Origin of the sequence: Tractidigestivibacter scatoligenes, assembly GCF_001494635.1 — a bacterium.
GTDB classification, from domain to species: Bacteria; Actinomycetota; Coriobacteriia; order Coriobacteriales; family Atopobiaceae; genus Tractidigestivibacter; species Tractidigestivibacter scatoligenes.
This window is the reverse complement of sequence record NZ_LOJF01000001.1, coordinates 633,213-690,883: the sequence shown is the minus strand read 5'-3', so window position 1 is coordinate 690,883 and position 57,671 is coordinate 633,213. Positions and strand designations below refer to the sequence as shown.

General features: G+C 63.5%; 49 protein-coding genes and 1 tRNA gene (2 of these 50 cut by a window edge). 14 read left to right on the top strand and 36 right to left on the bottom strand.

Annotated elements, in window-relative coordinates; translation table 11 throughout:
- A protein-coding gene (locus tag AUL39_RS03065; protein WP_059053479.1) for a phosphoenolpyruvate carboxylase crosses the window boundary here: on the bottom strand, positions 1-2,436 show its 5' portion. The gene continues 327 nt to the left of window position 1, outside the view; 2,436 of the gene's 2,763 nt are visible here — the first part of the coding sequence; the start codon lies at positions 2,434-2,436; the stop codon falls past the left edge of the window.
- A 255-nt stretch (positions 2,437-2,691) separates the two neighbouring features.
- Between AUL39_RS03065 and AUL39_RS03060 the strand changes: the two genes are divergently transcribed.
- On the top strand, positions 2,692-4,131 hold the full coding sequence (locus tag AUL39_RS03060; RefSeq protein ID WP_235810737.1) for a lipopolysaccharide biosynthesis protein: 1,440 nt from the start codon (positions 2,692-2,694) through the stop codon (positions 4,129-4,131).
- Between the two features lie 409 nt (positions 4,132-4,540).
- On the opposite strand, the gene nhaA is transcribed toward AUL39_RS03060, so the two are convergent.
- Together nhaA and AUL39_RS03050 are read right to left on the bottom strand one after the other, a co-directional pair.
- On the bottom strand, positions 4,541-5,923 hold the full coding sequence (nhaA, locus tag AUL39_RS03055; RefSeq protein WP_059053477.1) for a Na+/H+ antiporter NhaA: 1,383 nt from the start codon (positions 5,921-5,923) through the stop codon (positions 4,541-4,543).
- Between the two features lie 82 nt (positions 5,924-6,005).
- A complete protein-coding gene (locus AUL39_RS03050; RefSeq protein ID WP_059053475.1) occupies positions 6,006-6,686 on the bottom strand; it encodes a DUF1836 domain-containing protein in 681 nt (226 codons plus the stop codon).
- Positions 6,687-6,823: 137 nt separating this feature from the next.
- Here AUL39_RS03050 and AUL39_RS03045 point away from each other — a divergent pair, with 137 nt between their 5' ends.
- Entirely contained in the window at positions 6,824-7,684 is an 861-nt protein-coding gene (locus tag AUL39_RS03045) for a DegV family protein (RefSeq protein ID WP_059053473.1), read from the top strand.
- Between the two features lie 138 nt (positions 7,685-7,822).
- Here the strand turns inward: AUL39_RS03045 and AUL39_RS03040 are convergent, their stop codons facing one another.
- The 10 genes from AUL39_RS03040 to AUL39_RS03000 form a co-directional block, all read right to left on the bottom strand.
- Complete coding sequence (locus tag AUL39_RS03040) at positions 7,823-8,536, bottom strand: 5'-methylthioadenosine/adenosylhomocysteine nucleosidase (protein ID WP_235810736.1); 714 nt, start codon at positions 8,534-8,536, stop codon at positions 7,823-7,825.
- Entirely contained in the window at positions 8,529-9,053 is a 525-nt protein-coding gene (locus tag AUL39_RS03035; RefSeq protein WP_059053471.1) for an S-ribosylhomocysteine lyase, read from the bottom strand. The genes AUL39_RS03040 and AUL39_RS03035 overlap by 8 nt, the downstream gene beginning before the upstream one ends.
- Before the next feature lie 12 nt (positions 9,054-9,065).
- Complete coding sequence (locus tag AUL39_RS03030; RefSeq protein WP_059053469.1) at positions 9,066-9,920, bottom strand: mechanosensitive ion channel family protein; 855 nt, start codon at positions 9,918-9,920, stop codon at positions 9,066-9,068.
- 59 nt (positions 9,921-9,979) lie between these two features.
- Positions 9,980-12,541, bottom strand: coding sequence for an ATP-dependent helicase (locus tag AUL39_RS03025; RefSeq protein WP_082667196.1), 2,562 nt, complete (start codon positions 12,539-12,541; stop codon positions 9,980-9,982).
- A 254-nt stretch (positions 12,542-12,795) separates the two neighbouring features.
- Positions 12,796-14,148 carry a H2O-forming NADH oxidase gene (gene nox / locus AUL39_RS03020; protein ID WP_059053467.1) on the bottom strand — a complete coding sequence of 451 codons (1,353 nt, stop codon included), beginning with the start codon at positions 14,146-14,148 and terminating at the stop codon, positions 12,796-12,798.
- A gap of 204 nt (positions 14,149-14,352) precedes the next feature.
- On the bottom strand, positions 14,353-14,640 hold the full coding sequence (locus tag AUL39_RS03015; protein WP_235810735.1) for a HigA family addiction module antitoxin: 288 nt from the start codon (positions 14,638-14,640) through the stop codon (positions 14,353-14,355).
- Entirely contained in the window at positions 14,624-14,911 is a 288-nt protein-coding gene (locus AUL39_RS10865) for a type II toxin-antitoxin system RelE/ParE family toxin (protein WP_082667195.1), read from the bottom strand. Before AUL39_RS10865 ends, AUL39_RS03015 begins: the two co-directional genes overlap by 17 nt.
- Before the next feature lie 78 nt (positions 14,912-14,989).
- Positions 14,990-16,195 carry a U32 family peptidase gene (locus AUL39_RS03010; RefSeq protein WP_201783901.1) on the bottom strand — a complete coding sequence of 402 codons (1,206 nt, stop codon included), beginning with the start codon at positions 16,193-16,195 and terminating at the stop codon, positions 14,990-14,992.
- A gap of 2 nt (positions 16,196-16,197) precedes the next feature.
- Positions 16,198-16,740, bottom strand: a complete 543-nt coding sequence (locus AUL39_RS03005; RefSeq protein ID WP_268873215.1) for a low molecular weight protein-tyrosine-phosphatase — start codon at positions 16,738-16,740, stop codon at positions 16,198-16,200.
- Between the two features lie 108 nt (positions 16,741-16,848).
- Positions 16,849-18,264 (bottom strand): zinc-ribbon domain-containing protein, encoded by a 1,416-nt coding sequence (locus AUL39_RS03000; protein WP_082667194.1) that lies wholly within the window; start codon positions 18,262-18,264, stop codon positions 16,849-16,851.
- Positions 18,265-18,496: 232 nt separating this feature from the next.
- On the opposite strand from AUL39_RS03000, the gene AUL39_RS02995 reads away from it, so the two are divergent.
- From AUL39_RS02995 to AUL39_RS02980, 4 genes are all read left to right on the top strand, one after another.
- Positions 18,497-19,444 (top strand): zinc ribbon domain-containing protein, encoded by a 948-nt coding sequence (locus AUL39_RS02995; RefSeq protein WP_059053463.1) that lies wholly within the window; start codon positions 18,497-18,499, stop codon positions 19,442-19,444.
- Positions 19,445-19,478: 34 nt separating this feature from the next.
- Positions 19,479-22,256, top strand: a complete 2,778-nt coding sequence (locus tag AUL39_RS02990; RefSeq protein ID WP_059053461.1) for an ABC transporter ATP-binding protein/permease — start codon at positions 19,479-19,481, stop codon at positions 22,254-22,256.
- A gap of 130 nt (positions 22,257-22,386) precedes the next feature.
- Positions 22,387-22,677, top strand: coding sequence for a hypothetical protein (locus AUL39_RS02985; RefSeq protein ID WP_070807536.1), 291 nt, complete (start codon positions 22,387-22,389; stop codon positions 22,675-22,677).
- Between the two features lie 13 nt (positions 22,678-22,690).
- Positions 22,691-23,479, top strand: coding sequence for a tyrosine-protein phosphatase (locus tag AUL39_RS02980; protein ID WP_059053459.1), 789 nt, complete (start codon positions 22,691-22,693; stop codon positions 23,477-23,479).
- 85 nt (positions 23,480-23,564) lie between these two features.
- On the opposite strand, the gene AUL39_RS02975 is transcribed toward AUL39_RS02980, so the two are convergent.
- Positions 23,565-25,289, bottom strand: coding sequence for a phospho-sugar mutase (locus tag AUL39_RS02975; protein ID WP_059053457.1), 1,725 nt, complete (start codon positions 25,287-25,289; stop codon positions 23,565-23,567).
- 271 nt (positions 25,290-25,560) lie between these two features.
- Between AUL39_RS02975 and rlmKL the strand changes: the two genes are divergently transcribed.
- On the top strand, positions 25,561-27,861 hold the full coding sequence (rlmKL, locus tag AUL39_RS02970; protein WP_059053455.1) for a bifunctional 23S rRNA (guanine(2069)-N(7))-methyltransferase RlmK/23S rRNA (guanine(2445)-N(2))-methyltransferase RlmL: 2,301 nt from the start codon (positions 25,561-25,563) through the stop codon (positions 27,859-27,861).
- A gap of 80 nt (positions 27,862-27,941) precedes the next feature.
- Here rlmKL and AUL39_RS02965 read toward each other — a convergent pair whose 3' ends face one another.
- Positions 27,942-29,459, bottom strand: a complete 1,518-nt coding sequence (locus AUL39_RS02965) for a S10 family peptidase (RefSeq protein WP_059053453.1) — start codon at positions 29,457-29,459, stop codon at positions 27,942-27,944.
- 478 nt (positions 29,460-29,937) lie between these two features.
- Here AUL39_RS02965 and AUL39_RS02960 point away from each other — a divergent pair, with 478 nt between their 5' ends.
- Positions 29,938-32,268, top strand: coding sequence for a KUP/HAK/KT family potassium transporter (locus AUL39_RS02960; protein WP_059053450.1), 2,331 nt, complete (start codon positions 29,938-29,940; stop codon positions 32,266-32,268).
- A gap of 155 nt (positions 32,269-32,423) precedes the next feature.
- On the opposite strand, the gene AUL39_RS02955 is transcribed toward AUL39_RS02960, so the two are convergent.
- Entirely contained in the window at positions 32,424-33,542 is a 1,119-nt protein-coding gene (locus AUL39_RS02955; RefSeq protein WP_082667193.1) for a BMP family lipoprotein, read from the bottom strand.
- Between the two features lie 259 nt (positions 33,543-33,801).
- Here AUL39_RS02955 and AUL39_RS02950 point away from each other — a divergent pair, with 259 nt between their 5' ends.
- Positions 33,802-34,545, top strand: a complete 744-nt coding sequence (locus tag AUL39_RS02950; RefSeq protein WP_059053446.1) for a GntR family transcriptional regulator — start codon at positions 33,802-33,804, stop codon at positions 34,543-34,545.
- Positions 34,546-34,727: 182 nt separating this feature from the next.
- A complete protein-coding gene (gene ade, locus AUL39_RS02945; protein ID WP_059053444.1) occupies positions 34,728-36,521 on the top strand; it encodes an adenine deaminase in 1,794 nt (597 codons plus the stop codon).
- A 277-nt stretch (positions 36,522-36,798) separates the two neighbouring features.
- On the opposite strand, the gene AUL39_RS02940 is transcribed toward ade, so the two are convergent.
- The 7 genes from AUL39_RS02940 to AUL39_RS02910 all read right to left on the bottom strand — a co-directional run bounded on the left by AUL39_RS02940 (position 36,799) and on the right by AUL39_RS02910 (position 44,163).
- Positions 36,799-37,677, bottom strand: coding sequence for an HAD family hydrolase (locus AUL39_RS02940; RefSeq protein ID WP_059053442.1), 879 nt, complete (start codon positions 37,675-37,677; stop codon positions 36,799-36,801).
- Positions 37,667-39,193: a citrate synthase gene (locus AUL39_RS02935; RefSeq protein WP_082667192.1), complete on the bottom strand. Its 1,527-nt coding sequence runs from the start codon at positions 39,191-39,193 to the stop codon at positions 37,667-37,669. Before AUL39_RS02935 ends, AUL39_RS02940 begins: the two co-directional genes overlap by 11 nt.
- Positions 39,194-39,267: 74 nt before the next feature.
- Entirely contained in the window at positions 39,268-39,564 is a 297-nt protein-coding gene (locus AUL39_RS02930; protein ID WP_059053440.1) for an ACT domain-containing protein, read from the bottom strand.
- A gap of 201 nt (positions 39,565-39,765) precedes the next feature.
- Positions 39,766-40,266 (bottom strand): CarD family transcriptional regulator, encoded by a 501-nt coding sequence (locus AUL39_RS02925; protein ID WP_059053438.1) that lies wholly within the window; start codon positions 40,264-40,266, stop codon positions 39,766-39,768.
- A gap of 148 nt (positions 40,267-40,414) precedes the next feature.
- On the bottom strand, positions 40,415-41,146 hold the full coding sequence (locus tag AUL39_RS02920) for a peptidylprolyl isomerase (RefSeq protein ID WP_235810734.1): 732 nt from the start codon (positions 41,144-41,146) through the stop codon (positions 40,415-40,417).
- Positions 41,147-41,183: 37 nt separating this feature from the next.
- Positions 41,184-43,148: a subtype A tannase gene (locus tag AUL39_RS02915; RefSeq protein WP_059053436.1), complete on the bottom strand. Its 1,965-nt coding sequence runs from the start codon at positions 43,146-43,148 to the stop codon at positions 41,184-41,186.
- A 67-nt stretch (positions 43,149-43,215) separates the two neighbouring features.
- The gene (locus AUL39_RS02910) at positions 43,216-44,163 is read right to left on the bottom strand and encodes a DegV family protein (protein ID WP_059053433.1); all 948 of its coding nucleotides are present in this window, start codon (positions 44,161-44,163) and stop codon (positions 43,216-43,218) included.
- 146 nt (positions 44,164-44,309) lie between these two features.
- Between AUL39_RS02910 and AUL39_RS02905 the strand changes: the two genes are divergently transcribed.
- From AUL39_RS02905 to AUL39_RS02890, 4 genes are all read left to right on the top strand, one after another.
- Positions 44,310-44,675: an acylphosphatase gene (locus AUL39_RS02905; RefSeq protein WP_082667191.1), complete on the top strand. Its 366-nt coding sequence runs from the start codon at positions 44,310-44,312 to the stop codon at positions 44,673-44,675.
- Positions 44,676-44,683: 8 nt separating this feature from the next.
- Positions 44,684-45,472 carry a DNA glycosylase gene (locus AUL39_RS02900; protein WP_059053431.1) on the top strand — a complete coding sequence of 263 codons (789 nt, stop codon included), beginning with the start codon at positions 44,684-44,686 and terminating at the stop codon, positions 45,470-45,472.
- Entirely contained in the window at positions 45,469-45,723 is a 255-nt protein-coding gene (locus AUL39_RS02895) for an RDAC family protein (RefSeq protein ID WP_059053429.1), read from the top strand. The genes AUL39_RS02900 and AUL39_RS02895 overlap by 4 nt, the downstream gene beginning before the upstream one ends.
- 593 nt (positions 45,724-46,316) lie before the next feature.
- A tRNA-Phe gene (locus tag AUL39_RS02890) sits at positions 46,317-46,392 on the top strand.
- A gap of 367 nt (positions 46,393-46,759) precedes the next feature.
- On the opposite strand, the gene AUL39_RS02885 is transcribed toward AUL39_RS02890, so the two are convergent.
- The 13 genes from AUL39_RS02885 to AUL39_RS02825 all read right to left on the bottom strand — a co-directional run.
- A complete protein-coding gene (locus tag AUL39_RS02885; protein ID WP_059053427.1) occupies positions 46,760-47,650 on the bottom strand; it encodes an AAA family ATPase in 891 nt (296 codons plus the stop codon).
- A gap of 497 nt (positions 47,651-48,147) precedes the next feature.
- Positions 48,148-49,353, bottom strand: coding sequence for an FprA family A-type flavoprotein (locus tag AUL39_RS02880; RefSeq protein WP_059053424.1), 1,206 nt, complete (start codon positions 49,351-49,353; stop codon positions 48,148-48,150).
- A 269-nt stretch (positions 49,354-49,622) separates the two neighbouring features.
- On the bottom strand, positions 49,623-51,632 hold the full coding sequence (locus AUL39_RS11185; RefSeq protein WP_059053422.1) for a DUF2207 domain-containing protein: 2,010 nt from the start codon (positions 51,630-51,632) through the stop codon (positions 49,623-49,625).
- Positions 51,633-51,705: 73 nt separating this feature from the next.
- Positions 51,706-52,332 (bottom strand): FHA domain-containing protein, encoded by a 627-nt coding sequence (locus AUL39_RS02870; protein WP_059053420.1) that lies wholly within the window; start codon positions 52,330-52,332, stop codon positions 51,706-51,708.
- Complete coding sequence (locus AUL39_RS02865) at positions 52,329-52,697, bottom strand: DUF192 domain-containing protein (protein WP_235810733.1); 369 nt, start codon at positions 52,695-52,697, stop codon at positions 52,329-52,331. The genes AUL39_RS02870 and AUL39_RS02865 overlap by 4 nt, the downstream gene beginning before the upstream one ends.
- Before the next feature lie 53 nt (positions 52,698-52,750).
- Positions 52,751-53,257, bottom strand: coding sequence for a hypothetical protein (locus AUL39_RS02860; RefSeq protein WP_235810732.1), 507 nt, complete (start codon positions 53,255-53,257; stop codon positions 52,751-52,753).
- Positions 53,254-55,347, bottom strand: a complete 2,094-nt coding sequence (locus tag AUL39_RS02855; protein WP_235810731.1) for a hypothetical protein — start codon at positions 55,345-55,347, stop codon at positions 53,254-53,256. Before AUL39_RS02855 ends, AUL39_RS02860 begins: the two co-directional genes overlap by 4 nt.
- On the bottom strand, positions 55,322-55,813 hold the full coding sequence (locus AUL39_RS02850; protein WP_059053412.1) for a TadE family protein: 492 nt from the start codon (positions 55,811-55,813) through the stop codon (positions 55,322-55,324). The genes AUL39_RS02855 and AUL39_RS02850 overlap by 26 nt, the downstream gene beginning before the upstream one ends.
- Before the next feature lies 1 nt (position 55,814).
- On the bottom strand, positions 55,815-55,961 hold the full coding sequence (locus AUL39_RS11415) for a hypothetical protein (RefSeq protein ID WP_235810730.1): 147 nt from the start codon (positions 55,959-55,961) through the stop codon (positions 55,815-55,817).
- A 44-nt stretch (positions 55,962-56,005) separates the two neighbouring features.
- Positions 56,006-56,488, bottom strand: a complete 483-nt coding sequence (locus AUL39_RS02840; RefSeq protein ID WP_153001540.1) for a hypothetical protein — start codon at positions 56,486-56,488, stop codon at positions 56,006-56,008.
- The gene (locus AUL39_RS02835) at positions 56,485-56,667 is read right to left on the bottom strand and encodes a Flp family type IVb pilin (RefSeq protein WP_032111403.1); all 183 of its coding nucleotides are present in this window, start codon (positions 56,665-56,667) and stop codon (positions 56,485-56,487) included. The genes AUL39_RS02840 and AUL39_RS02835 overlap by 4 nt, the downstream gene beginning before the upstream one ends.
- A 43-nt stretch (positions 56,668-56,710) precedes the next feature.
- The gene (locus AUL39_RS02830) at positions 56,711-57,364 is read right to left on the bottom strand and encodes a type II secretion system F family protein (protein WP_059053406.1); all 654 of its coding nucleotides are present in this window, start codon (positions 57,362-57,364) and stop codon (positions 56,711-56,713) included.
- Positions 57,364-57,671, bottom strand: partial view of a type II secretion system F family protein gene (locus AUL39_RS02825; protein WP_059053404.1) — the final stretch only. Its footprint extends 634 nt past the window's final position; 308 of the gene's 942 nt are visible here — the last part of the coding sequence; its start codon lies beyond the right edge, outside the window — the gene reads right to left on this strand; it ends in the stop codon at positions 57,364-57,366. The genes AUL39_RS02830 and AUL39_RS02825 overlap by 1 nt, the downstream gene beginning before the upstream one ends.

Sequence of the window (57,671 nt, the reverse complement as noted above, 5' to 3'; positions counted from 1 at the left end):
CTTGGAGAGCGACATCTCAATATTGTCGACGAACGTCGTGAACAGCGGCCACTCCGCGTAGGCCTGGCGGAGAAGGTCGAGGTCACCCAGCTCCTCGCACGCCGTGCCCAGCCCGTACCACGCGGCCAGGTTGATGCGCGCCTGCGACCACGAGAAGATCCACGGAATGGTGCGCAGGTCGTCCAGGGACTTGGCACCCAGGCCGCGCTTTGCGGGACGCGAGCCAATGGGCATGAGGCCAATCTCGGTAAGCGGCGTGACCGTGGAGAACCACTCCGCAAAGCCCTCGGTCTCCAAGAGCTCGCGGTAGCGACGGCGAGAGGCGCTGTCCAGCTTGGCGGCCAGGTCGGCGTACTTGGCCGTGGTCTCGGTGTTCACGTACTCGATGGACGGCGAGGACTGCAGCAGCGTGGCGCCGGCAACGGACTCCACGTGGCGCCTGGCCAGCGTGGGATCGCCGTAGCGAGCAAAGATGACCTCGCCCTGCTCGGTGAGCTTGAAGCGGCAGTTGACCGAGCCCTTGGGCTGCGAGAGAACCGCGCGGTTTGCCGGGCCGCCGCCGCGTCCCACCGCGCCGCCGCGGCCGTGCATGAGCACCAGGTCGATGTCGTTCCTCTCGGCCCACTGAGCGATAGCCGCCTGCGCCGCGTGCAGCACCAGCGTGGCCGAGGTAGGGCCGGCGTCCTTGGAGGAGTCGGAGTAGCCGAGCATGACCTCCATGCGCCTGCCGGTCTGGGCAAGGCGCCTCTGCACGGGCTCAAGCTTGATGATCTGGTCCAGCGTGTCGACGGCGTTCTCCAGGTCCTCCACCTGCTCGAAGAGCGGAATCACGTCGAGCACGGGGACGTCCGCCTCGTGCGCAAAGGCAAGGCGGGCCAGCTCGTAGACGTCGGCCACGTTCTGCGCCGACTGCGTGAAGGAGATGATGTAGCGCCGCGCGGCCTTCACGCCGTTGATGCGCTGGATGCTGCCGATGGCGCGGAAGGTGTCGAGAACCTCGCGCGTCATGGGCTGCAGCTCGCCCCTCTCACCCCAGCGCCCGTGCTCGCGGATGTCCTCGAGCGCGCGGGCGTGCACGAGCGAGTGCTGGCGGAACTCCATCTCGACCAGGTGGAACCCAAAGGTCTCCGCCTGCCAGATGAGCTTCTGCAGCGGGCCGTACGCCGTGCGCACGGCACCGGCCGCCGCCAGCGAGCGCTGAACAATGCGCAGGTCGGCAATGTAGTCGTCGGCCGAGGCGTACATGATGTCAGCCGTACGCTGGATGGTGGCGCGCAGGCGGTCAGAGATCACGATCATGACGGCGCGGTGCAGCTCGGAGGTGGAGACCTCAAGCGCGCGCTGCGAGAGGACCTCGCTCATCTCGACCTGGTGGTTCCACAGGTTCACGAGGGCGTCGGAGGGCTTGGTGAAGCGCGCGTCCAGCGTGAGGTTGCGGCCCACGTAGTAGGTCCTGTCGGCCAGGGCCTCAAGCACGTGCACGCGGAACTTCTCGGCCACCTTGCGGCTCACCTTTGCGGTGACGTTGGGGTTGCCGTCGCGGTCGGAGCCAATCCAGCTGCCGGGGTGGAAGAACGCCGGGCACACGGGCGGCACGGTGCCGGCGCGCTCGCCCAGCTCCCAGTCATCAAAGCGACGATAGACCTCGGGCACCATGTCGAAGAGCGTGGCGTCGAAGATGTCGATGACGGTGTCGGCCTCCTCGACGGGCGTGGGCTTCTTGTACGCGATGGGCGAGGTGCGCACCAGCGCGTCAATCTCCTGCAGCATGAGGCGTTCGTTCTCCACCAGCTCGACGCCGGCGAGCGTGGAGCGCTTGGCGAGAAGCTCGGAGATGCGGCGGATCTTGCCCTCGACGGCCTTGCGGCGCGCCTCGGTGGGGTGCGCGGTGAAGACGGGATGGAACTCAAGGCGGTTGAGAAGCGCCGTCGCCTTTGCGCGACCGCACTCGTCTACCAGCTGGCCATAGGCCACCGTGAGGTCGTTGATGGGATCGGCTGTCTCGGTGGTGGGCACCTCGCTCTCGCGGCGGCGCAGCGAGGACACGCGGTAGTTCTCCTCGCAGATGTTCGCCAGATGGAAGTAGGTGACAAAGGCGCGCATGAGCAGCGTCGCCCTGTCCATGGAAAGCCCGTCGATGGTGGAGACAAACTCCTGGAACGCCTGCTCGGCCAGGGCGGCCTTCTGGTCCGTGTGCGCCACGCCGTCGGCGTACGTCACGCGGATGGCGTCACCCAGCAGCAGGTCGAAGGTGGCGAGAAGGTCCGGGTCGTTCTCCTTGAGCACCTTGCGAACAAGGCGCAGGAAGAGCGCCAGGTTGTCACGGAGCTCCTCGGGCACGTCGACCAGCGCAAGGGCAGACTTTGCCTGCTCCGCCTCGCTTGCCCTCACGAGCGCGCGTCCCTCCCCTTGGCTCGAAGCCTCGGTTGTTGTCATGTGTCCTCCCTCAGCTCCCGCCGGTCCCGCCGACGGGCTTGCACGTGTGCCGCATGTCGCTGCATGCAGAACAACCTTAGCAAGCCAACCCACGTTAGGTGCCAATCCCACCGAGCGTCCGCAAAGGCGAAACGCAACGTACACGATGGGGCCAGGTGCAAGACCGCTTTCACGCGGCGCGATACAATGGCCCCTATAGTTGACCGGCGGACGAGAGATGCTTGGCCCCAGTGGCTGTGAGAGGATGGTCGGCGCATGGCACGAACGAGCAGGCGGCGCGGGAGAGCCCAAGAGACGGGTCTGAGCTCACTCGTTGGATCGCGCGCCGGCAGGCACGAGAGCCGCTCCAGCCGCGCGGCCAAGCCCAAGAAAGAGGGCTTCCTCCGCCGCGTCACCAACCACTGGTGGGACCGCCTGATCTCCTCGGTTTTCTCGGGCAGCATCTCTCAGCAGTCCGAGCAGTACCTCTCGCACCAGACCACGCGAGACTACGTGTGCAACTCCATTGGCCAGGCGTGCTGGGGAGGGTTCTTCCCGCTACTCACCATTGTGGCCACGCAGTTTGTGGGCGCCGAGAACGCCGGCCTCTTCTCTATGGCCATGGTCGTGGGTACGCTCCTGTTCTTTGTGGGCAACTATGGCGTGCGCACGTACCAGGTCTCGGACATCGACGAGATGGACTCGTTCTACGACTACCAGGTCAACCGCATTGCGACCTGCGTTGCCATGGTGCTTATCGGCCTTCTGTACTGCCGTATCCGTGGCTACAACGGCGACATGACGGCCATCGTGTGCGGCGTGATGGGATTCCGCTTCTTCGACGCGCTGGGCGACGTCTACGAGGGCAGGCTGCAGCAGAAGGACAAGCTGTACCTGGCCGGCATCTCTCAGGCGGTCCGCTGCGCGCTCTCGTTTGTGGTCTTCACGGTGCTGCTCTTTATCACGCGCAACATGGTGGCCGCGAGCATTGGCATGGCGGTGGGCGCCGCGGCGTCGTTTGTGCTGCTCACGCTGCCGCTGGCGCTCATGGAGACCGAGCGCTCGCTGCCGCTCACGTGGCGCGGCGTGAAGGAGATCTTTGTCAACTGCTTCCCGCTGTTCCTGGCGGCGTTTCTCTACAACCTCATCGACTCGATGCCCAAGTTTGCCATCGAGGGGGTGCTCTCGTACGACAACCAGCTCTACTACAACGCCATGTACTTCCCCGCGCACGCCATTCTCATGGCTGCGGCCATGATCTACAAGCCGCAGCTGCTGCGCCTTGCGAGCATCTGGGACGACCCCGAGCAGCACAAGCGCTTTGACCTCATCATCCTTGCGATGATAGGCGTGATTGCGGGCATCACCGTGATTGTGGGGCTCTTCATGGGGTGGCTGGGCATCCCCATCATGAGCTTCCTGTACGGGCTGGACTTCGAGCAGTTTAGACCGCTGGTCTACGTGATGGTGGTAAACGGCGGCATCTGCGCGGCAATCGACTTTCTGTACCAGATCATCACCGTGCTGCGCGAGCAGCAGGCCGTGAGCAGGCTGTACCTCATTGCGTTTGCCTTCTCGGTGCCAGTGCTGTGGCTGCTCGTGGGCTTCTCGGGGCTCTCCGGCGCCGTGGTGGGCGCCGTAGTGGTGATGAGCATCCTTCTGGTGCTGCTGCTCTCCGAGTACTTCGCCATCCGCAAGCGCCTCGAGCGGTACTAGGCGGGGCCTCTCATCTCCTCCCCCATCTCCTCCCCCGCATTCTTTAGCGGTATTTGAGAATCGTGCCGCTCGCCAACTGGGCAAATACGAACTCCGTTTCACAGAAACCGCTAAAGAAGGAGATGGGGGGTGTCGGCATACATGTCAGAGAGAAGTTTAATCGGCGAGTCGAGGTGCAAAGAAAGCCGCACGCCCGCCCAAAAATTGCGGTTGCCGGTAATAATTCGGGGTTCCGCTTTGTATCACCCCAGAGGTGCCATTTCCCTATCTGCGGCTCCGTAAAAAGTTAGAGGCTTCGTACTCGGCGATTCGCCCAAAAAGGGCCGGCAACCGCAAATTCTGTGCACGGGAACTAGGCAAGAAGGAGTGAGCGGAGACGGAGCCGAAGACCGCCGCCGACCCCCAGCAGCTACGACGCGTCGTCCATCTCGAGGGCGTTCTCGCGGGATTCTCGCCGTTCCTTCACGGCGCTCGCCACGTGCACAAAGAGCAGTCCCAGGATGGCCGAGGTAACGGACCCGGCGAGAATGGCGCACTTGGCGGCCATGACCTCGTTAGGGTCGGTGAAGGCCAGGCCAGAGATGAGGATCGACATCGTGAAGCCCAGGCCGCCCATGATGCCTACCGCAATGATCTGCAGCCAGTCCACGTGCTTGGGCAGCTTGGCAAAGCCAATGTGCACGAGAAGCCACGTCACCAGGATGATGCCAATGGGCTTGCCAAGCACGGCGCCAAAGTAGACGCCCTTGGTAACCGGGTCCGCGATGATCGTAGCAAGGTCCATGTCCACGATCCTCACCTGCGCATTCACAAACGCAAAGATGGGCAGAATCACAAAGTTCACCGGCACCGAGATGTAGCGCTCCATGCGCTCCAACGGCGGCGTGACGTGGTGCATCACGCGCTCCACGCGCACGGCGGCGGTGGTGAAGTCGTGCTGGCCAAGGACGTGGCTCTCGTCGTCATACGTGTCGTCCAGCTCGCGGGCGCGGGCGTCAAGCCAGTTGCCCAGCTTGGAGAGACGCACGTCGGAGCGCGCAGGGAGGAAGAACGCCAGGATCACGCCGGCCAGCGTTGCGTGGATGCCGGAGTTGTACATGCACACCCACAGCGCCAGCCCCACCAGCATGTAGGGCTTGGCCGAGTAGACCTTCATGCGCGCAATGATCCACAGCACGATGACCACGCCGAGAGACGCCGCCACCCAGGCCACGTTGGGCGTCTGGCCGTAGAAGAGTGCGATCACCACGATGGCCAGAATGTCGTCGGCGATGGCCAGGGTCTGGAAGAAGACCTTGGTCGCGGGGGCAATGCGGTCGCCGAGAAGCGACATCACGCCCAGAGCAAAGGCAATGTCGGTGGCGATGGGCGTGGCCCAGCCGTGCACGGCGCCGCCGGCGTTGATGATGAGGTAGATCACCGCGGGCGCAGCCACGCCGCCAACAGCGGCAAGCATGGGAAGTGCGGCCTGCCTGGGCTTTCTCAGCTGCCCCACGGTCATCTCGTACTTGAGCTCTATGCCCACCAGCAAGAAGAAGATGGCCATGAGGAAGTCGTTCACAAAGGCCTCGATGGTTATCGAGAAGGTCGCGGGGCCAATGCCCAGCGAGAGGGGCGCGTGGAGCACCTCCTCAATCACCTCGTAGGCGGGCGAGTTAGCCGTGATGACCGCCGCGATGGCAGCGAACACCATGACCGCAGCAGCAATGGTGCCGTTGGAGGTCACCTTGTGGACAGCGCTGCGCTGTTCGATGCGCCTGATGACTGCGGGCTCACCGTAGATGCTTGCCATTGGTTGTGTTGTCCGTTTCCTTGAGGAGAGGCCGCTCGGGCCCTTCGTTACCCTCTTATCCTACCCAACCAATGATGCAAAATTATTTTACCGTTGTTACGGCAGGTGGCGTGGTTGCTGCTGCGTGGCTGTCGCTGTCCACGTGCGCGCCGGGCTGCCCGGCGGCGGCCACCTCCCCCAGCGCCAGGACCTGCTCCACGTAGATCTTCGCCGCAAGGCTCACCACCGCGGCCTCGATGGTCCGGTCAAGCGGAGAGTCGACCTTCTCGCCGTTGGCGTCACGCAGGTCGATCACCGGCTCCACCGCCGGGGCAACAAAGTCCGGCCCCACCGCGAACTGCTCGGCAAGCGCGCACTCCAGCGCCGCGCAGAGCTCGTCGTAGGTGTGGCGAAGGTCGAGGTTCTCCTCCTCCACGTGGCGAATGAGGCGCGTGACCTGCTCGATCGAGAGCACGCGCTTGAAGAGGCACACGCAGACCACGTAGCAGACGTGGCGCCTGGTGTAGCGGTGCTTGACGGGCGCCGGCACCACGTGGCGCTTCACGTAGTTGTTCACCATGGAGCCCGTAACCAGCGGTCCTTCATCCGGCAGACGCATGAACGAGAGCTCGTCGTCAACCAGGGAGAGAAGCTGGTCCAGGTAAAGCTCGATTCGCGGGAGCTCCGAGAAGCGCGAGATGTGGATGCTCGTCATGCGCTCGGCAAGCGTGCGGTAGGCGTCACGCGTGCGCCGGTCACGCCCCTGGTTCTGCTCGTCCGCCATGGCCGCTCCCCTCTCGCAAACACTTGAATTCTGTGTGATTAGATTATCTAGTATTAAAAACTAGATGCAATGGCTATAGTTGTGACAACGAAAAAATCGGACGCGCTTTCCTTCTCCGATGTCCATTGGGGGAAACGTTGAACAGCCAGAGAATCGCAGTCATCACCGACACGGGCACGGACACGCCCGCCGCCTTCGCGTACGAGCATGACGTGCGCATTGTCCCGCTGCGCATCAACTTCTCGGACGGCTCGACGTACGAGAGCGGCGTCACCATCACACCCGAGCAGCTTGTCGAGCGCATGGCAACCGAGGTGCCCTCGACCTCGCTGCCCTCGCCCGCGACCATTCGCCGCGAGTTCGACCGCGCGCATGACGACGGCTACGTGGCGGCTATCTTCGTGAGCATCTCCTCGGGCCTCTCGGCCACCTGCGACACCGTGCGCATGGTTGCCGATCAGCTGGACGACTTCCCCGTTGAGGTCGTCGACACCAAGACCATTGGCGTTGCCGCCGGGCTTGTGGTGATGGAGGCCGTGCGCATGGTCGAGGAGGGCATCACGCTGCAGCACATTGGCGCGATGCTCGAGCTGGTGGCACATAAGAACTCTGTGTTCTTCTCGGTAAAGAGCCTGGACTACCTGCGCAAGGGTGGACGCATCAGCGCTGCCGTGTATCGCCTGGGCACCGCGCTAAACATCAAGCCTGTAATCACCTGCAACGAGGAGGGCGCCTACGTGGTGGCGCGCAAGGCGCGCGGCTGGGAGCGCTCCATCGACACCGAGATTGCCCTTGTCGAGGAGCAGGCGAGAAAGTATGACAAGGTGCGCGTGGCCATCTGCTGCTCGAGCGCGTGCGTCGACATGTTCGACGAACTTGAGGAGCGCGTGCTGGCGCAGGTGGACAACGCGGTGGAGGTCATTCGCTCGGGAATCTCGGCGGACCTTCTCGTGCACACCGGCCCGGAGATCGTGGGGATCGCGATCCAGGGGGTGTAGCGCCGCGGGGGCCGACGCGGCGGGGCGTAGCGGCAGCAACAGACAGGACATTGTCGCCGGAGAGCCGCTTTTGGAGAGATTTGCAACATTTAGGCGCCTCCGGCGACAGCCGCCAGCGGCGGCCCCGGTGCCCTCGCCCTACTCGCCCAGGCGCGACACCATTCGCGCGACGATGGCGGCGCAGTGCTCGGCCGCAGCCGTCTCGAACGCGGCGTACTCCACGGGCGTCGTCGACCCCGGCTTGTCCGAGATCGCCCGCACCACCACGAACGGAACGCGGTTGAGCCATGCCGTCTGGGCAACAGCAGTGCCTTCCATCTCGCAGCACATGCCGCCAAAGTCGTGGGCCAGACGCTCCTTGTCGTGCGCGTCGGTCACAAAGACGTCGCCCGAGACCACGCGCCCCTCGAAGGCCCGCACGTCACCCGCCACGTCGTGCACAGCTGCCACGGCCTGCGCACGAAGCCCCTCATCTGCCGAGAAGCTCACGCATCCCAGCTGCGGAATCTCTCCCGGCTCGTAGCCAAAGACCGTCGCGTCCACGTCGTGGTAGCGGCAGTCGGTCGAGACCACGATGTCGCCCACGTCGATGCGCGCATCGAGGGACCCGGCGACGCCGGTGTTCACCACGTGTGTCACGCAATAGCGGTCTACCAGCACCTGCACGCACACGCCGGCGTTGACCTTGCCAACGCCGGAGCGCACCACGACCACCGGCACGCCGCCCAGGGTGCCCGCGTGGAACTCCATGCCGGCCACGGTCGAGACGGACTCGCCCTCAAGGCTTGCCACGAGGTGCGCCACCTCGACCTCCATAGCGCCGATGATGCCAACCTTGATATCGCTACGCATTGTGGGACTCCTCGTTGTTCTCGCCGTCGAGCAGGGCAGGGTACGTGAGATGCGCGTCATCGATGACCTCGAGCGTGTTGGCGAGGTAGCGGCGCGCCCACCAGTGCGCCAGGTTGAGGTCAGCGTCATGCCAGTTGCCGCAGGCCTCGGGGCGGGCGCCCGGGATCTCGCCCTCGAAGTCGCGCACGAACTCAAAGCAGCGACGCACGAGCGGCAGCACTTCGCGCGAGGTGCGCTGGCCAAACACCACCAGGTAGAAGCCCGTGCGGCAGCCCATGGGGCCAAAGTAGACTACGCGGCTTGACCACTCGGGGTCGTTTCTCAGGAAGGTCGCACCCAGATGCTCGATGGCGTGGACCGCCGCCGTGTCCATGACGGGCTCGCGGTTAGGCGCCGTGAGGCGCAGGTCAAACGTGGTGACCACAGCGCCGGTGGCGGGGTCCTCGTCCACGCGGCTCACGTAGACGCCGGGCTCGAGCACGAGGTGGTTCACGGTGAAGCTTGCGATGGTCTTCATAGTCGTTGCCTTTCAGTTGGTTGTGTTGGATGTTGCGTCTGCCGCGGCGGCAGCCGCGGCAGACGCCGGCCGCGCGACCCACGGCGCGCGAGAGATGGCACGCACAAGGGCGTCGGCCTGCGCGGAGTAGTTGGAACCGGCAACAAGATGCAGGTGGGCGGTACCGTGCATTCCCAGGGGGCCCAGGGCGTCGAAGAGGACCTCAGTCGTGTAGTCGGGGGCAAGCGCGGCGCCGCAAGCCTTGCTCGCAAGGTCCTGCACCTCGCGGGTCACAGCGTCCAGGTCGCTTCCCGGCTCGGCGTAGAACTCGACCGGGCAGTCCGTGACCGACCAGTCCGTCTCGCGCGTAAGGGCAGTCTTGTTGAGGACGGAGTTGGGGATGACCTCGACCTTGCCGCCCTTGTCGCGCACCATAGTCGAGCGCCACGTGACGTCCACCACCTCGCCGGTAAAGCCGCCAATGGTGACCTGGTCGCCGGGGCGCACCACGCGCCCCATCATGAGCCCCAGGCCAGCGACGATGTTTGAGACCGTGTCCTGCAGGCCAAAGGAGATTACCACGGAAGTCACGCCCAGGGCGGCCACAAAGGCGGTGGGCTGGACGCCAAAGACGGGCTCGAGCACGGCGAGCAGAGCAAACACCCAGATGACGGCGCGCACGATGTTCACGAAGATCGACGCCTTGGGCACGCCCGCCGCGTCGAGCGCGCGTTTGAGGCCGTGTACCACGACACGCTGCACGAGCAGCGCGACGCCAATGACAACGGCGAGAAAGACAATCTTCCCTATGAGCGCCGACGTATCAATGTCCGCGAGAATGTCCCCCATCACGCCCTCCAGGTGGCCAAACGGTTCGTGGGAAGCCATGATACTCTCCCGAATGAGACAAAGGGAGTTTCCCTTTGTCTCATCGGGGAGCAGCGGAGTTACCCCTCAATCTTCACGATGGGCGCAAAGCCCTTCATGAGCTTCTTGGTCTTGCCCGTGCGAGAGAAGCGCACCTCAATGGTGTCGCCCTTGGCGGCGATGACCACGCCGGGACCAAAGGTCTTGTGCGAGACGTGATCTCCTGCCGAGAAGGACTCCGCCGCCTTCGCCGCATCGCGGCGCGGGGCCTGCGGGCGCGGCAGGGGCGCGGAGGCCACGGCGCTTGGGGCGACAGAGCCGCCCGTCGAGCGCGTGCGCGAGCCAAAGACGTGGCCACCATAGACCTCGGAACCGCGCCCGCTGCCAAAGGTGCCGTGCCTGTCTCCGCGCTTCTCCCAGCCCACACCCGAGAAGCCCGACGAACCCACGCCCACGGCCTCAACGTCTGCCGCGGGAATCTCGTTCACAAAGCGGCTGCGCGGGTTTGCCTGCACCGAGCCAAAGGTGCGGCGCGTGAGGGCGTAGGTGAGGTAGAGCCGCTTGCGGGCGCGCGTGATGGCCACGTACGCCAGGCGGCGCTCCTCCTCGATCGACGCCGGGTCGCCCTCGTGCGCCGAGTGCGGAAAGATTCCCTCCTCCATGCCGGCAACGAAGACCACCGGGAACTCCAGGCCCTTCGCCGAGTGCACGGTCATCATGGTGACGGCGCTCGCCGAGCCCGCAAGCGAGTCCAGGTCCGAGCGCAGCGCGAGCCACTCCATGAGCGCCGGAAGCTTCTCCGCCGCAACGGCGGGCAGCCCGGCATCCCCCTGCGGCTCAGCGCTCGCGTCTGACGACGCTCGCTCGCTCGCTTCGCTCACGAAATCGCCGCTGGGGGAAGCCGAGCTGTCCGCCAGTCCCGCCGCCCGGAGCTGCTCCAGGCTCTCGAGCGTCTCGGCTGCGTCATCGTGGGTCTCGTCGAACTCGGCCGCGACGCCGTAGAACTCCTTGATGTTCTCGATGCGGCTGTCTGCCTCGACGGAGTGCTCGGCTTCCAGGGCGCGGATGAGGCCGGAGCGATCGATGATGGCCTCCACTACGTCCGAGAGCTCGCCCGTCATGTGGCGGCCGGCCTCGATGGTACCCGTGAACTCGGAGAGGGCGTTGCGCACCTTGGGCGAGAGCAGGCCCTGCTCGGCAATGCACGCCTCGCACGCGGCAAAGAACGAGATGCGGTTCTCGGCGGCGTACGTGCGAATCTTGTTGATGGACGTGGAGCCAATGCCGCGGCGCGGCGTGTTGACCACACGCAGCGCGGCCACGTCGTCATCCGGGTTCACGACGACCTTGAGGTAGGCCATTACGTCGCGGACCTCCTGGCGGTCGAAGAAGCGTGTGCCACCCACGATCTTGTAGGGCACACCGGCGCGCAGGAACATGTCTTCGAGGATGCGCGACTGCGCGTTGGTGCGGTAGAAGACGGCAACGTCGTCGTAACTGGTGCCCTTGTCGTGCAGCTTCTCGATCTCCGAGCCAATCCAGCGGCCCTCGTCGCGCTCGTCCGCGGCCTGGTACACGCGGATCTTCTCGCCATCGCCCGCGTCGGTGAAGAGGCGCTTGGCCTTGCGGTGCGAGTTGTGGGCCACCACGGCGTTGGCCGCGTTGAGGATGTGGCCGGTGGAGCGGTAGTTCTGCTCGAGCTTGACCACGTGGGCGTCGGGATAGTCCTTCTCGAAGGAGAGAATGTTCTTGATGTCCGCGCCGCGCCAGGAGTAGATGGACTGGTCGTCGTCGCCCACGACCATGAGGTTTCTGTACTTGCGAGCCAAAAGGTTGGTGATGGCGTACTGGACGCCGTTGGTGTCCTGGTACTCGTCCACGCTGATCTGGCGGAAGCGCTCCTGGTAAGCGTCGAGTACCTGCGGGTTCTTGGCGAGAAGCTCGAAGGCCTTTACCAGGAGGTCGTCGAAGTCCATGGCGTTGGCGCGCTCCAGGCGGCCCTGCAGCACGCGGTAGACCTGCGCCGCCTTGCGCTCCAGCGGCGTCTGGGCCTGGCCTTGCATCTCATCGGGCGAGACGAGCGCGTTCTTGGCGCCCGAGATCTGCGAGCGGATAGCCTGGATGGGGAACTGCTTGGGGTCCACGTCGAGCTCGGACATGATGGTCTTGACCAGGCGCTTCGAGTCATCATCGTCGTAGATGGTGAAGTTTGGCTGGTAGCCCACCAGCTCAGGGTCGTCTCGCAGCATGCGAACGCACATGGCGTGGAAGGTGCACACCCACATGCCGCGGGTGCCACCGGGGAGAAGCGCGTTGAGACGCTCGCGCATCTCGGCCGCCGCCTTGTTGGTGAACGTAATGGCGAGCACCTGCCACGGGCGCACGCCCTCGTCGGCGACCATGTGCGCGATGCGGTACGTGAGCACGCGCGTCTTGCCCGAGCCCGCGCCGGCAAGCACCAAGAGCGGGCCGTGCGTGCAGAGCACGGCGTCGCGCTGCGCGCGGTTGAGGCCGTCGATGTCAACGGCGGAGGGGCGATTGGCGGCAGGCGGCTGGACGGCACCGGACGCGGCGGGCTGGACGGCGGGCGCCTGCTGGTCGCTAGCTGCGGAGAAGAACGAGAACTGCTGGTCAGAGGGCATGCATGTCTCCTGTGGTATCGAGTTGACTCACAAGAGTCTAACGCCCGGAGACGACACTAATTGGAACCTCCAATGGAATCCCATTGCCCGGCAATGGGATCCCACTACCGGGCAACAAAATCCCGCGGTTCTTCTCGCCCCGCCACACATTCGCACTCGAAGCTGTATCCCGCCCAGGTCGATACACGTTCGGATGCCGAAGCTGTATCGCCCCGCCACACATTCGCACCCGAATCTGTATCCCGCCGCGAGCCCTACGCGCCCAGGACCGCGGAGTACGCCGCCATGGTGTAGTAGTTGTACGGCTGGTTGAAGTGCGGAAGGAAGAAGACGTCGAGCAGCGCCAGGCGGTCGATGGTCAGCCCCTCCTGAATCGCCAGCGAGAACATGTGGATGCCCGCGCTCATGTCGTAGGTCGAGGCCATCTGCGCGCCAAGGACCCTGCGCGTGGTGCCGTCGAAGACCACGCGAATCTTGACCTCGGGGTTCTCGGTCTCAACGAAAGTCGCCTTCTGCACCTGCGAGAAGTCACTCACGCAGGCATCGTAGCCCGCCCTGCGCGCGGCCGCCTCGGTGAGGCCCGTGGCCACCATCTTGAGGTCGTAGATGCAGATGCCCGAGGAGCCCTGCACGCCCACGCCCTCGATTGCCATGCCGCAGGCGTTGTGACCCGCCACGATGCCCGAGCGCACGGCGTTTGTCGCCAGCGCAATGTAAGCCGGCTCGCCATCCTTGGCGTTGCTATAGCAGCTGGAGCAATCCCCCACCGCATACACGCCTCGACGGCTGGTCTCCTGGTGGTGGTCGACGAGAAGCGCGCCGTTCCGCAGCGTGTCAAAGCCTGCGCCCTCGAAAAGCGCGGCATTTGGCTTGAAGCCAATACACAGGCACACGAGGTCCGCCTGGTGGGTGCCCTTGTCGGTTACCACGCGGGCCACCTTGCCGTTCTCGCCCTCAAGGCGCAGGACCTTCTCGCCAAAGGCGAGCTCGATGCCGTGACTGCGGAGGTTCTCGGCCATGAGGTCGCAAAACTCCTCGTCAAAGTTGCCGGAGACGCAGGCAGGCGCCATGTCGACGAGCGTTACCTCGCGGCCGTTTCGCTGGAAGGCCTCCGCCAGCTCGACGCCAATGTAGCCCGCGCCAACCACGGTCACGCGGCGGATGGCGGGGTCCTTGAGCTTCTCGACCACTGCCTGCGCGTCCTGGAAGAGCTTCACGCGCTGGACGTTCTGGAGGTCTACGCCCTCGATGGGCGGGATGATGGGCAGCGAACCCGTGGCCAGGATGAGCTTGTCGTAGGGCTGGTCAACGCGCGTGCCGTCCGCCGCAACGGCGTGGACCACCTGCGCGTCGTAGTCGATGGACTCGACGCGCGTCTCCATGAAGACCGTTGCGCCCTTGGCCTCGAAGCCCTCCTTGGTCTGGTAGAAGAGGCCGTCCGGACCAGAGATCTGCCGACCAATCCACAGCGCCATGCCGCACCCCAAAAAGCTGATGTTGCTGTTCTGGTCGATGATCACGACCTCGTTGCCGGGGTGGTTGTCGAGAATGGCGTTGGCCGCCGCGGTCCCCGCGTGGTTGGCGCCGACGATCACGATCCTGCTCATGTGCTCCCCTTCCCTTCCCTCCCGCGGGCATGCCGCGCGGACGGACGTGAGGGACGCAGCGGACAGACGAAGGGCAGCTGCCGGCAGTCCCTTGGGCTAATGTTATCTTCTGTATAACATATTGCCCGAGCAGTACAGCCGGCTTCTAATTGCTATTCGGCGAGTGACACATATACGCGGCGGGATGCCCCTCCGGGAGCGGCCCTAACCGACAAGAGCTTCTACATGCGGAAGCTTGGTAGTATCAATTGTCTTTAGGTCATAGGTCGACTGCAGGTTGAGCCAGAATTGAGCGGTGGTCCCCAGCGCCTCCCCCAGAAGCCATGCCATCTCAGCTGTAATGCCTCGCCGACCATTCACGATGTCGGATATCGCAGACTGCGGCTTGCCAATGGCTTTGGCAAGCCGGTACTGGCTAATGCCCATCGGCTCGAGAAACTCCTCGAGAAGAATCTCGCCTGGGGTGGAAATATAGCTATGAATGGTAGTCACAGAGCTCAACTCCCTTCGCTTCCCCATCTCGCCAGGTAAAGCAGATTCGCCATTGGTCATTGACGCGAATGCTATAGAGCCCCTTCGTGTTTCCACGCAATTGCTCAAGTCTGTTTCCAGGAGGCACACGAAGGTCATTGATATCAGCCGCCGCATCGATCATCTGCAGCTTCCGAAAAAGCGCTTTCCTAACTTCGGGAGGAACCCGTCGCGGCGGATGAGCTACGGGGTCTTCCCAGAAGAGCTTGATGTCCTGCTGGGCAAATTGCATGTCCCCTCATTACTTCCGAAATTCAGTAGTAATCATACCCCAAAGCAACTGCTTGAGTTTGCGAATTGAGAGAAGGATTTACCTTTTCACCCGCACGCAGAGCAGGTCGAGCGGCTCCACAGCAAAAGGAAGCCTCAGCTGGTAGAGCTCGCCATTGGTGACGAGAGGCGCGTCCAGCTCAAAGCTTCGCACCGGCTGGCCGGGCGAGAGCACCTCAAGCTCGCCGCCGACGTCAGCACGGTTGCGGCAACGGACGCAAGCGACGCACGCACCGTCCGCGCCAGCCGAGGCCTGCTCCACCACGCCCACGAGGCGCCTCTCGCGCTGGTAGTCCACCCTGCCCGGGTTTTGCTGGGGTTCTCCCAGGTAGAAGCCCGTTGAGTACGGGCGATGGCTCACGAGGTCCAGCTCCTGACGCCACGGTCGCGCGTCCTCGCCATCCAGCACGTGGCGGTAGGCGTTGGTCACCGCCGCCGCGTAATAGGCGCCCTTCGAGCGACCCTCCAGCTTGATGGCGTCAACGCCCGCCGCGCGCAGGTCACCAAGGTGCTCGATCATGCAGAGGTCATTCGACGAGAGCAGGTAGCTCGCACGGCCATCCTGCTCAACCGGCAGCACCGCCCCAGACCTCTCCTCCGTGAGCGACCACGCCCAGCGACAGGGCTGCGCGCAGGCCCCGTGGCCGGCGGAGCGCCCTGGCCCCATGAGCCCTGCCGAGAGCAGGCACCGCCCGGAGTACGCCATGCACATCGAGCCGTGCGCGAATGCCTCAAGCTCGAGCTCCCCCGTCACGCGGCGCCGCAGCTCGGCGATCTGCCCAAGCGTCATCTCGCGGGCGAGAACCACGCGCCTGGCCCCAAGCCGCGCGTACTCCTCGGCCGCGGCGGCGCTCATAACCGATGCCTGCGTTGAGACGTGCACCGCCACCTGCGGCGCGTACCTGCGCGCAAGCGCAATGGCGCCGAGGTCGGCCACGATCACCGCGTCTGCGCCGGCCTCTGTCAGAAGCGAGAAGAACACCGGTAGCGCGTCTGCGTCCCTATCGGTCATGACCGTGTTCACGGTCACGTGGACCGCAACGCCCCGCGCGTGCGCGTAGGCCACCGCCCTTATCAGCTCCTCGTCCGAGAAGTTACGGCTACCGGCGCGCATGCCCCAGCGCTGGCCAGCCAGATAGACCGCGTCTGCGCCAAAGTGGATGACCTCGCGCAGCTGCTCCGGGCCACCCGCAGGCGCCAGAAGCTCCATGGGGATCTGCTCACCCATCTCGCCCATTTCGCCCATCGCTAGCGACCCTCGCCCCTGGCAAGCAGCTTGTCGAGCATCGCTGTGCAGCCGGCCATCACATCGTCAAAGGTGGCATCGAAGTTGCCCGTGTACCAGGGGTCCGCCACGTCGCGCGGGTGGCCGGTCCAGTCCATGAGCAGCGAGACCTTGTGCAGCGGATCCGCCTCGCGCACAAGCTGCGCCGAGACGGGCGGCCACGAGAAACCCATGCCCCTCTCGCCCAGAAGCAGCCGGTACATGCCGTCATAGTTGTCTCGGTCCATGCCAACGATGTAGTCGAAGCGGTCGTAGTCCCTTGGCCCCATCTGGCGAGCGGCGTGGTGGCCACAGGGGATGCCCGCTCGACGCAGGCGCTCGCGCGTGCCGGGGTGAACGTCGTTGCCAAGCTCCTCGCGGCTGGTCGCGGCAGAGTCGATCTGGAAGCCTCCTTCGCGGCCGGCGCGACGTACCAGCTCCTCCATCACGAACTGGGCCATGGTCGAGCGGCAGATGTTGCCGTGGCAGACGAACAGGATACTCGGCACGATCACGATTCCTTTCACAACAAAAGTGCTGGCAGACAACGGCAATTGCCTGTCAGCACTTTACACCCAAGCAGGGATGGCCCCCAGGGGCGCGATGATGAGCATCACGCCACAACTGAACAGCCTCTAGCCGACTACCTCGCGGAACACCGTGCCGTCAAAGCCGATGCGCGATACCTCTGCGCCACTGGACCAGGTCCCCATGCCATAACCATACAGAAGCAGGCAGTCGCAAGAGTTAGAAAGTACGGGATCCATGCCCGCAAAGCTCGTATCGAGTGTAGCTGAGTCACCACCCGAGAGGGGTACGCTGATAAGACTCGCCAGCCTTCCGTCATTGGTTTCCGCCAAATACACGCTGTTGCCAGCAATGGCGCTCAACTTATAGTAAGAGTTGCGACCCGTCTTCCCACTCCAAATTACACTTGGAGCGTTTCCTGACGTATCCATACGTGTCAATTGGAAGCTCCAATCGCCCACGGCATAGTTGGTTAAGTTGCTTTCCGTTACGTAGACAAAACCGTCCTGAACGATGGGGCCATCCGCAATCCAATCCAGGTTGCTCACATAAATCTCCTGCTGGTCAGACCCATCCAAGTTCTGGGAGAACACGCTGCTGCGCGAATAATCTCCAGGATTTTCAGTGTCTGGACAGTTATAGGAGTAGTAAACCTTCTCCTTCGTCACAAACAGCGTAGAAGCACCTACATGCTGTATGCTGCAGCGCTTTTGCTGGTTTGATCCATCCTCATCCATCGTATACACATCGTACGTGTAATCTGAATACATTGACCCACCGGACATGCTCTCCACGACAAAGTACAGCGTGTGATCGTACAAGTAGAGTCCGCTGATGTAGGAGTATGACCCCGTGCTTTTATCCGTCGATGGGATTTCTAGGAGCGTGGTGAAGCCCGAGCCATCGGCACCAACCGAGCAAATGGCAAACGAACTATCCGAGGATTCATTATAGCGCGAGTATATCTCCATGAAGTAGAGAGTGTCACCGTCTTTGTTGAGGTAGAAAGTTGTGTGTGAGTTCGCGCTCTCGAGCTTGCTGGTAGGAAGGATGACATCCACCTGCGAGCTGCCCTTCTTTGCCCGGCAAAGGCCGCCCTCGCTATCGGAGTAGAAGTAGTCGTAGTCAGAATCGCTTACGGTTTCAGCTCGCTGCCCATAATTCGAAGGGGTGTTCCCGCACTCCGTCCCATCTTGGTCTACGTAAGGCGAGGTGTCATTCCCAGACCAGAGAGCGGAGCTCACCACGGTAGTGTCAGGCGAAGTCTTGCCGCCAGAAGCCTGCGACCCCGCGCTTGAAGAAGCCCCAATGTGCACAAGCCCCAGCAGGTTTGCAGCCAGAACCGCCACCAGCACAACGGCCACAACGGCTATCACCGCCACCAGAGCTTTCTTTGAACTCTTATTGGAATACGTGGGTACAGCTGTGTCTACAGTTGATGTGGCATCTGCCAAGGGCGCTCCGCATGTCTTGCAGAACCGGGATCCGTCGGCGTTTTCGGCCCCGCACTTGGGACAAATCATGCCAGCCTCGCTCTCAAATAATTAGTTCGGGATTCTCCAACCGTCTACTGAATGGTATCAGCACAAAACCACGCGTCTGTTGCGCAACAAAAGCTTACGTGTGGCAAGCGAGGCAAAGTCTGAAAAAGTGCCACCGGGGCATTTGCCTCTCCCAAAGGTTGCGCAACGAACGCCAAAGCATTGGGCGATAATCTTGCCATGGCATTTGAAGTTGACCTAAGGAGGACTTGCCATGTTCTGTCCAAAATGCGGAACGAAGAACGTCGACGGAGCGAAGTTCTGCCAGAAGTGCGGCCAGCCATTAACGCAGAGTAGCGCTACCGGCACGCAGCCAATTCCGAGCACCAACCCCGCACCGCAGGTCAACGGCCAGATGCCTAACGCCGGGTCCTTTGGCACAAGCCCTGCCGTGCCTCCCTATACTCCAGCCACCGGAGCAAGCACCATGGGCACCGCCGCTAAGCCAAAGAGCAAGGTCCCCATGTTCGCAATCATTGGCGCCATTGCGGTGGCAGCAGTCCTCCTTGTCGTGTTCTTGGTTCTCCCCGCGATTGGCTCTTCCAACGGAATGCTTGGGAAAGTGATGAGCGGAGATTCCACCGCGCTCTCGTCTGCGACCAAGGCAAACGTAGCCGACGAGCCGGTCTACTTCTCAAACCAGGATGCTGCCAAGCTTGTCCAAGAGAAGGTGAACTCCGGGTCGGGCAGCTACGGCAGCGGCCTCTCCCTAACCGATGACGACGTAAAGACGCTGGACGGCCAGTGGGCGCTCGTAAACATCAGTTCCTCTGACAACATCACCGAGCAGAGCACGGGCTGCGTTGCATACGTAACGGTCATCAAGAAGACCGACTTCAAGGCCAAGGATCTTGCTGACTGCATGAGCAAGGCCGGGCTTTCAAGCGACCACGTGGTTTCCGCAAGCGCGAATTCAGAACTCGCCTCCAACGTTCTCTCGAGCTACAATCTGAGACCGATGGCTTCCCAGGCACAAGGCATGTGCCTGGCTGCGGGAGAAAACAAGAACTACTTTGCGGTTGCCGCATCCTTCACGTTCTCCAACTACACCGAGGTAGTCATCTTCTCTGCCACCCCGGACTTTGTCTCGGGCACCGGCAGCAACATGTCAAACTTCAAGAGCGCATATCAGCAGCTCGTCTCCGATATCTACGTGAAGTAGGAGCAACGCGCGCTCAACGGCTTAGGAAACCCCAATGATTCAAGCTGAGTCGATCACAAAGCGCTACGGGAGCCAGCTCGTTCTGAGCCGGCTCTCGCTTTCTTTTGGCAGTCGTGGGCTCGTGGCGATTCTCGGCCGCTCGGGATGCGGAAAGACAACGCTGCTCAATATCCTTGGGGGACTCGAGCATGACTACGAAGGCTCGCTTCAGATAGACGGCATGGCATCATCCTCGTTTGACGAGAAAGACTGGGATTCCTATCGAAGCGATCTTGTGGGCTTCGTATTCCAGGACGCTCACCTGGTGGATTATCTCAACGTGGCCGACAACGTGCGGTTGGCGCTTGACATGGCTCAAGATCACGAATCGCTTGCGTACGATAATGCTGACGAGCTTGTGCAGCGCGCGCTCGACGAGGTGGGGCTTTCGGGGCTTGAATCGCACATGCCCTCCGAGCTCTCTGGCGGACAGGCACAGCGCGTAGCCGTTGCGCGAGCACTCGTGAAAAATCCCCGAGTGATACTCGCCGACGAACCCACCGGGGCGCTTGACATTCAAAGCAGCCGGCAGGTCATGGACCTTCTCGCTCAAGCGTCAAAATCACGCCTGGTCATCGTGGTAACCCACAACCGCGAGCTTGCCCATGAGTATGCGGGTCGCGTCATCGAGCTTGGCGAGCGCTGCGTGGTTAGCGACACCAAGCCTGGAGAAGAGCCACCTGCCGAGAAGCCCGAGCCGCAGGAGACCCCAGAGCCAGAGTCGACAGGCGCGGAAGCCGGGCTCGCATTCCACAAGCCGCAGCAGCGCAGCAGACTCATTCGCAGGACAGCCCTCAGCCACATGCGCAACAAGCGGCAGCGGGCAATCATCACAACCGTGGTGGCCGCGTTGGGCATCATGGGCATGTGCCTCGCGCTTTCGGTGCAGGACGGCGCACGCGCCTACACGCGTCAGGTAGCGGCAACCACTCTGGCTACAAATCCCATCGTGATACAGCAGAACGGCACAGCTGCTGCAATATCCCAAGTCGCGATCAACGATGTTGACAGCACTTCCGGGACAGACGAAACCCCAACTGAGGTGACAACCTCCCCCATCGCCGAAGACGTGACCTTTGCCGCACTCCAGGGAAGCCGCGCGAGCGACCTGCAAGAGTTTCTGTGGTACGTAAACTCAGCCCAGTCAAGCATCTGGGACAATGCATATGACGTGCAGGTGGGCTATGACGAACCGCTGGACCTCTATGACTCTGCAGGAACCTGCATTGTGGACGATGGCTCCGCGACGCTGCTGAAGAACCTCTCGCTGAGTCACGTGTTTGGGAGCGACGGGGAAGATGCGCTCTCGAACGTGCTTCCAGACCCAACGTCCCTCGTGCGCGAGCTTCCGTACAACGAGCATACCGGCAAGAGCCCGTATGAACTTCTCGCCGGAAAGATGCCAACGGAGTATGACGAGGCGGTCATCATTACCGACCGGCAAGGTCGCGTTTCCGACTACTTCCTCTATGCGACCGGCATCGCGGACCTTCAGGCATTAAAGGACGTGTCAGCCGACCTCCTCCTGAACAAGCAGGACACGCAAATTCCAGGAATCAGCGATTCATATTCGTTCGATGACCTGCTCGGGCGCGAGTTCACCATCATGCCTGCTTGCGACTATTACGTACAAAGCGGCAGCGGCTGGATGAAGGTCACACAAGGCAGCAGTCAAATGGACCAGGCGCTAGCGAACGCCCCCAAACTCAAGATTGTGGGGATCGTGCGCGAGTCCGCCGAGATTAAAGACGTTGCAGAAACCGGAGCAATCGGATACAGCTCGACGCTCATTCCCTGGCTTGTCGAGCACTGTAATCAGAGCGAGGTCGCAGTTGCCCAGAAGGCATCGCCAGATGTGGACGTCTTTACCGGGCGGAAGTTCTCGGAGGAATCGCGGGGTTCCAAGCAGGCTGCCGAGGCCGCTCGGGCGCGCGGGGCATTTCGTGCGGTAGTGGACGAGATGGAGCTTTCCCCCGCCAAGCGAGCCTACATCGATAGTCTAAGCGACGAGCAGGTCGTTGCTCTGCGAGAGCACTTCAAGGACTACTTTGATGAAAACGGCAACCTCACCATTAGCGCAGAGGACGTGGCAACGGTTTCTGCCCTCTCTGACGAAGACTTCGTGCATGACATCGAGTCTATCGCACCACCCACGCTGAACAGCGCATATGCTCAGAACATGGAAGAGTTGGGTGCAGCCGATATAGACAAGCCAACCTCCATACGCATCTATCCCGCTGGGGTCGACGAGCGAACGCAGATTGTGAACGAGATCGACAGCTTCAATTCGAACGTCGTGGGCGATGACTCGGCACCGCTGAGCTACGAGGACATGAGCCAGCGCGGGGTCGAGCAGGTGACCAAAGTAGTGGGCGTCGTGAACAACGCTCTTGTCGCGCTCATGGTGCTAGCGTTGGCACTGAGCGTGTTCATGCTGTTCTCGGTGACCTCGGTCGCGGCCATCGAGCGTCGTGCTGAAATAGGAACATTACGGGCGCTCGGAGCCGCCAGGCGTGACATTGTCAAGCTGTTTAGCTGGGAGAACGCCCTGATTGGCCTCATTGCAGGCTGTGTAGGTTCGTTTGCCGCACTCATTGCCAGCTTCCCGCTGTCCTACACAATTGCAAACCTCACCGGGGAGACACGCCTGGTATCTCCCACCCCATGGACCGTCATTCCCGCCTTGGCGGTGGGCATTATCCTTGCTGTGCTCTCAGGTCTCGTACCCGCAATCCGCGCCGCGCGCAAGGACCCCGTGCAAGCGCTTCGATAGCGCAGAAACGCCCCTGGACCTGCTCGCGAGTTACGAAATCAGCACCCTCAAGCAGAGCTGCCACCTTGCGACTCGGCCGACCGCCGCGCACTGCTAGGATTGCAGAAGCAAACTGCGAAGGGAGGCCGAAGTGGACGAGGCGGAGGACAAGGACCAGGCACGCCAGGCGCTCGCTCGGGCGGCGCAGCGCTGCGGCTGGCCAGCGGAGTTTGGCGAGGCGCTCGCCCTCTACCTGGGCTCCGTTGGCGCCATGGAGCGCATGGCCGCCTACCTCGCACAGGCGCGGCCCCAGTCGATGGAGGAAGCCGCCGACGAGGCCGTCGCCATCGTCGAGCAGCGCGACGCCTGGATAGAGCGAAAGAAGGGCGAATACTACAACGCCAAAATCACGGAGTTCTACAACCGCGAGCGCGACGAGTAGAGAAGGCACAGACATGCTGGGCTGGTTCCGCAAGCAAGGCAACGGGAGCGCTGCTGGGCAGAAACCCACCAACGGCGGGCAGCTCCTTCCCGTGGGCGACAACTGCCGCGACCTAGGCGGCTATCCCCTGCCCACGGGCCCCGGCCGCGCTGCCGGCGCAACCACGCTCACCCATCGCTTCCTGCGCTCTGGCTCCACCTCGACGCTCTCGCGCAAGGAGGCCCACTACCTGCGCGAATACGGCGTCACGCGGGTGGTTGACCTGAGAAGCACGCAGGAGTGCGCAAGCTCGCCGGACGTCTTTGCCTCCTACCCCGGTGTCACCTACACAAACGTGCCGCTCTTTGGCGTCAACCTGCACGACCCCAGGCTGCACCTTCCCGGAGACGCGCGCGACTACCTCGCCTCCGGCTATCTCAGGATGCTCGACAACCACGAGGCCATGCGCCAGATCTTCTCAGCCTTTGCCGATGCGGCACCCGAGGAGTGCGTGCTCTACCACTGCGCAGCCGGGATGGATCGCACCGGCATCACGTCGATGCTGCTTCTAGGCCTGTGCGGAGTGGACCGCACGAGCATCGTGGCGGACTACACCTACTCGTTTGCCTCGCGCGAGGAGGTCGACGCCTACATCTACCGGGGCGTATCTCCCAGCTTCACCACCGTGGACGTGCTGGCCAAGCTCATGGGCCGCGTGTACGACGGCCTGCTTGAGAGCTACGGCTCGATTGGGGCGTACCTTCTTTCCTGCGGCGTCACCAAGTTGCAGCTCGCACGCGTGCGCGAGCACCTCGCGGGCTAGCCGACAAACACAACGAAAAGCCCCGACGCACAAGCGCCGGGGCTTCATCAAACTTCTAATGAGACAAGGGGAAACTCCCTTTGTCTCACGAGAGGGCCTTCTCGGCGGCAGCCTGCAGCTTGGCGCGCACGGCCTCAGCCTCGGCGCGCGTGGCGCCCTTGGCGAACAGGTATGCCTTGACCTTGGGCTCGGTGCCAGACGGACGGAAGATCACCTTGTTGTCGTCCTCCAGGCGATACTCGATCACGTTAGCAGCCGGCAGCTCCTGCGCGGGCTCCTTCTGCAGGCCGGAGACGCGCGGCATCTCGGCGCCTTTGCCAAAGTCGGTCATGCCCACGACCTTGTAGCCAGCGATCTCGGTGAGGGGCTTCTCGCGCAGGTCGGTCATGATCTGCGCCATGCGCTTGGCACCGGCCTCGCCCGGGAACTGCGCGTTCACGGTGCCGTTGAGGTAATAGCCATACTGCTTGTAGAGCTCCTCCATGGCTTCGTAGAGGTCCATGCCACGCTCGGCGTAGTACGCCGCCATCTCGACGCACATCTCCACGGCCACAATGGCGTCCTTGTCGCGCGCGTGCGTGCCCACGAGGTAGCCGTAGGACTCCTCGAAGCCCATGAGGAAGCGGTCCTCCTCGCCCTCGTCCTTGAGCTGGTCGATCTGGTCGCCAATGTACTTGAAGCCGGTGAGCACGCGGCGCATCTCAAAGCCGTAGTGCTTGGCCAGGGCGTCAGGCATCACGGACGAGACGATCGTGGACACGGCGACCTTGCGCTTGGGGTCCTCGCCGCGGTCGATTGCCATCTTGATGAGCCAGTCCATCATGAGGACGCCCATCTCGTTGCCGGTGAGCAGCTTGTACTCGCCGTTGTGCGGAATGGCGGTGCCCATGCGGTCAGCGTCAGGATCAGTAGCCACGACCAGGTTGGGCTTGACCTTCTCGGCAAGGTCGAGCGCCAGCTGCAGCGCCTCGCGGAACTCGGGGTTGGGGTACTTGCACGTGGGGAAGTTGCCGTCGGGGTTGGCCTGCTCGGGCACAACGGTGACGTCGTTCACGCCAATCTCCTTGAGGATGCGCGTGACGCACTCCATGCCGGTGCCGTTGAGCGGAGTGTAGACAACCTTGTAGCCCTCGGGCGCCTTGAAGCCGGGGACCGAGACCTTCTTGACGGCGTCGATGAAGGCGTCGAGAACCTCCTCGGGCGTCCACTCGATGAGGCCCTGCTTGAGGCCCTCGTCGAAGTCCATCATCTTAACGCCGCCAAAGACGGGCGTCTGGGCAATGGAGGCGCTGATCTCATCCGCGGCCTCGTTGGCGATCTGGCCGCCGTTGTCGTTGTAGACCTTGTAGCCGTTGTACTGTGCCGGGTTGTGCGACGCCGTAAGCACGATGCCCGCGGAGGTGTGCAGGTAACGCACCGCAAAGGAGAGCGTGGGGACGGGCTCGATGCGCGGGTAGACGTAGACGTGCACGCCGTTGGCAGCAAGGACGCCGGCCGCCACGCGCTGGAAGTCCTCGCCCTTGAGGCGAGAATCGCGCGCGATGGCAATGGTGGGGTGGTCATAGTGGGCGTTCAAGTAGTTGGCCACGCCCTGGGTTGCCTGGGCAACCACGTAGACGTTCATGCGGTTGGTGCCCACGCCGAGCGTGCCGCGCAGGCCCGCAGTGCCAAACTCGAGCGTGCGATAGAAGGCGTCGTTGAGCGCATCCTCATCGCCAGCGCTGACAAGGGCGTCAAGCTCGGCCTTGAGGTCTGGCTCGTTGACGTTGTCCTGCCAAAGCTTGATGGTTTCCTTCACGCCTGCGTCCATGGTTCCCCCTTGCTTCCCGCCGCACGAACACGCGTGGTGCGCTGCGGCTGTCTACGAACAAGCACGAACAATGCACCTTAGATTCTATCCGTGACGGCGCGGCGCGGGGCGCTCATGCGGACGAACGACTTTGTGGAGCTGTGAGCGGATGGTCGGGCGCCGTCCGCCGCGCGAGGCCGGCACACGTATCATGGTCGCAATGGTTTTCTCGGCGCGTGGGCGCCGCTGGGCGCGCCGACTGGCGCGCAGGTCACGGGCGAAAGGTGTCCCGATGGAGTTTGTCGCAACATGCCCCAAGGGCTTCGAGTCTCTGCTGGCAGGAGAGCTGCACGCGCTTGGCGCCGAGGGAGTGCGCCCGCTTGTGGGCCAGGTCTCGTTCACGGGAGGCCTTGCGGACGCCTACCGCTGCTGCCTGTGGTCGCGCCTGGCATCAAACGTGACGCTCGTGCTGGCGCGCGTGGGGGCGGCCAATGCGGACCAGCTCTACGAGGGCCTCTCGGCCATCCCCTGGGAAGACCACGTGGCACCAGGCGCAACCATGGCCATCGAGGCGCGCGGCACCAACGACCAGCTGAGAAACACGCAGTTTGTGGCCCTGCGCTCGAAGGACGCCGTGGCAGACAGGCTTCTCTCGCGCCGGGGCGCTCGGCCCCTGGTGAACACGGACATGCCGGACGTGGGCATTGTGGTGCGCCTCTCGCGCGAGCGCGCGCTCGTGGGCATAGACCTCACGGGAGAGCCGCTCTTCAACCGCGGCTGGGAGGCGCCCCTGGGTCGCGGGCGCCTTGCTCCGCGCCGGGCGGATTACGCAGCGGCGCTTCTGGAGGCCGGCTGCTGGTTCCGCGACGTGCGACACGGCTCGCCCGTGCTGGTAGACCTCTTCTCCGGCACCGGCAGCGTGGCCGTGGAGGCGGCGAGCCAGGCGCTCGACCGCGCGCCGGGGCTGCTGCGCACACGCTGGGGATTTGCGCACTGGGCCGGCCACGACGCCGAGGCCTGGGACGCGCTTGCCACAGAAGCCGCAGACCGCGCGGCAGCGGGCGCCGAGAACAGCGTGGAGCTTCTGCTCTGCGACACGCGGCCAGGCGCGGAGGGCGCGGCGAGAAGGGCTCTTCGCGCCGCTGGCATGGACGTGGAGTCGCGCTTCCTCGCCGCAGGCGAACTTGCGGCCGCCGTGGTCGACGGCTCGCCGCTCCTGGTGGCAGACCTCGCGTGGCCGCAGCCGGACGACCTTGCCAGCGAGGCCGAGGCGCTCTCGCTCTTCTCGGCAGGGGCTGGAGCCGTGGCGGGGCACGAGGGCGCCGGCGTGGTAGCGCTCTCCCCCGACGACGCGGCGGACGCGGCCGCAGGCGGCGAGCCCGCGGAGGCGATCCCCGTGATCTTGGGCCGCGACGACGCAACCATCCGCTGCTACGACCCCATGTCCCTCTCGGCAGAGCACCCGATGGTGCAGCTGCGCGGAGACGCGGGCAGCGTTCCCGTGCTGGTGGGGGCGTCGGACCAGTTTGCCGCGCGCCTCGCCAAGGTGGCCAAGCTCCGCGCCAAGTGGGCGGCGCGCGAGGACGTGAGCTGCTACCGCGTCTACGACGCGGACCTGCCGGACTACGCCGTCTCAATCGACCTCTTCCGTGGCTCGGCCACGCCGGGCCGCTGGCTCTACGTCTCCGAGTACGCCGCGCCGCGCGACGTGGACGCGGGGCTTGCGCGCAGGCGCCTTCTCGACGTGCTGGCCATCGCGCCACGCGTACTGGACGTGGATCCCGCCAACGTGCACGTGCGCGTGCGCACACGGGCCCGCGGCGGCTCGCAGTACGCGGACGGCGGGCGAGAGGGACGCGGCCCAGCGGCGCGCGACGAGCGCCCCGCGCGCAGGCGGGACGGGCGCGTGGAGCTACCCCGCGGCGCGCACCTCGTGGACGAGGGCGGCCTCACCTTTGAGGTCAACTTCTCCGAGCGCCTTGACTGCGGGCTCTTCCTCGACCACCGCGAGACCCGCTCCATGCTGCGCGAGCTCATGAAGCGCACGCCGGGCGGAAGCTTCCTCAACCTCTTTGCCTACACCGGCACGGCAAGCTGCTACGCGGCGGACGGCGGCGCGGGGCTCACCACCACGGTAGACCTCTCCCGGCCGTCGCTCGACTGGGCGCACCGCAACATGGAGCGCAACGGGTTTGTCGGCCGCAACCACGAGTTCATCCAGGCAGACGTGCTGCAGTGGGTGGCTGACCGCCGCCACGAGCACCGCTACACCTGGGACCTCATCTTCTGCGACGTTCCTACGTTCTCCAACTCAAACCGCATGCACTCCAGCTCGTGGGACGTGCAACGCGACCACGCGGACCTCATCATCTCTGTATCCAGGTTGCTCTCGCGCGGCGGCTGCGCGATCTTCTCGTGCAACCTGCGGAGCTTCAAGCCAGACGTCGAGACCCTCGAGAAGGCCGGCGTGGAGCTCGAAGACATCACCGCCAAGACCATCCCCGAGGACTTCTCGCGCAACCCCAAGATCCACCACGCGTACCTGGTGACGCGCCGAGAGGATGGCATCACGGCGCGCGAGCTGGGCTTCTAGGCGCCGTGCCTAGCGAGGAGGCCGACCCCCTTGCGCAGGAGCCGGCCTCCTCATTGAGACAAAGGGACTGTCCCTCTGTCTCATGCCTTCTGGTAGAAGTCGTGGATGTCGCGGTCCATGGCGGCCAGCGTAGGCTCGTCCACGTATGCCATGTGGCCGCAGCCGTAGCGCAGCCAAGTCACGCGCTCCTTGAGCGCGGGCGAGAGGAACTGGCAGCTCAGGTCGTGGCGCACGTTCCAGAACGTGGTCGCCGCATCATAGCGACCGCCGATGATGGCAAGCTTCATGGTGGGGTTGCGGCGCAGCGCAAGCGCGACGTCGCCGGTCACGTTGGGCGCGCCGACCTTCTCGCCCGTACCGGGAACCTCGTGCTGCCAAATCCACTTGTGGCCCACGCGCTCCCAGTTCTGCCCCAGGTAAACCGAGGGGCCCTGGTAGCCCAGCTCGTCCGCGCAGAACGCGCGGAAGGCGTTGGTCCAGTTGGCCTCCACGGCGTCGTCAGCGGCATCCTCGCCGCCCAGCCAGTCGAGGCTTGCCTGCATGGGCGACGGCTCGTCCGAGCAGAAGCGCATATCCAGGCGGCCGCACACGCGTCCCTCGTCGCGCAACAGCTCGCGGCGAAACTCCGTGAGCTCCACGCGCAGGTGGTGACGCGCAAGGAAGTCGACGGGCAGACCCACGAACTGCGAGAGCTCGCGCGCCACGTCGCACTCGCGTTCCGCGCCCAGGCGGTCGCCGCGGAGAAGCGCCGGTGCCAGCGTCTCGTCGGCAAAGTCCATCGCGCGGTCAAACCACTCGTCGGGGTCCACGCCCTCGCCCGTGCGGCCAAAGAACTGCGCCGCAGCCGCGTAGGTGGGCATCATGCCCAGGTAGTAGAGGTCCTCGCCGGGAAGCGTCTGCACCCAGTCCCAGATGGCCGAGAGCATCACCACGCCGGTGAGCTTGACGGACCTCTCGCCCAGGAGCCTCATGAGCACGGCGTTCCTAAAGGTGCCGTAGGACTCACCATAGAGGTAGATGGGGCTTGACCAGCGGTGGTTCTTCTCGAGCCAGTCCATGATCGCACGGGCAAAGGCGTCCGCGTCGCCGTCGACCGAGAAGACCGTCGCGGGGTCGCAATCGTCAGCCACCACGGACCAGCCGGTACCTAGGGCGTCGAGAAACACGAGGTCAGAGTCCTTGAGCAGCGTATGGGGGTTGTCGGCCACCCGCGCGGATGCCGCCAGGTGGTTGGTGCCGTCGGTCTCAACGCGGCGGGGCCCAATGCCGCCGAAGTTGATAGGCACCGAAGCCGAGCCCGGTCCGCCGTTGTAGGCAAAGGTCACCGGGCGGGTGGCGTTGGGCTGGCCCTCCGCGTCCACCGCCACGTAGGAGAGCGAGAACATCTTGCCCTCAAGGCGCCCCGAGTCGTCACGGACGTCGAGGTGGGCGGCCGTGGACACGTAGTCGATGGTCCTCTCGCCGTCAGTCCACGAGAGGCGCGCGCTCGCCGGGTTGGGCACGCTCCTCACCACGTTTGCGGGCACGCCCTCGTATGGGCGGCGCGACGTCTCCGGGGCGGGCGCCGTCTGAGGCGCCTGCGTGTTCTCGTCTGCCATAAGAACCCCTTCCCTTGTAGAGCCTCGACCAAGTTGCACAAGACCACCCAGCCGAGAAAAGCGACAACATGCACTATTCTACTCGCTCCCCGCCGTCGCCTCTCGCTCCCCGCCGTCGCCTCTCGCTCCCCGCCGTCGCCTCTCGCTCCCCTTCCCTTCTTTATCGGTTTTTGAGAATCTCAACGACGTTTGCGCAGGTAGAATTCCGTGCGATTCTCAGATACCGATAAAGAACGCCAGACGGGGGCGGCGCCGGGGCGGGGGCGGCGGGGGCGGCGGGGTCCCAGGCGGGGCGCCGGCGGCCGGCGAGACAACACGATTTCCGCCGAGAGGAGCCGCAGGCAAACCCCGCTTCAACTGCATATACTTGTCAGAGGAGTGAAGCACTCACCTTTCTTTAAGGAGAGTGCTATATTCAACGATTTGTATTTGGAATAACCACGGATTCGCAGGTAGAACCCACGGAAATTGGAGCGTCATGGTTACATCCAACGCACCGGCCCCAACCAAGCGAGCCAGAAAGCCCATCAAGAAGGGCGGCATTCCACTCTCAGCAGGTATGGTGCTTGTAACGCTGGGCGTCGTCTACGGCGATATCGGCACCAGCCCCATGTACACCCTCAAGGCCATCATGTCCGGCAACGGCGGACTGGCCACCATGAGCGAGGACGTGGTTCTTGGCGCACTGTCGCTGCTCATCTGGACCATCACGCTCATCACCACGGTCAAGTACGTGCTGGTTGCCATGAAGGCCGACAACCACAACGAGGGCGGCATCTTCGCGCTGTACAGCCTCGTCAGGCGCTGCGGCAAGTGGCTCATCATCCCCGCCATGGTCGGAGGCGCGGCACTTCTCGCCGACGGCATCCTCACCCCCGCCGTCACCGTTACCACCGCCATCGAGGGCCTGCGCACCATCGACTTCTTCTACGGCATCATCGGAGACAACCAGGCCATCGTCGTTGGCATCACCCTCGTTATTCTCTGTATCCTCTTTGCCATGCAGAAAGCGGGCACCTCGACAATCGGCAAGGCGTTTGGCCCGGTCATGACCGTGTGGTTCCTCTTCCTGGGCATCACCGGCCTTCTCAACGTGGGGTTTGACCTCAACGTCTTCCGTGCGCTCAACCCGCTGCGCGGCATCATGTTCCTCTTTGATAGAAACCTCAACGCAGCCGGCCTCATGGTGCTGGGCAACGTCTTCCTGTGCACCACCGGCGCCGAAGCCCTCTACTCGGACATGGGGCACGTGGGCAAGGCCAACATCTACGTCTCCTGGCCGTTCGTGAAGCTCTGCCTCATCCTTAACTACCTGGGCCAGGGCGCCTGGATCATCGCCAACCACGGCAGCGCAGAGCTTGCCGCCATCACGGACCTCAACCCGTTCTTCCAGATGCTGCCCGAGCAGTTCCGCGTCTTTGCCGTAATCCTCTCCACCTTTGCGGCAATCATCGCATCGCAGGCCCTCATCACGGGCTCCTACTCCATTGTCTCCGAGGCCATTCGCCTTGACCTCATGCCCCACATGAAGATCAACTACCCCTCCGAGACGCGCGGCCAGATCTACATCCCGCTGGTCAACAACATCATGTGGGTTGGCTGCATGGGCGTGGTGCTGCTCTTCCAGAGCTCCGAGCACATGGAGGCCGCCTACGGCCTGGCCATCACCTGCACCATGCTCATGACCACGCTCCTGCTGTTCACCTACCTCTCGCGCATTCGTCGCAAGCCGGCGGCGGCAGTGGTGTTTCTCGTCTTCTTTGGTGCCATCGAGCTGATGTTCTTCTTCTCGAGCCTCACAAAGTTCTTCCACGGCGGCTACGTGACCGTGCTTCTCGCCACCGTACTGTTCCTTGTGATGTACATCTGGCGCCGCGGAACGGCCATCGAGCGCACGCAGTCCGTCTACCTGCCGGTTCGCGAGTACCTCGACCAACTCTTCGATCTCTCGCACGACGAGTCCTACCCGCTACTTGCCGACAACCTGGTCTTCCTCACCAACGACTCGTCACTCGACAAGCTCGACCGCGACATTCTCTACTCAATCCTGGACAAGCGTCCCAAGCGCGCGAGGGCGTACTACTTCCTCAACGTCCAGGTTACCGACGAGCCCTACACCCACGAGTACATGGTCAACACCTTTGACACTGACTTTGTGTTCAAGGTGCAGCTGCGCCTGGGCTTCCGCGTGAACCAGCGCGTGAACACGTACCTCTACCAGATTGTCGAGGACCTGGTGGAGCACAACCAGCTGGCACCGCAGAACCACAGGTACTCGATCTACCGCAAGCACAGCATCGTGGGTGACTTTCGCTTCTGCCTGATTCGCAAGGTCCTCTCGCCCGAGACGGACATCTCGGGAACGGACGCGCGCACCATCGAGGCCAAGTACTTCATCCGCCGCCTGTGCGGCACGCCCATGCGCTGGTACGGCCTGGAGAACTCCTCGGTGATCTTCGAGTACGTACCGCTGTTTGCCAAGGCCAAGCGCCAGCACAAGCTCACGCGCATTCCGCTTGACGCCAATGCCGTGCTGGCGGCGGCCCCCAAGAAGATCGAGGCAAAGCCTGCCGAGAACAGCGAGGACTCCGACGACGAGGACATCTTCTCTGCCTCCATGCACAACGAGCGCGAGGAGAACGCCAACGACGCCGAGAAGACCCTGGTGGGCGGCGATACCGCGAGCTTCAAGCCGCTGCGCATCGACGAGGATGAGGGCGACGAGGACTCCGAGGAAGAAGAGCTCGAGTACGCCGTCAAGGCCGCCGAGGCAAAGATTGGCGAGCAGGACCAGGGCGACGACAAGTAGCGTGCGGCCCAAGTAACCCGCAGGTCTCATTGCCATATGGCGAGAAAAACGCGGCTCCGGCGCAGAATTGGCGCCGGAGCCGCAACTTTGTACGCACTTGCTGCCAAAACGGACCTTCGGGCGTCAAAACGGCGCCGGAAGGTACTTTTATGCAGCTACAGAGTCTGCTCGATGGCGCTGACCTCATCGTCGGTAAGGAACGTGCCGGCAGAGATCTGATCCTCGTACTCCTCAATCTTTTCCTGTACGTCGGCGGGCACCTTGTCCGAGAACTTTCCCAGCGAGACGCCTCCATTGTCCATGCTTGCGGTGATGACTTCGCCGTTCCCAAAGGTACCGGCCTCAACCTCATCCAGGACTTGAGCAATCATCCAGTCCAAGACGGTAGAGGCGATAACCGTAGGCTCACTGTCACCAACGATGTCGATAGGTTGCGCAATATCAAAGTGCGTCTCCGCGCCTGCCTGCTCAAGGGCCTGTCGTGCGCCGTTGTCTACGCCCGAAGCGTCACCCCACATCACGTCCACGTTGTTCGAAGCGATCCACTGATTTGTGAGGTTCGCCCCAAAAGCGGAATCAGTAAACCCGGCGTCAAAGTTGTACATGCCGGTCACCTGAGGATTGACCTTCTGCGCGGCGGCAAGGTAGGCAGCATACTTTGCCGTTGAGGACGGCAGCTTCATGCCAGCAATGAACCCAATGCTGTTGCTGTTAGTCATGAGACCCGCAATAACACCCGCAAGCGCACCAATCTGTATGAAGTTGGGAAGGACGGTCTCAACGTTGGCAAGCGTGGTATAGTCCGCCAGCTCGTCCATGGGATTGGTGTTGGTAAGAAGAAAGTGCACATTGGGGTTGCCGTCCGCAGCGCTCTCGATAACATCCTTCCAATCCGAGGCAAACTCGTTGCCTGCACCAATGATGAGGTCGACATCCTGGTCCACATAGCTCTGGGCTGCATTTGCCGCATCAGCACTTGCCGTGTTCTCCCGTGGCTGGAGCATGGTCCAATTTGGATGCGACTCGACGGCACGTTGCAGGGACTCATAATGCCCTTGGCCCCAGCCGCGGTCGGTGAGCGTTTCGCTCATAATCATGGCAACTTTGTAGCTCTTCTCGTCTCCCCCATCGGATGAGCCGCTGGACTGGCCATCCGTGGACGAAGAACTGCAACCAGAAACGCCTAATACCCCGGCCAGGCCAAGGATGCCCGTCGCCCCCTTAAGCGCTTGTCGCCTTGTAACCGCGTGAAGACCGTGATCGATGCTCGACATGGATGGTTCCTCTCCTCCTTGGGCGGACAGTGCCTGCAGCGATTATCGATGGGACGACATCTACATAGCATTAAAAGGTATTATCTTTTTTAAAAGCTGTATGTGTCGAGAAATACTCTGGTTAAATTCGGTAAAAGATTGGTAATACCTAGCGGACGGTATCTATCGAGAATTGCCCTTCGCCCGTTCATCTCCTTGATACAAGGGTAGATAATCATGCGTCTTTACCCAACAGAAGGCCAGGAGTGCGGAGGCGGGCGTGGAACTCGTTCGGACAAACCTCAGCGGAACCGCAAAGCAGCAGCTCACCACCTATGTCATGTCCCTGTATCGCAAGGGGCAGACAAAGCTTCCGCCCGAGAACGACCTTGCAAAGCTCTTTGGCGTGAGCAGGATTACCATCCGTCGCGCGCTTGGGGAGCTCGAGCGAGAAGGTCTTGTACTCAGGGAGCAGGGCCGTGGTACCTTCATCAATCCTGCCTCTGCCAGCATCAAGATTAACCTCGTTCCCGGCGAGGAGTTTACCAAGCTCATCGCCGGGAGCGGGCATCAGGCGACCACCGCGGTCATGGACATTTCCACCAGGCCTGCAACACAAGACGAGGTGAAGCGCCTTGGTATTGCGCCAGGCACCGAGCTCTGCTCCGTCGAGAAACTCTACTGCGCAGACGGCACGCCAGCAATTATCAGCGTGGACAGGTTCCCCACGACCCTTGTCGAGAATCTCCCAACCGCAGAGTATCTGTCGGGCCATCCCATATTCGACTATCTGAGGGATGAGGCGGGCCTCGCCATTGTGCGAGACAAGATCGAGATTGAGTCCATCACGCACCTCAGGGCCTGCCAGCTTGCCAAGGCGGGTGCGCAGCTGTGCTGCGAGACGGCGCTCGCTTTCAATGGCATCAACTACAACCGTGACAACGTACCCGTGATGGTGGACACCGAAATCTACGACACGAGCATCGTAAAGTTTGAGCTTCTCCGCGTTAAGGACGTGTGTTAGAAGCCAACGTGCTGCGCACAAACCGTCGCCGCCTATGAATCTTCCCTTCGCCGAGGTATCCTTCACATTGACATTATAGGTATTACCATATGTCCTTAAGATTCATTTCTATCGGCAGGCACGCTTGCAGGTACCGTAGCAGAAGGGAGGGACGCCGGGGGCCATCCCCGCGGCGCACCAGCATGAGGACATTCGATGAAATCAAGGCGACCATCGAGGCAGGGCTTAGCCGACGTCCCTGCGACACCAAGCTTGCTAACGTCCGTCTCGTCAACGTCTTCTCCGGCTCGGTGTACCCAACGAACATCTACATAGCCAACGGCAGAATCGTCTCGATAGACCCCGAGGCGCATCTGGAGGCGCGTGAGGTCATCGACTGTCACGGCCAGTACGCCCTGCCTGGCCTCATCGACGCCCACATGCACTTTGAGTCCACGATGCTCTCGCCCGAGGCGCTGGCCAGTGTCGTTGTGCCGCAGGGTACCACCACGCTCTGCGCCGACCTCATGGAGATTGCCAACGTTGCCGGCAAGGACGGCCTGCGCACCATGCTCGAGTCCATCAGCCGGCTCCCCTACCGCATGCTCATCGAGGTGTCCTCGCGCGTCCCCACGGCACCGGGGCTCGAAACCACAGGCGCCGTTCTCGACGCCAGCGAGGTCGCGGACATCATGGGCTGGGACGAGAGCGTGAGCCTGGGCGAGCTCGACCCCTCGAAGATCCTCTTCGTGAAGGACGAGTACCTCCACAAGGTCGCCGACACGCTCGCGCGCAGAAAGATCGTGAACGGCCACGCCATCGGGCGCCTGGGGCAGGAGCTCAACGTCTATGCCTCGGCCGGCATCTCCGACGACCACGAGTGCGTAAACGCCGAAGAGATGGAGCAGCGCCTCAAGGTGGGAATGTGCGTCTTCATCCGCGAAGGAAGCAGCGAGAGAAACGTCGATGCGCTGGTAAGGGGCATTCTCGACCGACGCCTGACAACAGATAACATCATGTTCTGTACGGACGACAAGCACGCACGCGACATACAGGTGGAGGGTCACATCAACTACAACGTCACCCGGGCCATCGAACTGGGGCTTGACCCCATGCGTGCCATCCAGATGGCAACCGTAAACGCCGCGCGCCACTTCCGCCTTGAGGACGAGATAGGAAGCATCACGCCGGGGCGCCTGGCAGATATCATCCTAGTGGACGACTGGAGGGACGTGCGGCCCACCACGGTAATCTTTGAGGGCAAGGTCGTGGCAGAGAACGGCTCGCTTACCAGAGAGTGCCCCGTGGGACCGTATCCCGAGTGGATCAAGCACACGGTGCAGCTTAAGCGCCCCATCACGCCAGAGAGCTTCCGCATCCGCACGCACGCGCCCAACGGCACAGTGCGCTGCCACGTCATAGACCTCATCCCGGACCAAATCATCAATAACGATGCGGTGGAAGAACTAGAGGCCAAGGGCGGCGAGATTCTTCCCAGCACTTCTCGCGACATCCTCAAAATGGCAATCGTCGAGCGCTACGGTAAAAATGGCAACGTGGGGCTTGGCCTGGTGCGTGGGTTCAAGCTCACGCGCGGGGCGCTTGCCTACTCCATGTCTCACGACCACCACAACATCGTGGTGGTAGGCACAAGCGATGAGGACATGAGCATTGCGGTCAACGAGGTCGCTCGCCTCTGCGGCGGGCTGTGCGTGGTCTGCGAAGGCAAGGTGACAGGAAGCATGGAGCTGCCCATTGGCGGCCTCATGAGCGAGTGGCCTGCCGAGAAGGTCATGGACCGCATGGACGAGCTCAACGCTGCCGCGCGAGAGCTTGGGTGCCAGATGGCGGCGCCGTTCATGTCGCTGAGCTTTGTCTCGCTTCCCACGGTGCCCGAGCTTGGGCTTACTGACAAGGGCCTGGTCGACGTGTTGGGCGTGAGGCTAATTCCGCTTGAGGTGGATAGCGACACGGGTGCGGCGCCGGCGCAGAAATAGCGCCGCAGTTCGAGGAATGTGTACAATTTGGTAAGCATAGCGCCGAGAAACCCCAGTTGACGGATTTCTCGGCGCTTCTATTTGTACACATTTGACCAGTACGGGGAACTCAAGGGCGAGAAAAACGCGGCTCCGGCGCAGAATTGGTGCCGGAGCCGCGACTTTGTGCGCACTTGCTGCCAGAACGTGCCTACGAGCGTCAAAACGGCGCCGGAAGGTGCATCTCCGTACAGGCTTGCTGCCAAAGCGCGCCTTCGGGCGCCGACAACCCTACTCCCTACCCGAGAAGTGCCTCCAGGTACGTCGCGAAGCCGCTCTCGGCGTTGGTCGCCGTCACGTGGTCCGCCTCGGCGAGCAGCGCCTCGCACGCGTTACCCACGGCCACGCCGTCGCCCGCAGCGCGAATCATCTCAAGGTCGTTGGGTGAGTCGCCAAACGCCACGCTCTGCTCGCGCGCAATGCCAAGCCTGTCGCAGAGCCACGCCAGCGCGGAGCCCTTCGACGCCCGCGCGTCCACCACTTCGATGGCGCTCCCGTAGGAACCCGTGTGCCGCAGCGTGGGGTCCTCCTCCACGGCCAAGCGCGCAGCACAGGCGACCTCGCGCGCGCCAGCGCCAACGCCCCAGCACATGCCTACGCGCTCGACCGTGCGAGCGTCGAGGATCACCTGCTCGAGTGGCTTGTCCACCAGCGTGCGCGACGCCTGCATGTACGCAGTCTGGGCCGCGGACAGCCCCAGCTGCCCGATAAGCTCCCAGCTCGCCCCGTTGGTAAGCACGCGGCCGTCGGCAAACACCTCGAAGGTCATGCGGTCGAGAAGCCCGCCCACGCGCGAGAGCAGTGCCAGCGCGCGCCGTGCGCCCAGGCTCTGGTCGAGAAGGACCTTCTCGGACGCGGCATCGATCACCACGGAGCCGTCCGAAGGCACGCCGTAGTGCGTCGCCGGATGGCGGCGGACCTCGGGCGGAATCGCGTGCCACGCGCGTCCCGTGCAGGGCACAAACTCGATGCCTTCCTCGGCCAGGCGATCGAGCATAGCCATGTTGCGCGGCAGCAGCGACTTGTCAGGTGCAAGGAAGGTGTCGTCCATGTCCGAGAAGACGATGCGCGGGCGCACGGGGGCGCCCTGCGCATCAGTGCGAGAGCTACTGCCCATCTGTCACGCCAGCGTCCTTCTCACCTGCGGCGCCCTTCTCGTCCGCGGCGTCATCGCGCTCCTCAAGCGGCACGTACTCGCGCATGTCGAAGACAGAGCGATATGCCGGCCTGATGATGCGGCCCGCGCCGTAGAGCTCCTCCATGCGGTGCGCCGCCCAGCCGGCGACGCGCGCCATGGCAAAGATGGGCGTGTAGAGGTCCTTGGGCACGCCGAGCATGGAGTAGACAAAGCCCGTGTACATGTCGATGTTGGCGCAGATGGGCTTCTTGGTGCCCTTGACGTTGCGCATGACCTCGGGCCCCAGGCGCTCGATGCTCTCGATGAGGTCGAGCTTGTCCTCGGCACCCTTCTGGTGCGCCAGCTTGCGCGCATAGCGCTTGACCAGCTGCGCGCGGGGGTCGGAGAGCGTGTAGACGGCGTGACCAAGGCCGTAGATGAGGCCGGTCTTGTCAAAGGCCTCGCCGCGGACAATCTTCTCGAGATAGCCCGCCACCTCGTCGTCGTTGGTCCAGTCGGCCACATGGGAGCCAATGTCGTCGATCATCTGGCCAACCTTGAAGTTGGCGCCGCCGTGCTTGGGGCCCTTGAGGGAGCCCAGTGCCGCCGCGTAGGCAGAGTAGGCATCGGTCCCCGAGGACGAGAGCACGCGCGTGGTGAAGGTGGAGTTGTTGCCGCCGCCATGCTCCACGTGGAGCATGAGCATCACATCGAGCATCATGGCCTCGTCGTGCGTGAAGCCCTCGTCACCGCGAAGCACGTCGAGCACCGTCTCGGCCATCGAGAAGCCCTCGCGCGCGGGCGGCACCACCAGGCGGTCCTCGTTCATGGCCGCCACGCTTGCGGCATGGGCCACAGCTGCCGTGCGCGGCCAGCGGCCAAGGAGCGAGAGGGCCACGTCAATCTCGTGCTCGGGCGAGGTGTCGTCCGGCGTGGGGTCGAAGGCGTACAGCAGGAGCGTGGCGCGCTGCAGCACATTCATGATCGAGTGGCTGTACGTGGTGCGGGGGAAGATCGAGAGGTAGCCGTCGGGCAGCTGCCTGCGCGAGTCGATGCGAGCGCGGAAATCGTCCAGCTCGGCGGTAGTGGGCAGGTGCCCGGTGATCACGAGGTAGGCCACCTCCTCGTAGCCAAAGCGGTCCTCGCGCTGCGGTCCTGCCACCAGGTCATCAATGTGGTAGCCACGAAGGATGAGGTCGCCCTTGTCGGGCACGACCACGCCGTTCTCCTTGGTGTAGCCGTGGACGTTCGAGATGGTAGTGAGACCCACGAGCACGCCGGAGCCATCGGCGTTGCGCAGGCCGCGCTTCACGTCGTAACGGCTGTAGAGGTCGCCGTCCAGGACGTCGGCGTCCTTGTAGCCGTCATAGAGGCCATCGGAGACGGCGGGACGGCCCAGGGCCTGGGACGGCATGGGGTAGGCATCCGCCACGTGCGTCATGGCGGAGGTGTCGAGCGTCGAGAGGATGGGCCCAAAGACCTCGTTCCTGCTGCGGTTTGACTTGAAGAGGGGCATGGCCTAACACCTTTCTCGCCGTCCCGCACCGCGAGACGGACGCGCCGAAGACCGTTAGCTTGCGCTGGGAGGAGCTACAGGCGGTACATGTAGCGGAAGACTTCCTCACGCTGGATGCGAATCTGGACGCCCAGGCGCTCCGAGAGCGCGTCGAGGGCACCCTTGAGCTCGGAGAAGTCTGTCTTGACCTGTGCCAGGTCCACGAGCATGGTCATCGTGAACGTGCCCTGGAGGATGGTCTGCGAGATGTCGAGGATGTTGGCGGAACGCTCAGAGAGCTCCGTGGACACTGCTGCAACGATGCCCGGGCGGTCTTCTCCCAGGACGGTGATGATTGCACGGTTCTGGTCTGTCTCGTCTGCGGTAGGCACGGATCCTCCTTGGTCGAGGCCATAAGGTTGAGTGAGACCAATTCTACCCAAGGTGAGCGCTTTGCCCACGCTTTGGCGAGAATGGCAACGCAGCGGAAAGAATGTGTCGGGCGCATGCTGTGAGCATAACGCCTTCGACAAGAAAGCCGGCCGCGCGTGGCGGCCGGCTTTGCATGCGAAAAGTGCCTGGAAACGTGCTAGCTAGTTCTCCTCGTCAGCGGCATCAAGCGCGCCCTCGAAGAGCGCCTGGACGTCCTCGGGCGTGGTATCAAGCGCAACGGAGAGCTCCTGGAGCGAACGGGCCGTCGCCAGCTTGAGGATGCGGTCAAAGGCAACGGGCGGCTTCTTGTTGCGGGCCTTGACCTCGTCGATGCGCTCGCGGAAGGTTTTTACGATGCGTACGGAGTCCTGGCAGCTACCACGGCGAATCTCGTCCTTGAAGTGCTGTTCCTCCAGGGTTCCACTGTGCTCGGAGTAGGACTCCACCTCCATGGTGGGGTACTCGTCAATGATGGCACGAGCTTCCTCCGCCGAGAGAACCGGGCGCAGGCGAGACTCACTGGAGACGGGATAGCTGATGCGCATGGGATGGCGCTCCCCAACAGGCATGAGCTGGTAGCAAGGGGTGGGACCATCTGTCACATCCTCAACGCGGCACACGCCCTGGCCGGGATGGACAACGTACTCACCAATCTCATACATGCGAAAACTCCTTTCTCATGCATATGATATTAGCACGATAACGTCGTTTTCTATACCGTTTGGATATATGCCCTTGCCTATTGCGGCAAAGCACACTATCTTGTTTGGTTTATTTCGTTGTGGCGAGGAGTGCAGGGCGTGCCCATCCCTAGTCGACCATCGTGATGGAGGCAATGACGGGCTGGTCCTCCTTGGGGAGGATCCCGTTGGAATCGCCCTTGTCGGCCGTTGCGTCCACGATGGCATCGACCACGTCCATGCCGTCCGTCACGTTGCCAAAGGCGGCGTACCGGCCGTTGAGCGAGGCCGCCGTCTTCTGGACGATGAAGAACTGCGAGCTGGCCGAGTTGTAGTCCGACGAGCGTGCCATCGAGATGGTGCCGCGCACGTGGGCAATGTCGTTCTTCACCCCGTTGGCCGAGAACTCGCCCTTGATGGTGGTGTCGGAGCCGCCGGTGCCGTCGCCGTTGGGGTCACCGCCCTGAATCATGAAGTCCTTCACCACGCGGTGGAAGGTGAGCCCGTTGTAGAAGCCCTGCTCGACCAAGTCGGCAAAGTTGGACACGGTGATAGGGGCGACGTTGGCGTTCAAGGCAACCGAGATGGTGCCGTAGTCCGTGACCTCGATGGTAGCATGGTGGACGCCCGAGGCGTAGGGGCCCGTGGGCTGGTCACTGGTGTCCGTAGCATCGCTGATCGTCGAGGAGTCAGACGACGTGTCCGAGGAGGACGAGGAGGTGCTTGCGCTCCCCTCTCCGCTCGCGCTGGATGAGGCTCCGCAGGCGGCAAGCGAGAAGGACGCCGCAGCAAGCGCCAGGCCCATGAAGCCGCGCCTTGTGATGGCCGCGTATGCCGTACGTACGTTGTTCTCGTCAGTCATATTCCACTCCATGAGACAAAGGGACTGTCCCTTTGTCTCATTCGCAGCAGGAGGCGATCCAGGAGAGGAGGTTGTCGCTCGCGGTGCCCGAGCGCTCCGCCATCACGTGGCCCTGGCCCCACACGGGTTCGTAGGCGACGTCCTCGACGCCGCTGAAGTGGCGCAGCGCCAGCACCAGGTTGGCCGAGGTGGCGAGCGAGGTCGAAGTGTCAAAAACGCCCTCGTTCACGCGCCAGTGCGGTGCCACAGAACCAGTGCCATAGCCGCCGTAGGTACCGCTCAGGAAGTAGAGCGGGTTGACCATGGAGACGCGCGTGGGGATGTCGGTGTCGAGAGAGTCGGTCTTCTCGAGGTCGTCCTGCCATGCCGTGGCGTAGGACTCGTCCCAGCCCTCAAGCGAGGCATAGGCGTCGGCGTTTGCCGCCACACGATTGCCAACCGTCTCGTCAAAGTGCAGGGTGCTCTCCTCGCCAATGCCAAAGAGCTGGTTGGTCTTCGTGGAACGATCGGCAGCATCAAAGGCGGGAACCGAGAGCTCGGCGGGACGCAGGTGCGTCGAGAAGTCACGCAGGCTCGAGATGGAGACCGTCTGGCGACTCACGTTGTAGTTGATCCACCAGTAGTCGGAGTTGAGCGCCGCGAAGTAGTTCTGCACGGTGTCATAGATGGTGGACTGCACCTGTGTGGTGCCCGTGGGGAGCGTCGTGGTGGTCGTTGCGGCAGCGTCAGCCGAACCCGTGGCATCCGTGCTCGTGCCGTCTCCCTGGGCGTCCGCAGCAGCAGAGGACTGCGCCTCCTGCTTGGCAGCAGCCACGGCAGCCTCGGTCGCGCGGTTGGTCGCAAGGTTTGGGTCACCGGGGAAGCTTGGGTCGTCCATGTGCTGAGGCGTGTACGTGTACGGGAACGTGGTGTCGGCGACAAAGTTGGTGGCAGACTCGTCGAGAATCGAGAGGAGCTGGCTTGCGTAGGAGCCAAGCGTGTAGACGCTGCCTTCGGACTCGTCGAGCGTGAGCTGGGAGTCATCGGAGTCGCGCAAGTCCATCGCATTGATGTAGCTCGCGTAGTCTGTGGCCAAGCCCTGCGAGAGCGAGGCCGTCCACGTGCCATCCGCGCGATTTCCAGCCGTCGAGAACTGCCCCATCATCCACTCGTAGGACGCGTCGGCGGTGTCGAAGGAGGTGACGGGGCACCACGACGCGCTGCCAAAGACGGCGTCCGAGACGGCGTTGCCCTCGGCATCGTGCGTGATGGCGCCAATGGAGTCCAGATAGGGCTTATAGATCTCGGCATCTCCAGCAGAGCCGAGCAGCGCGCTCACGCCGCCACCCGCAGAGAAACCAAACGAGAAGACCCTCGAGGTGTCGCAGGGAAGCGCGTCCTTGTTGTAGCGGAGGTAGCGAATGGCCGCCTTGAGGTCGACCACGGGCCAGGGAGCGCCACCAGGGTAGAGGTCGGTGGAGCCGGTCGAGGAGTCATAGCCAGCGCTCCTGCCGCGGAAGCCTGCGTACACGTAGACGCAGCCAGCATCGAGGAAGGTGCCCAGGCCGTCGTAGCCGTACTTCGTGGGGCTCGCCTGCGGTGAGAGCGTGCCGCTGTTGATGGGCAGAAGGACGGGCGCCGTGGACGGCGTGAAGCCGCCCACCACGGCCTTCTCGTTCACCGTGCAGGAGTAGGTGTCGCCTTTCTTCTCAGCCGTGAAGAACTTGCCGGGGACAAAGACCGCCAGGGACTCGTAGGCCGTCGTGGCGGGCTTCAGGCAGTAGGTAAGGCCCAGCTGGTAGTAGACGTCGTTGTCGGCGTCGTACTTCCAGGCGTTGGTGTCGAGCGTCAGGCTCTTGAACTCGCCAAGATCCACGTTTTCGGTGGGCTGCGTGGTGGTCTCTGCGGGCTGATCGGAGGTATTGTCGGTCTGCTGTCGCGCGGGCGCGCTGCAGGCGGCAAGGCCCATGCTTGCGGCACCAGCCGATGCAAGCTCGAGGAATTCCCTACGTGTCCAGCTCATCGCAGACCCCCTAAAATGGTAACGGGCCGCGGTGCGGCCCGGCAAACGTTAGCGAGAGGCACGGCGCCTACTTGGCCGCCTTGCCCTTGTTCTTGGCATCGTTGTACTTGTCGTCACGGCGATCCGGCCCCCAGAAGCAGCAAGAGTACATGCCGGGTCCCACGTGGCAGCCGATGGTGGGGCCAATGCTCGAGCGGTAGACCTTGAGCTCGTGCTCGGTGGGCTTGAGCATGCGGGCAAGCGAGTCGCCGTCGGCCACGCAGTCCGCGTCTCCAATGGCCACCACGTGGCCCTCGTAGGCAGAGTCGTGGAAGTCCTCGTAGAACTCCGCCATCTTGCGCATTGCCTTCCGGCGGCCGCGCGCCATGCCCATGATTGCCAGCGAGCCGTCGAGGTTAAAGGTGAGAAGCGGCTTCACGTCGAGAAGGCCGCCAACCACGGCGACGGACTTGGGAATGCGGCCGCCGCGGTGGAGCGCGTCGAGGTTGTCCACCATGAAGATGGTGTGGACGTGGAAGCGGGCGTCCTCGGCCCAGGCAACCAGCTCCTCGGCCGTAACGCCCTGGTCGCGCTTCTCGATGGCAGCGTGGATGAAGAGGTTCTGCGTGGTGGATCCTATGAGGCAGTCGACCACGTAGATGGGCGTGGGAAGCGTGCCGCCGTGCTTCTCGCGCACGCGGTCAAGCGCCGTCACGGCACCGTTGTACGCACCGGAGATGCCGCTCGAGAGGGCAAAGTGAACCGTGGGGATGCCGGAGGCAATGGCCTTCTCGAACGCCTCCTCGTAGACCATCTGGGAGGGCTGCGAGGTCATGGGGCAGGCGCCGTTCTCGATGGCGGAGTAGAAGTCGTGGGCCGAGCGGGACTGGAAGAGGTCGTCGACGCCGGAGAGACCGCCGTCGGGCTTGCTTGCCTCGGTATAGGTGAACGAGAGGCACGTAATGCCCGCCTGCTCGACCTCCTCGGGGGAAAAGTCGCAGCACGAGTCCGTCATGATGTTGCACTTGGTCGCCATGTGGTCTCCTCGGTCGCCCTAGTTGTCCGGGTAGTATTGTAAGCGTACCCGCGCGTGGGGTCGTTTGCACAGGCAACAACCACGATAAACGGAGAGCTTGCGGGCGGGCTCGTGAGGGCAATGGGCAGGCACTCGAGGGAGACGCTATGTTCGCAAGAAGGAACAGGAACGAGGTCGAAAACGGCGCGGCTGCGGGCGGCGCGGCTGCGGGCGGCGCGGCTGCGGGCGGCGACACGCGGCGGATCCACGTGCGCTTCGTGGGGCAGGTCCAGGGCGTGGGCTTTAGGTGGACCAGCCAGCGCGTGGCCTTTGACCTGGGGCTTACCGGCTGGGTGAGAAACGAGCCCGACGGCTCGGTAAGCATGGAGCTCCAGGGTCCAAGCGAGGCCGTGGCCACGTTCTTCACGCGGCTGCTCGAGAGCTACCGGCGCTTCCCCATCAGCTACACCATCGATTCCAAGGAGGACATCCCGCCCGTGCCGGACGAGGCCGAGTTCTCCGTGCGCTTCTAGGCGGCCGCATGGCAGCGATTGCAACAACGCTCTTCTCGCTTGACGCCATAGCCGCGTCGGGCCAGGTGTTTACGTGGCGGCGCACCGAGGACGGATGGCTCGTGGCCAGCGGAGAAAGGCGGTGTCTGCTCTCGCAGGAGGGCGATGCCGAGAAGGGCGTTGTCTTCGTACGGCGCGCGGACGGAAGCGACGTCAACGCCGACGAGCTTGCCTATTGGCGCCACTACTTGGCCCTGGATGTGGACTACCAGAAGATTCTGGACGAGCTTGCCATGCCAGCCGAGGTCATGGAGGTGGGCGCCGGGATTCGCGTGCTCGCGCAGGACTGGTGGGACACGGCCGTGAGCTTTGTGGTGTCGCAGAATTCGAACATCGTGCGCATCCAGCGGACGATGGACGCGCTGCTCGACGCCGGCGGAGGATGCGTACCGGGGCCAGGCCGGCTGTCGGCACTTCTCGGCAACGAGGCGTTTATTGAAGGGCTCAAGCTGGGTTACAGGAGGCCCTATCTCGAGGCGCTTGCGGCGCGGGCGCAGGCTTGGCACCCCACGCGGATTGACCGGTGGGACACCTCGCTTGAGGAGTCCATGGCCGAGCTCGAGGAGAGCCCAGGCATTGGCCCCAAGGTTGCAAGCTGCATCTGCCTCTTTGGGCTGGGGTACCTCGAGGCGGTGCCGCGCGATACCTGGATCAAGCGGGCGGAGCGCGAACACCACGTAACGTGGGACTCGCGGTGGGGCGGAATCCAGCAGCAGTTTGTCTTCGCGTGGATGCGCGAGAAGGGGCGTGGGAAATGAAGGTCGTCAACATCCTTGAGATTGCCGATGTGAACGAGACCCTGCTCAACGCCGGGGTGCCAGCGCGTGTGCGCCTGCGCGACGCCTGCGGCGGGCAGTCGCTGTGGGTGGAGGTGAGCCGCGAGGCGGTTGCCGAGAAGGACGATGACGCCGTGCTGGCGGCGGCGCGCGAGGTCGTGAGCTCGTACTTTGCCGGAAGGTCGAAGCCCGTGGCGTTCGACGAGGATGGGAAGTCCTTCCGCCTAGCGTAGGGGCCAACGGAGTCTCAGAAATACCGGCCTACGGCTTGCGGAAGCGGGAGTGGGAGCAGGGCGGCGTCTCCTCGCCGCACATGCCGGGTGCAGCGCCGTGGTATCTGAGCACTTTGTAACCCAACCGTGCCTGGCCTCGCAGGTTAACTGTTACTCTTCTGGTCCGCAATGCCAGACGGGAGCGTGGCGGGGCAATAAAGTCGCATCGAACTCGCCCTCGTTACACATTTCTGGGTTCTCGTGCACCGAACTGTCCTTCGTTACACACGGATTCGGGCACACCCCAGTTAGCGGCAGTCCGAGGATGCCGCGAACGCCCAGGTAGAATAGCAAATCAAATGCGCAACCACTTCCGAGGGCGGCCCCGGTCGCGAATAAGACATGTAACGAGGCGCAGTTCGGCGCAATCGCAAGGAATTTAGTGCAACGAGGAGCAGTTCGATGCAACCTAGAAGCAGCGCAGACCTTCAATGCCACCAACGCTTTGCCTTCTAACGCGACTCCACACGGTGATTTTCTCGGCATTGCAAAGATTCTCGTTGACGTTTCCGTACGGTTTGGTATAGTAAACGAGCTTGCAAGAGCAAGCCTTTGGCTGGGTAGCTCAGTTGGTAGAGCAGGGGACTGAAAATCCCCGTGTCAGGGGTTCGACTCCCTTCCCCGCCACCAGTAAAAAAGGCCCGCCTACCTGCGAAAACGGTAGGCGGGCTTCTTGTTTCGAGCCTCATGTACACCACGCTGTACACCAAGATGTACACCAAATCCTGCAATCCACCCGGCCTTAGCCACTCCGGGGCGCGCCTCCTCGTCATGGCGGCATGCCCTCCCACAGAAAAAAATAATGCGCCGTCGCTCGGAATCCGGGGCCTGTGCGCCGGTCGGGGCGGTTCGAGCGGCGAGGGGGTTTGGGGCCTCGGGGCGTGGCATCCCACACGCGGCGCGCCTCCCCCGGCTCGCGCGCACGAACGAACGACCGGCGCTAAAGAGAGTCTGTTCGTACGTTCGTCGGGCGGGACGCACGCACGAACGGTAGCCCCTATAGGGGTGCTCGTTCGTGCGCCGCCTCCTGCTGCCCCTCGCCCCCGGACTCGTCCGGAACGACCACGCCCCCCTCCGTGTGGAACGGGAGGCTCACGCAGCCAGGCTTGAGCCAGTTGCGGATGGTCCCCAGCCCCGCCTTCTTGCCCAGCCCGTGCTCGCCGTGGTGGGCCTGGTAGTAGGCGGACACGTACTCGGGCGTGGGCGACGCGCCCTCCCGCGCGGCCTCCTCTAGCGCCGCGCCCACCAGCTCGGCTTTCGCCGCCCAATCCTGCTCGGCGCGCTCCCGGTTGCCCCGTGCGCTGTGAGCGCCGTTCGCCTGTGGGCTTCCGCTGACGTAGTAGCGGGACAGGTCTCCGCCCGCGTCCGTCACCAGGCGCGGCCCGCCGAACAGGAAGTCCACGCTCTCGTCCTCCTCCGCGTTGCGCATGACGCACGACAGGCGGCGCGGGCGGAGCTTCTGCTCCCCGGCCTGGCGGATGAACTCGTCCTCCTCGTCCGCGTCCAGGTAATCGAGCGAGAACACGTTGTCGACGAACCGCGACACGACGCCGGACCCCGCGCCACGGTCGATTACGGCCTTCTGCCCGCTAGCGCCCTTAGCCTGATGATGGACCAGCAGCACGCCGGAGCATCCGCCCTCCGTGAGTAGGCGGTCGAACTCCATGACCATCGGCTGCAAGGTCTGCGCGGAGTTCTCGTCGCCGCCGTGCAGCAGCATGTATAGGCAGTCGATAATCACGAAGTCGCCCGGCCTGACCCTCCCCAGCAGGTCGTTGACGATGCACCTCGCTTCCCTCGCGGTCCTCACGGCGTCCTTTCTCGGCTCCCACATGAAGCGGGCCTGCGCCTCGCGCGGGATGCCCCGCGCACGCCATATCAATCGCATGCGCTTCCTGAACTTGAGGTCGGTAATCGGACGGTTCCTGGCACGTCCTCTCCGTCGAGGAGCACGACTACGCACAGGAGGGCGAGGAGGAGCTCGAGAAGCAACTTGAGCGGGTCGGAAAGATGCGCAGACTTCTCCCGGGAGATGAAGGACGTAAGGAGGTCATGGACTCTCTACTTCACTACGTCTACGACGAGTCCCCCGAGGCAAAGGCCAAGGCCGAGAAGCGCTGGCAGGAGGTCCAGGAGAACGTCGCGCGCGAGCTAGCCGAAGCCAAGAACGCAAAGTACAAGAAGCCCGAGAGGCCTCCCGTCGAGCGCAAGCCCAACAAGAGGGGGGCCCAAGTTCTTCACGGGACTCTTCATAACGTTCGGTGGAGACAAGTAGTGCCCGCAAGGATGGCCCCACGTTCTTCTCACCAAAACGACCCGCAGCGCACAGGCGCCGCGGGCCGCAACGTTGTCGTCCGGTGGCAAACTTGGAACTGGCCGTCTTCCCTACTCCGCGAGCTTCGCCACGATGGCAGCGGAAAGGGCATCGATCTGCTCGAGCGCGCCCTCGTCCACCGCGGAAGTCACGTGCACCTCGGCGTCGAGCACCTCCATGCCCTTCATGCGCTGGATGGCGTCGAGCATGAGCGAGCCCGCCTGCGGTGCCCACGAGCCGTTGTAGATGACGCCTACGGTGCGGTTCTTCATCGCGTGGGCGTTGAGGTCCTCGAGAAGCTCGCGCATTCCGTCGAAGATGCCCATGTTGTACGTGGCAGAGGCGAAGACCAGCACCGGCGAGCGGAAGGACTGCGAGAGCATCTCGGAGACGGGGGTCTTGGAGACGTCGTAGACGCGGACGTCGTGCACGCCCGCCTCGGCAAGCTTGGTCGAGAGGATGTCTGCCGCGTTGGCGGTTCCGCCGTAGATGGAGCCGTAGAAGATGGCAACGGACTTGTCCTCGGGCTCGTAGGCGGCCCACTTCTGGTAGCGGGAGAGAATCTGGTCGAAGTCGCGGCGCCAGATGTGCGCGTGCAGCGGCGCAATCTCCTTGATGTCCAGCTTGGAGGCCTTCTTGAGCAGCGACGTCACCTGCATGCCGTACTTGCCCACGATGTTGGTGTAGTAGCGGCGCGCCTCGTCCGCCCAGTCGCGCTCCCAGTCGACCTCGTCGGCAAAGATGGCGCCACCGGTGGCGCCAAACGCACCAAAGGCGTCTGCCGAGAAGAGCGTGCCCGTGAGCTGGTCGTAGCTCACCATGACCTCCGGCCAGTGGACCATGGGGGCGAGGACAAACTGCAGCGTGTGGCGGCCAAGCGAGAGAGTGTCGCCCTCCTTGACCTTGATGGCGTGCGGCGTGGGGTCAAAGCCATGGAACTGGCGGACAAGGTCGAAGGCCTTGGGGGTGCCGACGAGCTTGAGGTTGGGCCACCTGCGGACAAGGTCGGGGATAACGGCGCAGTGGTCGGGCTCCATGTGGTCGATCACCAGGTAGTCCAGGGGACGGCCGTCGAGAACGTGGGCGAGGTTCTCCTCGAACTGACGCGAGACAGACTCATCCACGCCATCGAGCAGGCAGGTCTTCTCGTCCATGATGAGGTAGTTGTTATAGGACATGCCGTTGGGCACGGGGTAGGTGTTCTCGAACAGCTGAATCCTGCGATCAGACGCGCCCAGCCACCAGGTGTCCTCGCCAATCATGCGCACGTTGTACATTGCTCTCCCTTCGCCCGCTTCCGGGCGGCACGGGCGGCGCCTTACCACCCGACTGCCATGTCCACACCAAACGCCCCGCTCGATACGCCGGGGCGTTTGGTAAGCGCTTGAATAGTCCGCTCTGATGATATTCGATTCCACGAGGTTTCGCGCCCAGGGAGCTGAGAGAACTGCAAAGTCGTACGGCGACGGGGCCGTTCGTTGGGTTCCAGAATCCGGATAGGTGCGAAACCTTGAGCTGCGGAGCTGCGGCTTAGCAGCTGCCGACGCTAGAACGCGCCGCCGCCTCCGCCACCGCCAAAGCCGCCCCCTCCGCCAGAGGAGAAGCCGCCTCCCCCGCCGCTGCCGCTTGCGTCGACCGAGTTGGCAATCGCAGCCACAGAAGCATCGTGGATAGCACCGCTGAAGACATCTGCGGGAGAGCCCACACCCGGCTGGCCGATGTAGTACCAGTAGTAAATCGGCATAAAGTCCGGATCGTCGATGAGCTCCGGCATGGCAACCTTGAGTTGCTCGATGACCTTGTCCGCAACGCCGAGCGCCACCGCCATCACCAGCAGGCGGTTCCAGAGGATAACGTCGCTCGGCACCGCCTCGTCCAGGCGGGTGAACTCCTGGAGCCAGCGCTTGAGGGCCAGGACCTTGGCCTTTGTCTCGACCCCCTCGACACTAATGTCCTTGAAGAACCTGTCACTGAGCAGGAACAGCGAGATACCACCGCTTGCGCCGCAGACCGCGGTGACGCCAAGTGCGAGAAGGATGTCGGCCTCGAACATGATGCCAACAACGAACAGCTCCAGGAATGCCGCAAGGATGGAGAACGCACTAAGCCCAACGGCAAGCCCATGACCCGTCCCCTTGAGAGAGCCGTTGCCTGCGAAGCGCTTGAGGTACTCAACCCTGATCGAGGACTGCCAGGACTCGTAGGCGTCCGAGTACGCCTCTGGCGAGGACTTTGCGTACTTCTTGATGGCCGAGAAGTACAGGGCAGGCTCGCTTCCGGTGTACGAGAGATCGTTAGGCGCCTGTATCCTACGCGCAACGCGGTGGAAGAGGAATTCCACGGCAGCCTCATCCGCGCGCTTGGCGGACTTGCACTCCGCGGGCGTGCCAAAGGTCCCCTGGGGAATTGGTCCCACGATTGACGCGCGGTAGTCGTCGAACTGCTTGGAACCGAGCATCTTCTTCTTACTCACCTTGACCTTGTCAAGCTGCACGGCGTGCTCGTCGGTAAGGCGCATGAGCGAGGCGGTGAGACCGTCGGAGCCGGGGTCCTCGCCGGTGGCGAGCATAGCGAGAACAACTGGGTGGTCGCCCGTGGGCACATCGCGGAAGTACTTGTCGTCAAACTGCGCAGTGTGCGAGGCCTTGTAGCGACGCTTTGCGATGGCGGTTGCAACGATGGTCGCCACGGCAACGGCAAGGCAGAACCCTGTGACCCCATACACGGCCGCGCGTGCCGCGGCGCGACGCGCGTTTGCGTCATCGGCGTTCTTCTGCTCCTCCGCAAAGATGGAACTGAGCACCGTACCCGAGGTCTCTGGGCAATCGGAGATCCAGCTTGCCGGGAAAGTGATGCGCGCCTCGGCATACTCGCTGGTGCCGACGCCCGGCACGGAATAGACCACGTCGTTTCCGTCGAATGCAAGGCTCGCATCCAGGGGGCCGTGGCCCCAGGCCCGCACGTTGTCACCACCCGCCACGGACTCTCCGCTCGGAACGGGCAAGTGGATGGTGCAGGTGACGTTTTGCGACTCGGCATCCCAGCCGTCAGAGACAAACTTCCAGTACAGCTCGCCCGTGTCCGACCAACGCGTGGCTATCCCATCGGCAAAATAGGACACGTAGAACTGCACCGTTGTGTCACTTTGGGCAGAGTAGAGCTTGATTTGCAGATAGGAACCCTCGTCTGTGATGGAGTAGGTCTCGTTGGCGCCAGAGTTGGACTCCGTGAAGGAGCGGGCGTTGCCGTTCTCGACAATGCCAGCATCCAGCACTTGGACGCTCACCGTGCGCCCGTTGGAGCTGTTCTCCCCCTTGGGAATCTCCCAGTAGACGCCATGGAAGTCCCCGCTGAAGTCGAATGTTCGCACTTCGGTCACGGTAAGACCACCCGACGTGTCCAGCGTCGCGTCGATGTCCGTCTGGTCCATGCTGTAGTCATCCGCATGTGCGGGAGTGACGCCAAGGACAAGAGCAAAGAGCATGACCAGGAGCGGAAGCACGAGAAGCGCAGGCCTACGGCGCCTAAGGACGCCGGCGGGGTGCCGGTTACTCATAGAATCCCCCAATGAACGGTTGTGGAAGACCTTGTGGCATCGCGGTCCCAGAATACCAGAGCAAGACTCATACCTAGGCGCGCATCGGCGTGGCGAAGGCTCCGCAGATGGAGACCGTCCAGCCAAGGGGGACGAGAACCTCTCCCCTCACCTCCCTCCCGGAAAATATCGCGGGGTTGGTGGCCCCCAAGTCTATGACGCGCATGCCCTCCTCGCCATCCTGCGCGGGAAGTATCCGAACGTGCGAGCGGGACACGGCACGCGAGCGGAGCACAACGTCGCACGTCTGATCACGGCCTATGACCAGGCCCTCATTGGGTATGGGAAGCCTTACCTCCATGGAGGGCGTACGCACCCAGCAGAGCACCTCACGGGAGGACGGCTGGGTATCTGGGCTTGATGCAGCCGTGGCGATTGCCTTATTACCAACGCCCGAGAGATCAAGCGTGTCGTCCTCCCAGCCGATCTCGGCAGGGGGCAACCCCACATCCCAGAGGAACGGCTCGTCTTCCACAAGCTCTGGCAGCAAGGGCTCCTCGGCGGCAGAAGCCGTCTCCTCTGTCTTGGGCACAGCTGGACTAGCCGGTGCCGGAACGTCCCTCCCGGGCGGAAACTCGTAAAGGCAGCCGTAGCAGACGTGCATGTCGGCAAAGAGCTCCTCCCCGCAGCGTGGGCATACCTTGGTCGCGTACTCCTTCATGACCCAGCCACCTCCCTCACCGGCTCGGGGAGCGCCGCACACGGTTGCGCCGATTTCTCTGGCTCAAACAAGAGCGAGTTCACGCGCAGTGTCTCTCCCACAAGTGGCCACGGGAAGGGACTTGCCGGGCGCTCGAAGGCACAGAACGCCGCGGCGTGGGAGAAGACGCGGCATGGCGGCAGCGCACGCTCGGAGGCAAGCACCTCTCCGCGGCTGCCTACAAGGGCCACGTCAATGGGATAGGCCATCCCGTACGTGTGGATGGAGCCGCACCTCATGAGCACCACGGGCTGAGCGGATGGCCCGGTGCCGAGAAGCCCCACGAGCCGCTCGAACCAGGACGAGAGAACCCTGAACCCCAGCATGGGAGAGCCCTTCTCGACCGCCGGGCTCTCTATTTGGACGAACATCCACCTCATCAGACCACCACCCCCGGACGATACCTATCGATGACAAGCGTCCGCTCGTGCCGCAGCTCAAGCGGCGCGGAATACGTGATGCCCGGAAGCCGAAGCTCCCTGGGCCACGGCCTAAACACCAACGTGCAGGTGTAGCGCGTGAGAAGAGGCGCCACAGAGAGCAGACTCTCGCCTTCCCCAGCCGAGACGCGCTCTGTCCTCACCTCGACATCGCAGGAACCCTCACGGCCAAGCGCCGCGCGAATCGCATCCTCGACCGCAGCAACGGATGCCGTCACGTTCTGCTCGCCTGCGGGAGAGACACCCTCGGCAATGACCTCGTCCAAGCTCAGACGGTCAAAGGCCGCGCAGGCGTCGACAAACTCCATGAGGTTCCCCACAATCAGGGCAACCACAATGACCACGGGCACCAGCACAGCGAGCTCCACGGTCATCTGCCCGGATTGCATCCCTTCGCACCTGTGGCACCACCAGCGCCAAGCCACCATCACCCGAGAGCCGCTCATGATGCCTCCAAGAGGTCATCAAGCCTGATGGTAAGAGGTATGGAGATGTCCGTCCCTGGAATGGTGAGCTCCGCCACAGTGATCTCTCCGTAGCCAAGGGAGTCTGCCGCCCAGACGCCCAGGGTCTTTGCCAAGTCGAACGAGCTTGTCCCAGGAGGCAGTGCCTCAATCATCTGCCGCGCCTTGCCAGCCGCGTCATAGCCAGATTGGTCGAGCACACGAGTCCACCCCACCAGCGCGGGCTTCATGAGCCTCATGTCCACGGGTTCAAAGCCACAGGCGGCGACCGTCTCCTTGATCTTGCCGCGCAGCCACGAGCCCACCGTCCCACCAAACACGTTGTCGAGCCTGTCGAGAAAGTCCCCCACCGAGGCAGAGGCCGAATCGTACCTTGAGCCATACCCCACGAGCAGGCGCCCCCAGAGCTCGCAGACGCCGTCGAAGGCGCCTCCCAGCGCAGAGCCCGTTCCTTGGGACGTGACTCCGTCAAAGAAGCTGGCAAGCACGTTGTTCTCGGCAGTCGACTCGTCCGGCGCAAGCGCCGCAGCCGAGACCGCAGACCCCGCGGGAAGCTCTCCCGAGGAGAGAAACGAGGCGGTGAGCTCGGTGGGAACGGTTGTTGCCTCCGTCCTGGAGACCACGGCAACGCAGCCCCAGGCTCCTGGCGGGCAGATGCGCGGCCGCACGACCGAGAGCTGGTCCACGGCGCGCTCGAAAGAGCCGCGCGCGTCCTCTGCCTTGTCGCGCAGGTCCTTCTCGGCATCCGCCTGCTTGTTGCGCGCGGCCTCGTACTCCTTAGATGCCGCCACGACCTCGCGCCAGTAGTGCTCGAAGCCGTTGTCCGTTGAGGTCGACGCAGCGGCAACCGCACCCATGGCAGCAAGGTCCATGCAGCATGTTTCGCACCTCTTGACCGCCCCAGCATCGAGGTCCTGGAGGGACGCGCGTCCCGCCGAGGAGCCAATTGCGCCCGGACACGCGGGTGACGAGTGAAGCACCGTCCCCGCCTCCTCTCCGGTACAGGGCCAGAGGTCATCGGTGTAGAGACTGCAGGCTTTGGTCTCCTCGGCATTGTGCGGGAGGCTCGGCAGGTCGATGTCAACCGAACCGTTTTCGTGCTCCGTATAGGTCCCAACACGCACCTGCGCGAGCGCAAAATCGTAGAAGGCAGTTCGGGCTGCAGAGTTTGTAAGCTCATCCACAGATGCATTCAGCGGTCTCTCCTGCGCAAGGCGAATTACGTAGTATGCGCGAGCCCGCAATAGGGGAACGCCGAAGCCCCACCCCTCTGCGCTTGGGTAGTGGGGGTTCTTCTCGCCAGAAAGTCCGGCGAGCGTGGCTGCGCGCTCTTCAAGGCAGTAAGGCGTGCTCCCACAGTCCGCAATCCACCCACGCAGGCGTGCATCATCTGCCAGGGACTTGGCCTCGTCCACCTGCCGCGCGAGGTTCCGTAACTCTTCGGCATCCTTTTCCATCTCGTCTGAGGAAAGCTCTGCAGCAAGAGACGAGAAGTCGGACTGCGACTCCGTGGGAAACGGAATGGCACAGCCAACATACGGCAGGCCCTGCGCCCGCGCGTTCTCCGCGACGCAGACGGCCGAGTTTGCAACCACAACCGCAGGCAGCACCTTTTCCAGACGCTCCAGGCCCTCCGACGCGCTTCTCGCGAAGTCCCGCCGGGCATCGAGGACCTTCCTTCCCGCATCGCAGACGCTTCCCCCAAAGGTCGCAGCGCCCGGTACGCACGAGAGCACGAGCCCCGCCCCAAAGACCGTCACGCCAAGAAGCCCCAGGCTAAGCACGCAGGCATCGAGCACCCTGGCAATGGTGGCATAGGCTGCCACGGAGTTTGCCCCGGCCATGGCCGCGGCATCTGCCACAGGCTGGACCTCGTACGAGCGCGCCATCACCCACTCCGCGGATGCGGCCGCAAAGACCAGCGATATGCTCACGAGCAGGGCAACCGCCACGGCGACCGTGGTGTATCCACCCTCGTCGTCCAGGAAGAGCGAGAGGCCCAGGCGCAAGCCGCCCTGCCTCGACGCCGTTCCGGATACGGCCACCTTAGCCCCACGCTGCAATCCAATCACCGTAGTCACCCCCAACCCACTCGGCCCGCGTGCTGCGCTCGACCTTGGCCGATAGGAGCACGCCCTCGCCATCCATCTGTCCAACCAGCCCCGCCGTCACCCCCATCAGCGGTAACGGCCGGGCATGGCCAACAACGCAGACGCGTACGCGATTCCCGTCCTGCTCGACGGAAACGTTCCAAGCGTCGGCTCCTCCCTCGTGGAAGCAGGCGACGTCCGGCACGGCCCTGAGCCTCCGTCTCACGTAGGAGTCGACGAGAGACACCTCCTCGTCGTACGTTGCGGTCGTGGCAAGCCGGGCCCCCTCGGCAGCTGCCCCGCTCATGACCGCACGCGTGTAGAGGAGCATCGCCGGTTGGAGGAGAAGCGCGAGCACGACCATCACCGTGGGAATGAGCACGGCTGCCTCGACCGTTGCCTGTCCCTCCTCGCCCACGTGGCCTACCCACCACCGCCTGCGACCCATCTCAGAACCCCAGAAGATCCTGGAGCCAGGCAAGCGTCCCGCCAGAGGCCTGATGCGTTGCCGCATTCGTTGCCATGCGCACGAGGGTCCCGTCACGCGCCGCATGCCACGCCAGCCCCAGGGCAGCGACCATGGAGAGAAACGCCACCAGCACCAGCGCGTACTCAAGCGTGGACTGCCCAGAGTCCCCGGCTAGCCACCAAGGCCAAGCTCGCCCAGGGACTCCCCCCACTCTGCGGCGTCCATGTGCATGACCTTGGTCTCGCTCGTCCCGCCGTCTGCACTTTGGACTATGCACACGTCGACCCATCCCGATCCCTCCACAACCATGCTCCAGACCCGGCCCGAGAGGTCGAGGTACCCAGACCTCACGAGCACACAGTCGCCTCGCTGCTCGTACTGACACACGAGCTCGGTTGCCGCCTCTTGCACCCCATTGGCAGCAGCGGCCAATCCGATATCCGCCTCGCTCGCGGCGGCATCCCCGGATAAGGAGACGAGCTCGCCCCCAATCGCCTCGCCAGGGCTTGTGTCCAAGCGCTCCTCGCCAGTTGCACCCGTTCCAGTCGCAGGCGACGGTCCGCCCGTCTGCCCGCGGCCGGAAAGCACCACCACGCCCGCTGCAAGCGCGCAGGCAACCACCGCAGCGACAAGGACAGCGCGTCTTTTTCTCACAGCGAGTTGATGCCGTTCGCTATGGCGCTCCACAGCTGCGAGACCCGCTCGCGGAATGCCAGGATGGCCACGATGGCAATCACCACCAGAACCCCAACGAGAATCGCGTACTCCGTGGTGCCCTGCCCACGATTGTCGCGGAGGGTGCCTACGGCCACCCTGCGAACCTCTCGACCCATGCTTTCCCATGTCATGTGACGCTCCTTTCCCTCGCACCGCCGTCTACCTTCCAAACGAGGCCGCCGAGGCAAGCAGCGGCCCCAGAATCGCGAGAAGCATGGCAGGCACAACCAGGACGCCCAAGGGGACGAGCATCTTGACCGGCGCCTTCTCGATCTCCTCCTCCACCTGCGCCCGCTGCTCGTCGCGGATGGCCTTCGCCTGCACCTCCAGCGCAGATGCGAGCGGCGAGCCAAAGTCGAGCGACTCCCCCACGACCGTGGCAAAGCGCGCCAACGCGTCAACCCCCAGCTCGCAGGCCATCGCTTCGAGTGCCTCCTCCCTGCTTGTGACGCCCATCCTCCAGCTGAGCATGGCCTCCGAGAACGCCTGCGAGAGCTCCGTCTGATAGCGGTCACAGTAGAGCGAGAGCGACGCATCAAACGAGAGGCCCGCGGAGAGCCCCAGCGTGAGGACGTCAATCAGCGTGGGCATCTCGCGCAGGCAGGCAGACCTCCTTCGCGCAAGACGTTCTCGCTCCCTCGCCTGGCGTACGGCGGGGATGCCCCGGATCGCCTCTCGCGCGCTGGCAAAGCAACGTTCGAGCCCCGCGCCCAATGCCGCGCCCTGGACGTGGCCACCAGTCCCGCTCACCACCAGCAGCCCCGCCAGGACCGCGCTGGACGCGCTTGCCGCAATGAGTGCGATACCGGCCATCAGAGCACCGCCCTCATGAGGCGCCTGATGACAAGGACCGCAAACGAGTCGAGCGCGGCGGCCACGGCAACGGAGCCAAGCCCAACGGGCGAGAGCAGACCCCGCTGAAAGTCGGGCGAGATGACGGCGAGAAGCGCCACCATGAGAAACGGCAGGCTGCACACGATACGGGCAGAGAGACGCACCTGAGCCGTCTTCACCTCAAGCTCGCGCTCGAACTCTCCCTGCCGCTCGACGAGCGCGGCAGACCGCGCGAGCAGGTCACGCAGCGGGCTTCCCGTGCGATGCGAGATCACGAGCGCCGTGG

Excerpts from the sequence above, each read along its gene's own strand:
- AUL39_RS03060 (WP_235810737.1), top strand. The coding sequence starts at position 2,692 with ATGGCACGAACGAGCAGGCGGCGCGGGAGAGCCCAAGAGACGGGTCTG.
- nhaA (WP_059053477.1), bottom strand. The coding sequence starts at position 5,923 with ATGGCAAGCATCTACGGTGAGCCCGCAGTCATCAGGCGCATCGAACAG.
- AUL39_RS03050 (WP_059053475.1), bottom strand. The coding sequence starts at position 6,686 with ATGGCGGACGAGCAGAACCAGGGGCGTGACCGGCGCACGCGTGACGCC.
- AUL39_RS03040 (WP_235810736.1), bottom strand. The coding sequence starts at position 8,536 with ATGCGTAGCGATATCAAGGTTGGCATCATCGGCGCTATGGAGGTCGAG.
- AUL39_RS03035 (WP_059053471.1), bottom strand. The coding sequence starts at position 9,053 with ATGAAGACCATCGCAAGCTTCACCGTGAACCACCTCGTGCTCGAGCCC.
- AUL39_RS03030 (WP_059053469.1), bottom strand. The coding sequence starts at position 9,920 with ATGGCTTCCCACGAACCGTTTGGCCACCTGGAGGGCGTGATGGGGGAC.
- AUL39_RS03025 (WP_082667196.1), bottom strand. The coding sequence starts at position 12,541 with ATGCCCTCTGACCAGCAGTTCTCGTTCTTCTCCGCAGCTAGCGACCAG.
- nox (WP_059053467.1), bottom strand. The coding sequence starts at position 14,148 with ATGAGCAGGATCGTGATCGTCGGCGCCAACCACGCGGGGACCGCGGCG.
- AUL39_RS10865 (WP_082667195.1), bottom strand. The coding sequence starts at position 14,911 with ATGCAATTTGCCCAGCAGGACATCAAGCTCTTCTGGGAAGACCCCGTA.
- AUL39_RS03010 (WP_201783901.1), bottom strand. The coding sequence starts at position 16,195 with ATGGGCGAAATGGGCGAGATGGGTGAGCAGATCCCCATGGAGCTTCTG.
- AUL39_RS03000 (WP_082667194.1), bottom strand. The coding sequence starts at position 18,264 with ATGATTTGTCCCAAGTGCGGGGCCGAAAACGCCGACGGATCCCGGTTC.
- AUL39_RS02995 (WP_059053463.1), top strand. The coding sequence starts at position 18,497 with ATGTTCTGTCCAAAATGCGGAACGAAGAACGTCGACGGAGCGAAGTTC.
- AUL39_RS02990 (WP_059053461.1), top strand. The coding sequence starts at position 19,479 with ATGATTCAAGCTGAGTCGATCACAAAGCGCTACGGGAGCCAGCTCGTT.
- AUL39_RS02980 (WP_059053459.1), top strand. The coding sequence starts at position 22,691 with ATGCTGGGCTGGTTCCGCAAGCAAGGCAACGGGAGCGCTGCTGGGCAG.
- AUL39_RS02975 (WP_059053457.1), bottom strand. The coding sequence starts at position 25,289 with ATGGACGCAGGCGTGAAGGAAACCATCAAGCTTTGGCAGGACAACGTC.
- rlmKL (WP_059053455.1), top strand. The coding sequence starts at position 25,561 with ATGGAGTTTGTCGCAACATGCCCCAAGGGCTTCGAGTCTCTGCTGGCA.
- AUL39_RS02965 (WP_059053453.1), bottom strand. The coding sequence starts at position 29,459 with ATGGCAGACGAGAACACGCAGGCGCCTCAGACGGCGCCCGCCCCGGAG.
- AUL39_RS02960 (WP_059053450.1), top strand. The coding sequence starts at position 29,938 with ATGGTTACATCCAACGCACCGGCCCCAACCAAGCGAGCCAGAAAGCCC.
- AUL39_RS02955 (WP_082667193.1), bottom strand. The coding sequence starts at position 33,542 with ATGTCGAGCATCGATCACGGTCTTCACGCGGTTACAAGGCGACAAGCG.
- ade (WP_059053444.1), top strand. The coding sequence starts at position 34,728 with ATGAGGACATTCGATGAAATCAAGGCGACCATCGAGGCAGGGCTTAGC.
- AUL39_RS02940 (WP_059053442.1), bottom strand. The coding sequence starts at position 37,677 with ATGGGCAGTAGCTCTCGCACTGATGCGCAGGGCGCCCCCGTGCGCCCG.
- AUL39_RS02935 (WP_082667192.1), bottom strand. The coding sequence starts at position 39,193 with ATGCCCCTCTTCAAGTCAAACCGCAGCAGGAACGAGGTCTTTGGGCCC.
- AUL39_RS02925 (WP_059053438.1), bottom strand. The coding sequence starts at position 40,266 with ATGTATGAGATTGGTGAGTACGTTGTCCATCCCGGCCAGGGCGTGTGC.
- AUL39_RS02920 (WP_235810734.1), bottom strand. The coding sequence starts at position 41,146 with ATGACTGACGAGAACAACGTACGTACGGCATACGCGGCCATCACAAGG.
- AUL39_RS02915 (WP_059053436.1), bottom strand. The coding sequence starts at position 43,148 with ATGAGCTGGACACGTAGGGAATTCCTCGAGCTTGCATCGGCTGGTGCC.
- AUL39_RS02910 (WP_059053433.1), bottom strand. The coding sequence starts at position 44,163 with ATGGCGACCAAGTGCAACATCATGACGGACTCGTGCTGCGACTTTTCC.
- AUL39_RS02905 (WP_082667191.1), top strand. The coding sequence starts at position 44,310 with ATGTTCGCAAGAAGGAACAGGAACGAGGTCGAAAACGGCGCGGCTGCG.
- AUL39_RS02900 (WP_059053431.1), top strand. The coding sequence starts at position 44,684 with ATGGCAGCGATTGCAACAACGCTCTTCTCGCTTGACGCCATAGCCGCG.
- AUL39_RS02895 (WP_059053429.1), top strand. The coding sequence starts at position 45,469 with ATGAAGGTCGTCAACATCCTTGAGATTGCCGATGTGAACGAGACCCTG.
- AUL39_RS02885 (WP_059053427.1), bottom strand. The coding sequence starts at position 47,650 with ATGCGATTGATATGGCGTGCGCGGGGCATCCCGCGCGAGGCGCAGGCC.
- AUL39_RS02880 (WP_059053424.1), bottom strand. The coding sequence starts at position 49,353 with ATGTACAACGTGCGCATGATTGGCGAGGACACCTGGTGGCTGGGCGCG.
- AUL39_RS11185 (WP_059053422.1), bottom strand. The coding sequence starts at position 51,632 with ATGAGTAACCGGCACCCCGCCGGCGTCCTTAGGCGCCGTAGGCCTGCG.
- AUL39_RS02870 (WP_059053420.1), bottom strand. The coding sequence starts at position 52,332 with ATGAAGGAGTACGCGACCAAGGTATGCCCACGCTGCGGGGAGGAGCTC.
- AUL39_RS02865 (WP_235810733.1), bottom strand. The coding sequence starts at position 52,697 with ATGCTGGGGTTCAGGGTTCTCTCGTCCTGGTTCGAGCGGCTCGTGGGG.
- AUL39_RS02860 (WP_235810732.1), bottom strand. The coding sequence starts at position 53,257 with ATGAGCGGCTCTCGGGTGATGGTGGCTTGGCGCTGGTGGTGCCACAGG.
- AUL39_RS02850 (WP_059053412.1), bottom strand. The coding sequence starts at position 55,813 with ATGGGTCGCAGGCGGTGGTGGGTAGGCCACGTGGGCGAGGAGGGACAG.
- AUL39_RS02835 (WP_032111403.1), bottom strand. The coding sequence starts at position 56,667 with ATGGGTCGAGAGGTTCGCAGGGTGGCCGTAGGCACCCTCCGCGACAAT.
- AUL39_RS02830 (WP_059053406.1), bottom strand. The coding sequence starts at position 57,364 with ATGGCCGGTATCGCACTCATTGCGGCAAGCGCGTCCAGCGCGGTCCTG.